Annotated in this window: 37 protein-coding genes (2 of these 37 running past the window's edge); 34 read left to right on the plus strand and 3 right to left on the minus strand. The window is 43.5% G+C overall.

Annotated features, from left to right (window positions below; translation table 11 throughout):
• The 3 genes from DWX23_RS09535 to DWX23_RS09545 form a co-directional block, all read left to right on the plus strand.
• Positions 1-134: the 3' end of a sodium:proton antiporter gene (locus tag DWX23_RS09535; protein ID WP_122352421.1), read on the plus strand. The gene continues 1,069 nt to the left of window position 1, outside the view; only the last 134 of its 1,203 coding nucleotides appear in the window; its start codon lies beyond the left edge, outside the window; the stop codon is at positions 132-134.
• 59 nt (positions 135-193) lie between these two features.
• Positions 194-1,549, plus strand: a complete 1,356-nt coding sequence (gene nhaA / locus DWX23_RS09540) for a Na+/H+ antiporter NhaA (protein WP_122374305.1) — start codon at positions 194-196, stop codon at positions 1,547-1,549.
• 121 nt (positions 1,550-1,670) lie between these two features.
• Positions 1,671-2,285, plus strand: a complete 615-nt coding sequence (locus DWX23_RS09545; protein WP_122374306.1) for a hypothetical protein — start codon at positions 1,671-1,673, stop codon at positions 2,283-2,285.
• On the opposite strand, the gene pbpC is transcribed toward DWX23_RS09545, so the two are convergent.
• From pbpC to DWX23_RS09560, 3 genes are read right to left on the minus strand one after another with little or no spacing between them, the layout of a single operon-like run.
• A complete protein-coding gene (gene pbpC, locus DWX23_RS09550; RefSeq protein WP_122374418.1) occupies positions 2,286-4,583 on the minus strand; it encodes a penicillin-binding protein 1C in 2,298 nt (765 codons plus the stop codon). It abuts the gene before it with no gap.
• A 49-nt stretch (positions 4,584-4,632) separates the two neighbouring features.
• Positions 4,633-4,914, minus strand: coding sequence for a Txe/YoeB family addiction module toxin (locus tag DWX23_RS09555; RefSeq protein ID WP_122374307.1), 282 nt, complete (start codon positions 4,912-4,914; stop codon positions 4,633-4,635).
• Entirely contained in the window at positions 4,896-5,114 is a 219-nt protein-coding gene (locus DWX23_RS09560) for a hypothetical protein (RefSeq protein WP_147382531.1), read from the minus strand. Before DWX23_RS09560 ends, DWX23_RS09555 begins: the two co-directional genes overlap by 19 nt.
• 218 nt (positions 5,115-5,332) lie before the next feature.
• Here DWX23_RS09560 and DWX23_RS09565 point away from each other — a divergent pair, with 218 nt between their 5' ends.
• The 31 genes from DWX23_RS09565 to DWX23_RS09715 form a co-directional block, all read left to right on the plus strand.
• Positions 5,333-10,867 carry an alpha-2-macroglobulin gene (locus DWX23_RS09565; protein WP_122374309.1) on the plus strand — a complete coding sequence of 1,845 codons (5,535 nt, stop codon included), beginning with the start codon at positions 5,333-5,335 and terminating at the stop codon, positions 10,865-10,867.
• A gap of 153 nt (positions 10,868-11,020) precedes the next feature.
• The gene (locus DWX23_RS09570; protein WP_122374310.1) at positions 11,021-12,319 is read left to right on the plus strand and encodes a GH36-type glycosyl hydrolase domain-containing protein; all 1,299 of its coding nucleotides are present in this window, start codon (positions 11,021-11,023) and stop codon (positions 12,317-12,319) included.
• Positions 12,320-12,322: 3 nt separating this feature from the next.
• On the plus strand, positions 12,323-14,074 hold the full coding sequence (locus tag DWX23_RS09575; RefSeq protein ID WP_122374311.1) for a class I mannose-6-phosphate isomerase: 1,752 nt from the start codon (positions 12,323-12,325) through the stop codon (positions 14,072-14,074).
• A 31-nt stretch (positions 14,075-14,105) separates the two neighbouring features.
• Positions 14,106-15,200, plus strand: a complete 1,095-nt coding sequence (locus tag DWX23_RS09580) for an ROK family protein (protein ID WP_199673260.1) — start codon at positions 14,106-14,108, stop codon at positions 15,198-15,200.
• A 125-nt stretch (positions 15,201-15,325) separates the two neighbouring features.
• Complete coding sequence (locus DWX23_RS09585; RefSeq protein ID WP_122374313.1) at positions 15,326-17,689, plus strand: GH92 family glycosyl hydrolase; 2,364 nt, start codon at positions 15,326-15,328, stop codon at positions 17,687-17,689.
• 12 nt (positions 17,690-17,701) lie between these two features.
• A complete protein-coding gene (locus tag DWX23_RS09590) occupies positions 17,702-18,847 on the plus strand; it encodes a sugar MFS transporter (RefSeq protein WP_122352455.1) in 1,146 nt (381 codons plus the stop codon).
• A gap of 6 nt (positions 18,848-18,853) precedes the next feature.
• Entirely contained in the window at positions 18,854-21,751 is a 2,898-nt protein-coding gene (locus DWX23_RS09595) for a glycoside hydrolase family 38 C-terminal domain-containing protein (RefSeq protein ID WP_122374419.1), read from the plus strand.
• 223 nt (positions 21,752-21,974) lie between these two features.
• On the plus strand, positions 21,975-22,538 hold the full coding sequence (locus DWX23_RS09600) for an RNA polymerase sigma-70 factor (RefSeq protein ID WP_122352456.1): 564 nt from the start codon (positions 21,975-21,977) through the stop codon (positions 22,536-22,538).
• 69 nt (positions 22,539-22,607) lie between these two features.
• Complete coding sequence (locus tag DWX23_RS09605; RefSeq protein WP_122374420.1) at positions 22,608-23,582, plus strand: FecR family protein; 975 nt, start codon at positions 22,608-22,610, stop codon at positions 23,580-23,582.
• Positions 23,583-23,742: 160 nt separating this feature from the next.
• Positions 23,743-27,120, plus strand: a complete 3,378-nt coding sequence (locus tag DWX23_RS09610) for a TonB-dependent receptor (protein WP_122374314.1) — start codon at positions 23,743-23,745, stop codon at positions 27,118-27,120.
• Between the two features lie 29 nt (positions 27,121-27,149).
• Positions 27,150-28,718, plus strand: a complete 1,569-nt coding sequence (locus DWX23_RS09615; protein WP_122374315.1) for a RagB/SusD family nutrient uptake outer membrane protein — start codon at positions 27,150-27,152, stop codon at positions 28,716-28,718.
• A gap of 255 nt (positions 28,719-28,973) precedes the next feature.
• On the plus strand, positions 28,974-31,289 hold the full coding sequence (locus DWX23_RS09620; RefSeq protein ID WP_122374316.1) for a GH92 family glycosyl hydrolase: 2,316 nt from the start codon (positions 28,974-28,976) through the stop codon (positions 31,287-31,289).
• An 18-nt stretch (positions 31,290-31,307) separates the two neighbouring features.
• Entirely contained in the window at positions 31,308-33,578 is a 2,271-nt protein-coding gene (locus DWX23_RS09625) for a GH92 family glycosyl hydrolase (RefSeq protein ID WP_122374317.1), read from the plus strand.
• Positions 33,579-33,602: 24 nt separating this feature from the next.
• Positions 33,603-35,879 (plus strand): GH92 family glycosyl hydrolase, encoded by a 2,277-nt coding sequence (locus tag DWX23_RS09630; RefSeq protein WP_122352461.1) that lies wholly within the window; start codon positions 33,603-33,605, stop codon positions 35,877-35,879.
• Between the two features lie 191 nt (positions 35,880-36,070).
• Positions 36,071-37,630 carry an ATP-binding protein gene (locus tag DWX23_RS09635; protein WP_122374421.1) on the plus strand — a complete coding sequence of 520 codons (1,560 nt, stop codon included), beginning with the start codon at positions 36,071-36,073 and terminating at the stop codon, positions 37,628-37,630.
• Between the two features lie 616 nt (positions 37,631-38,246).
• Positions 38,247-40,181, plus strand: a complete 1,935-nt coding sequence (locus DWX23_RS09640; protein ID WP_122374318.1) for a UDP-N-acetylglucosamine 4,6-dehydratase family protein — start codon at positions 38,247-38,249, stop codon at positions 40,179-40,181.
• 8 nt (positions 40,182-40,189) lie between these two features.
• Positions 40,190-41,506: a UDP-glucose/GDP-mannose dehydrogenase family protein gene (locus DWX23_RS09645; protein ID WP_122374319.1), complete on the plus strand. Its 1,317-nt coding sequence runs from the start codon at positions 40,190-40,192 to the stop codon at positions 41,504-41,506.
• Complete coding sequence (locus DWX23_RS09650; protein ID WP_122374320.1) at positions 41,503-42,438, plus strand: UDP-glucuronic acid decarboxylase family protein; 936 nt, start codon at positions 41,503-41,505, stop codon at positions 42,436-42,438. The genes DWX23_RS09645 and DWX23_RS09650 overlap by 4 nt, the downstream gene beginning before the upstream one ends.
• A 24-nt stretch (positions 42,439-42,462) precedes the next feature.
• Positions 42,463-45,267, plus strand: coding sequence for a PEP/pyruvate-binding domain-containing protein (locus DWX23_RS09655; RefSeq protein WP_122374321.1), 2,805 nt, complete (start codon positions 42,463-42,465; stop codon positions 45,265-45,267).
• Entirely contained in the window at positions 45,267-45,908 is a 642-nt protein-coding gene (locus DWX23_RS09660) for a gamma-glutamyl-gamma-aminobutyrate hydrolase family protein (RefSeq protein ID WP_122374322.1), read from the plus strand. The genes DWX23_RS09655 and DWX23_RS09660 overlap by 1 nt, the downstream gene beginning before the upstream one ends.
• Positions 45,905-46,687, plus strand: coding sequence for an NTP transferase domain-containing protein (locus tag DWX23_RS09665; protein ID WP_122374323.1), 783 nt, complete (start codon positions 45,905-45,907; stop codon positions 46,685-46,687). Before DWX23_RS09660 ends, DWX23_RS09665 begins: the two co-directional genes overlap by 4 nt.
• A gap of 1 nt (position 46,688) precedes the next feature.
• Complete coding sequence (locus tag DWX23_RS09670; protein ID WP_122374324.1) at positions 46,689-48,116, plus strand: lipopolysaccharide biosynthesis protein; 1,428 nt, start codon at positions 46,689-46,691, stop codon at positions 48,114-48,116.
• 5 nt (positions 48,117-48,121) lie between these two features.
• Complete coding sequence (locus DWX23_RS09675) at positions 48,122-48,919, plus strand: phosphorylcholine transferase LicD (protein ID WP_122374325.1); 798 nt, start codon at positions 48,122-48,124, stop codon at positions 48,917-48,919.
• Positions 48,920-48,932: 13 nt separating this feature from the next.
• Positions 48,933-50,024, plus strand: a complete 1,092-nt coding sequence (glf, locus tag DWX23_RS09680; RefSeq protein ID WP_122374422.1) for a UDP-galactopyranose mutase — start codon at positions 48,933-48,935, stop codon at positions 50,022-50,024.
• A gap of 2 nt (positions 50,025-50,026) precedes the next feature.
• Positions 50,027-50,869: a DUF4422 domain-containing protein gene (locus DWX23_RS09685; RefSeq protein WP_122374326.1), complete on the plus strand. Its 843-nt coding sequence runs from the start codon at positions 50,027-50,029 to the stop codon at positions 50,867-50,869.
• A 43-nt stretch (positions 50,870-50,912) separates the two neighbouring features.
• The gene (locus DWX23_RS09690; RefSeq protein WP_122374327.1) at positions 50,913-52,148 is read left to right on the plus strand and encodes a hypothetical protein; all 1,236 of its coding nucleotides are present in this window, start codon (positions 50,913-50,915) and stop codon (positions 52,146-52,148) included.
• A gap of 95 nt (positions 52,149-52,243) precedes the next feature.
• A complete protein-coding gene (locus tag DWX23_RS09695) occupies positions 52,244-53,203 on the plus strand; it encodes a glycosyltransferase (RefSeq protein ID WP_158607066.1) in 960 nt (319 codons plus the stop codon).
• 141 nt (positions 53,204-53,344) lie between these two features.
• Positions 53,345-54,661 (plus strand): DUF362 domain-containing protein, encoded by a 1,317-nt coding sequence (locus DWX23_RS09700; RefSeq protein WP_122374329.1) that lies wholly within the window; start codon positions 53,345-53,347, stop codon positions 54,659-54,661.
• Entirely contained in the window at positions 54,658-56,037 is a 1,380-nt protein-coding gene (locus DWX23_RS09705; protein WP_122374330.1) for a phenylacetate--CoA ligase family protein, read from the plus strand. The genes DWX23_RS09700 and DWX23_RS09705 overlap by 4 nt, the downstream gene beginning before the upstream one ends.
• Positions 56,038-56,049: 12 nt before the next feature.
• On the plus strand, positions 56,050-57,336 hold the full coding sequence (locus DWX23_RS09710) for a hypothetical protein (RefSeq protein ID WP_122374331.1): 1,287 nt from the start codon (positions 56,050-56,052) through the stop codon (positions 57,334-57,336).
• A gap of 3 nt (positions 57,337-57,339) precedes the next feature.
• On the plus strand, positions 57,340-57,671 hold the beginning of the coding sequence (locus tag DWX23_RS09715) for a glycosyltransferase family 2 protein (protein ID WP_122374332.1). It continues 445 nt past the right edge of the window; the window shows 332 of its 777 coding nt (coding positions 1-332); the start codon lies at positions 57,340-57,342; its stop codon lies beyond the right edge, outside the window.

Raw genomic sequence — 57,671 nt, forward strand, 5'->3', positions numbered from 1 at the left:
GTGGTCCGGCCCTGATGATTTCTGTTCTGACCATAGTGTTTAATTTAATTTTAACTGGTATATTTGTAATCTGGGTAGAGAAATTGACCCGCAGCGCCTATCAGCTTGAGATGGCTGAGCAGCAAAGGCAATAAACACAGTTAGGAATTACGGAGACAGACCAGCAAGCTGTCTCCGCAAATATTAAAATAGAATGGATCGTACTATTAATGTTATCCTTAAACCGTTGCGCCGATTCGCCACACAGAAGTCGAGTGCCAGTTTTTTATTGTTTATGGCCACGGTATTGGCTATGATACTGGCAAACTCCCCCTGGGCTCACGCCTATCATCATATATTATCTTATCCTATTGACCTTCAGATTGGCAGTTTTAATTTGTTCTCCCATCATGGTGAACCCATGCCGATGCTTGCCTTTGTGAATGATGCTCTAATGGCGGTATTCTTTTTTGTAATCGGACTGGAGATCAAGCAGGAGGTATTGATCGGGGAATTGAGTTCGGTTCGTAAAGCACTCCTTCCGGTTATTGCGGCTTGTGGTGGTATGATCGTACCGGTCCTTTTTTATTTGCTTGTCTGCAATACGGCTCCGGAAGTACGTGGGGCTGCCATTCCAATGGCTACCGATATTGCATTTGCTCTTGCTGTCCTGGGATTGCTGGGGAAACGGGTTCCTTTGGGGATGCGGATCTTCCTGACAGCACTGGCCGTGGTGGATGATATCGGTGGTATTATAATTATAGCTTTATTCTATAGCGGACATATCGCCTATCAACCGTTATTGATCTCTCTGGCTCTGCTGGCTTTATTATATGTAGGGGGAAAAATGCGGGTAAATAATAATCTTTTTTATTATGTCGTCGGTTTCTTTGTGTGGGTATTGTTCCTTGAATCGGGTATTCATCCGACCATAGCGGGCGTGTTGGTGGCTTTTACCGTCCCTGCCCGTCCGAAGGTTAACCTGAATGACTTTACCTGCGATATGACCGGCTATCTGAATATGCTCGATTATACGGAGGTACGTCAGTCCAAAACGGCATCGGTATTGACACCAACACAGATACAAGTATTGAATAATATTCATTCGCTGGCTGATAACACGATCAGTCCGTTGCAGAGCATTGCCGACAAATTGCATCCGTTGGTAAATTACCTGATACTTCCGCTGTTTGCTTTCGTGAATGCCGGGGTTACGTTTGGCGATATCCAACCGGCATCGCTGGTGAATGTGCCGTTGGCTGTCTTCCTGGGATTATTTGTCGGAAAGTCGTTGGGTATTTTCTCGTTCACCTACCTCTTTGCCCGTACGAGAATGGGGTCTTTGCCTACAGGAATGACCCGCATGAATCTGTTTGGCGTTTCCATGTTGGGCGGTATTGGTTTCACGGTGGCATTATTTATTGCCAATCTTTCGTTTACCGGAATGGATGCGCTCGGAGCCGATTTATTGAATCAAGCCAAACTCGGAGTATTCACCGGATCGTTTGTTTCCGGTCTTTGCGGGTACTTACTGCTGAAGAAGTATTTACCGAAAATCCCGAAAGAATAACTTTCTGACTGTTAAATAAAGGTTTTTGTGTTGTCAAACACTTTGAACTTTAAACAGTGAAGAGTAATAATGCTTATTATTGCTTCGGCTTGTTCTCTCTTTTATTTAATACGGAATGATTATGTGTAGAATATGGATTTTTTTAGTGTTTTGTCTGGCTTCGTTGTTGGCATCGGCTCAATCATCTAAGGTGGAAGTTTCTTATGAGCTTTGTGAAGATGATATGATACGTGAGTTAATGGATTTTCAGGAAATTCGTTATTATAAAGTTTTTGTTAAAGGAGACTTTTCCGGTAAGATGTGTAATCTGGTGATGGTGCATTGCCGGGATGGTAAGTTCTCCTATGACAAGCCGGTACGTTTTCAGGAAAAAGATTCGGTGATTCAACTGACCTATTTTGCGCAATCAGTTGATGCCGATACATCTAAAATATCTTTGAAAAGTAAAGCTATACATTCGACCAGTAAATATGATGTGAAGAATTGTAAGAGTCATATATTAATGGAGACTTACACGGAAACTCCTCTGACTACGGCGGATACTATACCAGTAATAGCTTATACGACAGGTTTGGTTCAGAGTTTTATGTTTGAAGGAAAACCTGTAACCGGTATTGATTATTGCGGGTTACGTTTTGCGAAGATTAATCCTGAAAAATGGCCAGAAAAGTATGGGGTGAAGGATTTTGTTTATTATATCATTTATTTTGAACCTTTCGACACAGGGAAAGAGTAACTATTTTACTTCAAACAATATCTTGCGCTGATTGCCCCAATTATCGATCAGCGTAAGCATGTGTTTGCCCGACGGAACGGAACAGGCGATCTGGTGGTTGTCGGTGGTTTCTCCCAGGTAGGTATCGTCAAGATGCCAGTAAATCGTAGCGTCACCCCGGGCATGTGCAGCTTTGAAGACTAACTTTTCGGGTTTGCCGGAGAATCCTTTCGGCAGATACAAGACTGCATGGTGTTCCGGGTAGATCAGTTCGATCTGCTGGCTTTGTGTCTGTTCGCATCCCGGCTTGATGGGCGGGAGGGAAATATAATCTATATGGTAATTGCGGTAATAATATTCCTGGGAAGGTGGGAGAACAAACCAGGGACGGGTGATTATCCGGTCGACTGATTCGCAGGAGCTGTTTACGCGGAAACGTCCGTCGGCAGAGAGATGCACCAGTTGATGGTAAGGGCAGACGGGAGTATTGATACCTGAACGGGGAATATACAGTGTGTCTGTCTGATCGCATATCTGCGATGCTTTATGACCGCTGTTACGGCAGATGGCTACCTCCTCCAGTTCATCGTACGGCATATCGAACCAAGCACCACCGGGAAGCAAGGAGAACAGATCGAACAACACCGGGGCTGCATTGCCTACACCGGTCAGTCCCGGGCGGCCTTCGCCCGATGCGTTTCCTACCCATACACCGACCACATAACGGGGAGTTGTACCGATGGCCCAGGCATCGCGTCCTCCGTAGCTGGTCCCTGTTTTCCAGGCAATCTGCTTCATCGATTCGAATTGTTGCCAGTCGGCCTCCTCTTCCGGGCGGTTGAGGGCGGACATCGCTTCGTAGGTGAACCAGATGGAAGCGGCTGAAAGAAGGGGCTTGTCGGTGAGACGCCGGTCTGCGACCGACCGGATCGGTTCCTTTTCTTTATTTATAAAAGGGGTTAGGGGGTGGATATCTTTCGGGTTGTATCGGCCGTTGTAAGGACGGTAATGTGTGAGAACCCGTGAAAGGGAGGCATACATTCCCGAGAGATCCCATAAGGTTCCTTCGGCTCCTCCAAGGATCAGGGAGGCCCCGTAGTGTTCTTCTGAAAAGCGGAGAGTGGTCATTCCCAATGCTTTCAGCAGTGTCATGAAACGTCCGGTGTTGTATTGCGATAACATGCGGACGAGCGGAACATTCAGGGAACGTTCGATAGCCCGGTGGGCAGGGACGGCTCCGTTGAATGTCTTGTTGTAGTTTTGTGGCATGAAGCCGTTTATATTCAGTGGGACATCAGACACGAGGGTGGAAGGAAGTATCTGTCCGTCGTGGAGCATCCCGGCATAGAGGAAGGGTTTTAATATACTTCCTGTGCTCCGGGGAGAGGTGATGACGTCTACCTGGTTTCCCCGTTTCTCATTGGCCTTAAAACTGGCGTTGCCGGCATAGGCAAGCACTTCTCCGGTTTCGACATCGGCAATGATGGCGGCGAGGTTGTGGATATGATTGGAGCTATATTCGAGCGCGTAGCGGTTGACCGACTCTTGTGCCTGCTTTTGCAGGGAGTAATGTACCGAAGTCGTGATACGTGTTCCAGGTGTGAGGACTGCCAGCCGTTCCAACAGATGAGGGGCTTCGTCCGGCAGGGGGACAGGAGCTTCCGGCAGGGGTTCCATGCAGGATAGCTCATATTCGGTGTTGTCGATGATACCTCTTTCCTTCAGGGTGAGCAGAAGGTTATCGCGTTTTGTTTTTAGTTGTTTGCGGTTTTTTCCCGGATGGATCAGAGCGGGAGAGTTGGGCAGGACGGCCAGTGTGGCGCTTTCCGCCCAGGACAGGTCGGAGGCACTACGTCCGAAATAACGCCAGGCAGCAGTCTCTATGCCGACTACATTTCCGCCGAAGGGGGCATGGGAGGCGTATAAGTTGAGTATTTCTTTTTTACTGTGGGTCGTTTCAAGGAAGAGTGCCCAGCACATTTCGATACTTTTCTCGTAAAGAGTGCGATCTTTGTTCCCTCTGGCGATACGTGCCAGTTGCATGGTCAGTGTACTTCCTCCGCTGACGACACGGCGGTATCTGGCATTCAGGTAGGCGGCACGCAGGATAGCTGTCACATCGATCCCGGGGTGATAAAAGAAATACCGGTCTTCATAGGTTGTCAGACAGGTGATAAACTTATCCGGCAGTGAGTCTGTTGCCGGAAACCGCCATTGCCCGTCCGGTGCAATACGTGCTCCCAGCAGGTTGCCTTCCGAAGAATAAAGTAAAGTAGAATAGGGAACGGGAAATAAAACACGGGGAACCAATAGGAACATTCCTCCCCAAAGGAACACGAGAAACAGTAAAAGATATATTATCCAGGTTTTATTTATCGTCATAATGACCCAGGGCTGATACTATATAAACCGTTACGATATTGTCATCCACTCTGTAAATCAGTCTGTCTTTTTTATTGATTTGTCTGGACCAGTATCCTGATAATTCATGTCTAAGCGCTTCAGGCGATCCTATACCCTCGAAAGGAGTTTCGGACAATTCCTGAAATATTCGCTCAATACGTTTAATAGTCTTTTTATCACCAGATTTGTAGTGGGCGGCAAGTTCTTTCCTTGCTGTATTTTCTATTTCTATAGAATACTTTCCCATATATTGCTGGTATCTTTTACTTTTGTTGTATCTCCTTTACTGATTGCCTTTTCTGCCTCTTTGATTCGTTTGACCAATGCCGGATCGATAGTTTCTTCCAGCTTTATTTGCCAACCAAACCTTTGCGCCAGTTTCTTTATGAGATCTGTATCCATTGAAGGAAATATAATCTCTGCTCTATGTAATGTTTTAGTTGCCATATTCATGATTGTTTTAGTTATTACAAAGATAAGGATAAAAAATGAAAGATAGCACAGAATACGTTCTATCATAGAATATAATTCTTTATATTTGTAAGAGTTATAAAGCCCATTGGTGAAATCCGATAGTAAGGTTTACGGAAGAACTTAGTTTGTCGGAATTACCGACAGACTCATGTTTAGTTTTTGATATATAATAACCGTTAATTGGAAGAAATATGGCAAGGTATCTTTATTGGATGTGTTTATGCTATTTACTGTGCCTGTTGGGCAGTTGTACTTCAAAGAGTAGCGAAGGCGAGACGGATGAGTTGCCTTTTAATCCGAATGTAGAAGCCTTTACATCGGGGAAAATATCCCGGTATACGCCGGTGTATCTGATATTCAATCAGGATATACCGCAGGATAAACTGAAGAGTGACCGGCTGTCTAAACTGGTCCGTATCAAACCGGATGTTGCTGGAGAGTTTTCTTTCGAGAATAACCGGACCATTGTTTTCAAATCGGCAAAAGATTTTGAACGGAATACTTCCTACAAACTGTCGGCGGACCTTTCCGAATGGTTTGACGTGACAGGTAAAGACAAAGAATTTACCTTTGGTTTCTCTACCTTCCCGATGGCTCTGCGTGCGAATTTGGAATCGATGGAGATCAACAAAAAGAATGAGCTTGGCTATGATGTGTTGTGTACCTTGCTGACACCCGATAAGGAATCCCCCGAAACAGTAGAATCCTTGGTACGTTTCTCCGAAAAGGCGGATGCCGTATGGCAACACAGTCCCGACGGGAAAAAACATCAGGTCACTTTGCAAAATGTAGAAGCAGGAACTGAAGGAAGCCGGGAACTGATCCTTTCCGTTGCACCGAATAAACTGGGTGTCGATGAGGCTAAATTACTTTCCGTGAGTATCCCCGATCGGAATGATTTCGAAGTTTATGACGTAACCTATGTAACGGAACCTGAACGCTATGTGGAAGTGACATTCTCTAAGGAACTGGATTCTTCCCAGGATATGCAGGGGTTGGCATTTATTGCCGGTAATACCTCTGAAACGGTGAATGTGGAAGGAAACAGGTTACGTCTGTATCCTGATGCGCAACGTACAGGAGTGATGAATGTACATCTGAACAATCAGATCCGCAGCAAGAACGGACTGACGTTGAAGGATGATGTGACCCGTCAGGTGGAGATCAGCAGTCTGTTGCCGGATGTCAAATTTATCGGGCAGGGCGTTGTTATTCCCCAGTCTACACAGTTGCTCGTACCTTTCCAGGCTGTTTACCTCCGGGGCGTTGTGGTGCGTGTGATAAAGATACTCGAACAGAATATAGGACAATTCCTGCAAGTAAATAATCTGGACGGTACTTCGGACCTGATGCGTGTCGGCCGCCTGGTTGCCCGTAAGACGATCTTTCTGGATGAAGACGGCGGTAATCTGTCTAAGTGGAATACCTATGCCATCGACCTGAAACAACTGATGGACCCGGAACCCGGTGCTATCTACCGTGTTGAGCTATCCTTTAATAAAGACCTGTCCGCTTATCCGTGTGACGACTCTGTGAAGGTATCCCGCGAACAACTGCTGGCTGATAACGAGATCAAGTTCAAAGAAGAAAGTTCCCGTTTCGACAATGGCGGATATTATTATTACAACGGCGATTTCGACTGGAACGATTATAACTACAACGAACGTAATAATCCTTGTTCAAACAGTTACTATTATAATAAGGTAGAAGGTAAGAATGTCCTGGCAACCAACCTGGGCCTGATGGCTATGGCAGGTGAGGACAACGAAATGACTGTCCTGGTCCATAACCTTATTACCACGAACCCCGAGAACGGGGTCAATGTGGCTGCCTATAATTACCAGAACCAGCAACTAGCATCCGGCATCACGGATAGTCAGGGACAAACCCGCCTGAAGATTACTTCCGGCAAACCTTTTTACCTGATAGCCTCAATGGGCAGGGAACGTTCCTACCTGCGTGTGGATGGTGGTTCGGCTTTATCTCTAAGCTCTTTCGATGTTTCCGGCGAAGTTGTGCAGAAAGGCATCAAAGGATTTATTTATGGCGACCGGGGTGTCTGGCGTCCGGGTGATACCCTGTTCCTGAGCTTTATGCTGAATGACCGGGCAAAGAAACTCCCGGCTAATCATCCGGTGGTCATGGAATTGTACAACCCGCTGGGACAACTCTATTTGCGTAAGACGCAAACCAAAGGTGAACTGGGCTTATATTCGTTTGCCATGCCGACCGAGGCAGATGCACCGACAGGAGCCTGGAGCGTAAAAGTAAATGTGGGTGGCGTCAGCTTCACCAAACGCCTGCGTGTGGAATCGATCAAACCGAATCGTTTGAAGATAGACCTGTCCATGCCGGAAAAGACATTGCTGCGGGGCGAACCGCTGAATGCCCGTCTGCATACGGAATGGTTGCAGGGAGCAACAGCCAGGAACCTGAAATATGATATTCAGGGTACATTCATCTCGACACCGACCACGTTTGCCGGTTATAAGGATTTCTATTTCGATGATCCGTCGAAGACATTCAACAGTGAGGAAAGTAAACTGATATCCGGTACGACGGACGAGAAAGGGGATGCAACCATACAGGCAAAGTTCGAGATCGGCTCGACGGCTCCGGGTATGTTGATGGCGAACTTTGTGACCCGTGTCTATGAAGAGTCGGGCGATTTCAGTATCGATGCGAACCGGATGCTTTATTCTCCTTATAAACGGTATGCCGGTATCAAATCGCCGCAGCAGACACGTGATCAACTCAACACGGGGAGTAACTATACCTATGAAGTAGCTTCCACAGACTACCAGGGTAATCCGCAGGCAAACACGGAACTGGATGTGCAGGTCTATAAAGTCTATTGGTATTGGTGGTGGAGTTCGGACAACAGTAGCCTGGCTAATTACGTATCCGATTCGTACAACAAACCGGTCAAACAGTTCACTGTCCGTACCGGGGAGAACGGCAAGGGTACTTTCCAACTCTCGTTCAGTAATGAAGAATGGGGTACTTATTTCATCTCTGTAAAAGATAAGGAAAGCAAGCATTCTACCGGAGTCATGAGCTATTTCGACTGGCCTTACAACGAAGGACGCCGGAATGCCGACGGCAGCGAATCGGCCAGCATGCTGACATTCAAAACAGATAAAGACAATTACCAGCCGGGCGAGAAACTGATTATCACGATCCCGTCGGTAAAAGGAAGCCGTGCCGTTGTCAGTATAGAAAATGGAACGAAAGTCCTTTCCGTAACCGAGCATACCTGCGACGATCAGCAGACCGTGATCAAACTCGATGTGACTAGGGAAATGCAACCGAATGCATACGTCTACGTCACATTGCTCCAGCCTCATGGCATTACTAAAAATGACCTGCCGATCCGTATGTACGGAGTCGTTCCGTTTACGGTGACTTCACCCGAAAGCCATTTATATCCGCAGATCAGCGTGCCGGATGAGATCAAACCGGAAGCTAAATACGAAATCACTATCTCTGAGAAGAACGGACGGGAGATGGCCTATACATTGGCTATCGTGGATGAAGGTCTGCTCGACCTGACCCGCTTCCGTACACCCGAGCCCTGGAAGGCGTTCAATGCCCGCGAAGCTCTGGGAGTCAGTACCTGGGATATGTACAACTTTGTCGTCGGAGCTTATGGAGGACGCATCGAGCAACTATTCAGCATCGGCGGTGACGATGCCCTGAACAAAGGTCCGAAAGCTATCGTAAACCGCTTTAAGCCTGTCGTACAGTTTGAAGGCCCGTTCCTGCTGAGGGAAGGAAAGAAACAACATCATATCTATACCATGCCGAATTATAACGGTCGGGTGAAAGTGATGGTCGTAGCCGGAAACGGAGAAGCCTACGGACACGCCGACAAGAGCGTCTTTGTGCGTAAGCCGGTGATGTTGCTCGGTACGTTGCCGCGCGTGATCGGTGTAGGTGAGGAGATGGTTGTCCCGGCTACTGTCTTTGCGACGGAAAACGGGGTGGGTGACGTTGCTGTGTCAATCAGTTGTTCCGATAATATGGAAATAATGGGTTCGGCAACCCAGCAGCTTAACTTCACTAAGACAGGTGATAAGCAGGCGTCGTTCCGTATCAAGGTGAAAGACATGCCGGGAGCCGGACGGGTAACGATCACGGCATCCGGGAAAGGCGATAAATCAGTCTATGCAACGGATATAGAGATCCGTTCCGTCAGCCGTCCGCAGGTGAAGGTTCTGCCTGTCACCCTGGAGGCCGGTAAGTCATGGACACAAACTGTCCGTTTGCCGGGTATGAAGGGGACTAATTCGCTGACACTGGAGATGTCGGATGTACCGCCGTTGAACCTGTCCTCCCGTTTGTCTTACCTGATCGGATATCCTCACGGATGTGTGGAGCAGATCACTTCCAAAGGTTTCCCGCAACTGTATATAGGTGAGTTTGCCGCTTTGTCGAAAGAGCAGCAGGTGACAACCGAGAACGCTGTCAAGGAGGTAATCCGCCGCCTGCGTTCTTACCAGACGGTGGACGGAGCATTCTCTTACTGGCCCGGCGGTACCAGCAGCAACGCCTGGGGGACGGTGTATGCAACCCATTTCCTGCTTTCTGCCGAGGCTAAAGGTTATCTGGTTCCCGATGGAATGAAGCGTAACGTATTGAATAACCTGCGGCGTGTAGCGCGCGACTGGAAACCGGTAAGTTCCTACTATGTTCGTTCGGAAGAGATGACGCAGGCATATCGTTTGTATGTGCTGGCATTGGGACAAGTACCTGAGGTCGGTGCCATGAACCGCCTGAAAGAAAATAAATCGCTGACACCGATGAGCCGTTGGCTGCTTGCTGCCGGTTATGCTCTGGTCGGACGTACCGATGTGGCGAAAGGCTTGATTGAAAAGACGACGGAAGTGAAGACAGACTATTCGGATTACGACCTGACATTCGGCAGCAGCCTGCGTGATGAGGCTATCCGTCTGATGACACTGACTTTGCTGAATGACGGTAAAGAGGCTGCTTTGCTAACCCGCGATATCTCGAAGGTTCTTTCTTCGGATGACTGGCTGAGTACGCAGTCCACGGCATTTGCTTTGGTAGCCCTGTCTGACTATATGGCTAAATACAAGGTCGGAGGTTCGATGGACTTTACCTATTCCTGCAGCGGAAAGACGGGCAACGTAAGTTCCACAAAGAATGTATGGACGGAAAAATTACTGGATAAAGCCGGAACATCTGCAATGGTTGACCTGCAGAATACCGGTAAGTCGACCTTGTTCGCCCGCATCCTGACCGAAGGTATTCCGGAGCAGGGCAAGGAAGAGGCCTATGCGAACGGTGTATCGTTGGCTGTCAGCTATACCGATCAGAACGGTCGCGCCGTAGATGTGGCCAAACTCCCGCAGGGAACGAATTTTATGGCTGTGGTAACGGTTAAGAATCCATCTGCCCGGGGCATGAACAATCTGGTATTAACGGAGATATTCCCGGCAGGTTGGGAGATTCTCAATACCCGCTTTCTGAATGACGGAGCTACGGATAACCAGGCTACAGGCGTGAACTACCAGGATATCCGCGACGATAAGGTGTATAGTTATATCGATTATCTGCCATCGGGTCGCCAGGTGACTGTAAAGATCAACCTTTGTGCCGTCTATCCGGGACGTTTCTATCTGCCTCCGGTTTATTGCGAAGCGATGTACGACAATCTGATCCGTGCGAATACGGAAGGGAAAGAGGTTGTTGTTGAATAAACAGGCTTTTAGGCCTAAAATCTCTACTTACACTGTTCGACCGGCTTTTACGAGATCTTGGATCGTAAGATAGTATAAGTATATCGAAACAAAAGCTTGCTTTATTCAGAAGCAAGCTTTCTATCTTTGCAGTATATTTATACAAATAGATTAATGAAGAAAAGACATTTACTATTCGCCCTGTTTTGTGGTGGACTTTTATCTTGTACAGCCCCTACGGCAACACAGCAGTTAGCCAAAGAAATCCTTGCCGATCAGAGTTTCCATGTGGTCGACAGTATGGCCCGTTCTGTGATCCGCAGCGGGTTCAATGCGGGAAGCGGTTATTCCCAGATATGGGCACGCGATATGAATACCTTTATCGAAGTAGCCTGTGAAGAGAGCAACCCGTCCGACCTGCGTAATGCGATCCTGCTGTTCTTTGCTTTGCAACAGCCGAACGACGAAATGATAGATGGTTATGTCCTGAAAACAGATTTCAACTGGGGCGATGACCATCCGTATTATTCGGATGCGGCTCCCGACCATGTCGCTTTTAAGAATACGGTCGAAACCGACCAGGAATCTTCTTTGATCCATATCGTAGGAAAGTATATCCGTAAGACCGGCGACACCTCTATCCTGAATGAAACGGTTGCAGGCCGCACGGTCTACCAGCGTATGGTCGGAATGATCGACTATCTGATGAAAGAACGTTATAACGAGCAATACGGCCTCCTCTACGGTGCCATGACGGCAGACTGGGGAGACGTGCAGCCAAACGACGACTTCGGTTGCGATATGAACGAACTGTCCGACCCGGCTATCGATGTCTATGACAACGCCATGTTTATCATTGCCCTCGATTATATGCAGGAGATGACTGCGGACGAGGCAGATCAGACTCGTTGGAAAGAACTCCGCGCCCGTATTGCCGCAAATACCCGTAAACATCTGTGGGATGCGCAGCGGCAGAAGTTTATTCCGCATATCTATCCCGAAAATTCTCCGATACCCGAAGGCTTTAATGAACTGGACGTGCATTATCACGGAGGAACGGCCATTGCGATTGAAGCCGGCCTGTTGTCTCCGGAAGAGATCGCTACGGTCAATGCGCAGATGCTGGAAAATGTCCGTCTGTCGGGTATGCCGAGTATCGGTTTAACCTTATATCCCACTTATCCGGAAAACTTTTTCCGTGGAGGAATGTCGAAAGCGTATATCTATCAGAATGGCGGTGACTGGACCTGGTTCGGAGGCCGTATGATCCAGCAGCTTATTGCCAATGGGATGGTAAAAGAAGCCTATGAAGAAGTACGTCCGATGATCGACCGGGTAATCAAAAACAAGGGTTTCTACGAATGGTACGGTATGGGCGGTGTGCCCAGTGGCTCCGGTCATTTCAAAGGATCGGCAGGAGTACTGGCAAAAGCTATCGAGATGTTTAATGAATGGTCAGAAGAAAATAAATAAATAATGAGAAAGAGTAATTATGATAAAAGTCCCTCGACAGCTGTCGACGGGGCTCTTTGGAAAGGTTGGGAGTCTGTGCTGGATAAGTTGAAGGAAGCATGCAACGTCCCGGAAAAGTTGGCACGAAAGGTCGTTGTCATTGAGTGTTATCATGGTGTATATCCGGAAGAACTGGCTGAACATCTGGCAACATTGCAACCTTCTTTGATGATTCATTCGGATCAGTGTTTTAAAGGCGTAAAAGACATTGAGAAGATGACTTATCCTTATCTGACAGACGATCGCCTTTTTGGACGTCGCGCACCCTTTTATTATGCAGACTTTCTGGATGCAGACAAAGTAAAAGAATGCCGGGAGAAGATAACAGCGTCTACCGGGTTGATTCTTATTTACGGACATGCCGCGGCAGAGATTGTCCGCAAAGCCGATGTGCTGGTTTATGTGGATATGGCACGTTGGGAGATACAGCAGCGTTTCCGTCGGGGTGAGATCGATGGGTTAGGTGTGAAGAACCGTGAGGAAGCCCCTTCCTACCATTATAAACGGGGATATTTCATCGACTGGAATGTCTGTGATGCCCTGAAGAAAGAATTACTGCCTGAAGTCGATTACTGGCTGGATACCCATATTGCCGGTATGCCGAAGATGATTACCGGTGAGACGATGCGTGCCGGTCTGGAAAAGACTGCCCATAAACCGTTCCGCGTGGTTCCTTTCTTCGACCCTGCACCCTGGGGCGGTCAGTGGATGAAAGAAGTATGCGACCTGGATAAGGAGCAGGAGAATTTTGGCTGGTGTTTCGATTGTGTGCCGGAAGAGAATAGCTTGTATCTGAAAGTTGAAGGCGAACTGTTCGAGATGGCTTCCAATAACCTGGTGTTCTATCAGACACGTAACCTGTTGGGTGGTCCGGTAGAATCGTGTTTCGGACAGGACTTCCCGATACGTTTCGACTTTCTCGATACGATGGGAGGGGGTAATCTGAGTTTACAGGTTCATCCGACAACTCAATATATCCATGATACGTTCGGTCTCTGGTACACGCAGGACGAGAGTTACTATCTGTTGGATGCCGGTGAGGATGCAACAGTTTATCTCGGACTGAAAACCGGTGTCGATCCGGAAGAGATGATCTCTGCTTTGAATGAGGCGCAGGTCTCGGGCGAACCGTTCGATACGGAGAAGTATGTGAACAAATGGCCGGCAAAGAAACATGACCATTACCTGATCCCGAACGGGACCATCCATTGTTCGGGATCGAATGCGATGGTGCTTGAGATCAGTGCGACACCCAGTCTTTTCACCTTCAAACTGTGGGATTGGGGACGTCTGGGACTGGACGGTAAGCCGCGCCCGATCAATATCAAACACGGCTCCCATGTGATCCAGTGGGAACGGCAGACTGATTTTGTACGCGACCAGCTGGTCAATCATTTCGAACCGCGTGCCGAAGGTGAAGGTTGGGTGGAAGAACGTACCGGCCTGCATGAAAATGAGTTTATCGAAACCCGTCGTCATTGGTTTACCGGAATGGTGCCGCACAATACAGGTGGGGGAGTCAACGTTCTTAATGTGATCGAAGGTGATGAGCTGATCGTGGAGAGTCCGACGAATGCGTTCGAACCATTCATTGTCCATTATGCCGAAACGTTTATTGTTCCTGCCATAGTCGGTGATTATACGATTCGTCCGTATGGTATTTCCGAAGGGAAATCCTGCGGAACGATAAAAGCATATGTTCGGGTGAAAGGATAAAATCGAATATCAATTAAAACACATATATATAATGTATAGTAACGATAACCGCATAGTAATGACTCTCGACGCCGGAGGAACCAACCTGGTCTTCTCGGCTATCCGCGGGGGCGATGAGATCGTGACCCCGATCACTTTACCCTCCTGTGCCTGCGACCTGGATCAGTGTTTGGAACAACTGGCAACAGGTTTCACCCGTATCCGTGAGCAACTGCCGGAGCCGCCGGTCGCTATCAGCTTCGCTTTTCCCGGTCCGGCAGACTATCCGGCAGGTATCATCGGTAACCTGCCGAATTTTCCTTCTTTCCGGGGAGGTGTGGCATTAGGTCCGTATCTGGAAGACCAGTTCAATATCCCTGTCTTCATAAATAATGACGGTGACCTTTTTGCTTACGGGGAAGCACTGACCGGTGCTTTGCCGGAGATAAATAACCGTTTGGAAAAGACAGGCAGCATCAAACGTTATAAAAACCTGTTGGGTGTCACATTGGGTACAGGTTTCGGTGCAGGAGTCGTTATCGATGGAAATCTGCTGATGGGCGATAATGCTGCCGGAGGTGACATCTGGTGTTTCCGCAATAAGAAATATCAGCAGTATATTGTAGAAGAAAGCGTGAGCATCCGTGCCGTACAACGAGTGTACCGGGAGCTTTCCGGAGACACAGCCACTTATACTCCGAAAGATATATTCGATATGGCAGAAGGCACCCGTCCGGGTAACCAGCAAGCAGCCCTTCGTGCCTTTGCCGAACTGGGAGAGATGGCGGGGGATGCCATAGCACAGGCAATCACGTTGATCGACGGCCTGATCGTGATCGGCGGTGGTCTGACGGGTGCGGCTAAATATATCCTTCCCGCACTTTTACAGGAGATGAACAGCCAGACCGGCATGATGGACGGCAGTCGTTTCAGTCGTTTGCAAAGTAAAGCCTATAATCTGGATGACGAGACTCAATTCAGCCAGTTTGCAAAAGGAGAAGCAGTCAAGATACACGTTCCCGGTTCAGGACGCGAGGTGGATTATGACCCTTGTAAACGTATCGGAGTTATGATCAGTAAGCAGGGTGCCAGTCGTTCGGTAGCTTTGGGAGCTTATGTTTATGCACTAAATCAATTGACAAATTAGTTGACAGTTGACAGATGACAATTGACAGTTTAGCTTCGCGCTCGATAAATAAATCGGCTGAGAGCCGAAATAGCTGTCAACTGTCACTTGTCAACTGTCAACTAAAATAATAAACAAGTTACGCCATGAATAAAAACAATTTCTTAAGTGCGGCTCTCTGTCTTTTGGCTGGTGGATTGGCTATTGCCTGTTCGCCGGTGAAGGAGGAGAGGGTTGCAGAAGAACTATCCCAATATGTGGAGCCACGTATCGGGACAGCCCATTGCCGTTGGTTCCATTTCACGCCGGGAGCTTATCCTTTCGGGATGGCAAAGCCTGCCCCGTCGACCAATGGGCATCTGGGGAATAACTCCGGCTGGGAAGCTACCGGCTATGATTACCGGGATACTTCGATCGAAGGTTTCCCCTGCTTGCATGAATTTCAGGTGGGCGGCATCGTCCTGATGCCTACGGTAGGCGAGTTGAAGACTGTCCCCGGTGCCGTGGATGATTCTACCGGAACCGGCTATCGTTCCCGTTTCGATCATTCGGAAGAGATTGCAACGGCCGGCTATTATTCCGTTAACCTGCAAGATTACAATATCCGTGCAGAACTGACCGCTACGCCCCGCGTGGCTTTCCAGCGTTACACCTTCCCGGCATCCGACGAGAGCCGTATCCTGTTCGATATCGGTAACAGGCAAGGAGAGAGCGGTGCTGTGAAAGATGCTTCCGTCACCCTGAACGAAGATGGGACAGTAGAAGGCTGGGTAATCACTATGCCGGAATACGTAAAGAAATATCAACCCGGAGCAGAAGTTCCTCTCTATTTTTTCGCCCAGCTGGATAAACAGCCGGAAGGTTACGGTACATTTGCCGGAGAGAAGATACAGCCGGACACCCGACATATTTTAGGTATCGGATCAGGTTTGTACCTCACTTATAAAACGAACGAAGGCGAAAGCATTACGGCTAAGGTTGGCCTCTCGTACACATCCGTAGCGAATGCCCGCCTGAACCTGGAGGCAGAAGCACGTACATTCACCTTCGACCAGGCGAAAGAAGCCGCCCATCAGCAATGGGAAAACTACCTCGGACGCATCCGGGTAGAAACTCCGGTGAAGGAAGACAAGGTGAAATTCTACACCGGCCTGTATCATGCGCTGTTAGGGCGTGGGTTGGCGAGCGATGTGAACGGAGCTTATCCCCGCAACGACGGCAGTGTCGGACAAATTCCCGTGAAAGACGGCAAGCCGGTACATAATCTGTATAACACCGATGCAGCCTGGGGTGCCCAGTGGAATCTTTCGCAGGTATGGATATTGGCTTATCCGGAATATGCTTCCGATTACATCAGCAGTCATTTGCTGGTTTATAAAGATGCCGGATGGCTGGCGGACGGTATTGCCAACAGCCGTTACGTATCGGGTGTCGGCACGAACCTGCTGAGTACGATTCTGGCAGGCGCTTATCAATGCGGCATCCGTGACTTTGATGTAGACCTGGCTTATGAAGCATCCCTCAAAAATGAACTCGATGGTACGGACCGTCCGCTCGGTGCCGGTAAGGTCGATACGGACATGTTTCTCAAATACGGTTATGTCCCCCACCAGGATAAAGGCGACGGACCGGACGAAGCGTTTATGTTCTCCGCTTCCCATACTTTGGAATATTCTTATAGTGCCTGGGCCGTTGCCCAATGGGCAAAGAAGCTCGGTAAGACGGAAGATTATGATAAACTGATGTGGTTGTCCAAAGGCTGGGAACGTATCTATGACCCTTCGACCAATTTCGTACGCCCGAAAAAGGCAGATGGACAGTTCATCGGTGATTTCAACCCGATGCAGGTCTGGCGCGGTTTTCAGGAAGGAAACGCCTGGCAATACACGTTCTATGTGCCTCAGGATCCGGCAGGACTGGTCAGCAAGGTCGGTGCGGATGTTTTCAATCAACGCCTGGATAGTATCTTCACTGTTTCCCAAAAGCTGATTTTCAGCGGTGGTACGGAAGTCGGTGCTTTTGCCGGTCTGCAAACCCTGTATAACCAGGGTAACCAGCCTTGCTTGCATATCTCCTGGCTGTTCAATGAAGCCGGACGTCCTTCGCTGACCCAAAAATGGGTACGTGCCATCCTCGATGAGTTCTATGGTACGGACGGGATTCATGGCTATGGTTACGGACAGGATGAAGATCAGGGCCAGTTAGGTGCCTGGTATGTGATCGCTTCACTGGGAATGTTCGATGTGAAAGGCCTGACGGATTCATCGCCGTCTTTTGCTTTGGGCAGTCCGGTATTTGACAAGATAACCATCCAGCTCAACAATCGATATTATAAAGGAAAAGAGTTTGTTATCGAAGCAAAGAACAACAGTAAGGAAAACGTCTATGTGCAGCAATACCGCTTGAATGGCGAGGTATATCCTGCCACCCGTATTCCTTTTGAAACAATCACTGCCGGAGGGCGCTTGGAGATGGATATGGGCAATCAGGCTGTGGATGATTACAAATAAAGAATATATACCATGAATAAACAAAATTCAAAAGCTATTTACCCCATCCTCTTCGGATTCTTTGTGATGGGCTTTGTCGATGTAGTAGGCATCGCTACCAATTATGTAAAGGTAGATTTTGCCCTCTCCGATACGCTAGCCAACCTGATACCGATGATGGTGTTCCTGTGGTTTGCCCTGTTCTCGATCCCGACAGGTATCCTGATGGGGAAAGCCGGGCGGCGCAATACTGTTGTGATAGCGTTGGCCGTTACCACTCTGGCCATGTTGCTGCCTTTGTTCCTCTACGATTTTGCTTCAGTCCTGCTGGCTTTTGCTTTGCTGGGTATCGGTAATACGATCCTTCAGGTATCGTTGAACCCGATGGTCGCCAACGTCGTCAACCCGGATCGCATCACCAGCGTCCTGACTCTGGGGCAGTTCATCAAGGCCATCTCTTCTTTCCTGGGACCGATCATAGCGGGAGCCGCCGCCTCTTTTTGGGGTGACTGGAAACTGATTTTCGCCGTCTATGCAGCAACGACACTTGTTTCTACCGTCTGGTTGATCTCGACCATTCCGGGAAAGGAAAAACTGGAAGAAGCGAAAGCTACTTTTGGAACGACGTTATCTCTTTTCAGCGATAAATATATAACCTCCCTGTTCCTGGGAATTCTCTTTATAGTCGGCATAGATGTCGGCTTGAACACGACTATTCCCAAACTCCTGATGGAGCGTACCGGCATGGCTCTTTCCGAAGCCGGATTAGGAACCAGCTTGTATTTTGCCGCCCGTACAATCGGTTCGTTTGCCGGTGCTTTCCTGTTGGCGAAACTTTCGGCAAGCCGTTTCCTGAAATATAGCATGTTTGTCGCCATCGTGGCGTTTGTCCTGCTGTTGGCGGTTCCCGACACATGGAGCATGTTCGTGATGATCGTTATTGTGGGACTGGCTTGTGCGAATGTCTTCTCGATCATCTTCTCGTTTGCCCTTCAGCATAAACCGGAGCGTGCGAACGAAATATCGGCCCTGATGATCATGGGAGTATCCGGCGGTGCGCTGATCACTCCGCTGATGGGGATTGTTGCCGACGGTTTCGGGCAGGTTGCCGGATTATCCATCCTCCTGCTCTGTATCCTTTATATTTGTCTTATATCTTTTGGAATCGATAAAAAATAGATGCTTATGAAAACACTAAAGACCTTATTTCTGGCAGGATTGGCATTGTTCGCTATGTCGTCCTCCGTATGGAGTGCTTCGACAGCGCCTCCGGCGATCGAAACCCACCTGTTCCCAGCCTTATATAAAACGGCGAAAGGCCCGGTGCAGAAAGTACGGGTAACCATGAAGCATAGCGGTGCGCCTGTTACTGCTACGCTTATGTTGGGAGACCAGTCGCGAAAGGAGAAGTTGAATGATGGCGCTAACCAGTTCTTTTTTGAGATACCGGCTGTACAGTCCGCTGTGCAACTACCTCTGACGGTAATGATTGGGAAAGAAAAAGAGTCTGCTCAGGTAGAAGTGAAACCTGTCCGCCATTGGCAGATGAATATGGTACAGCATACCCATACGGATATCGGTTATACCCGTTCGCAGACCGAGATTCTGGCGGAACACCTCCGTTACATCGACTATGCGCTCGACTATTGCGATGCAACCGACAATTACCCCGACTTCGCCAAGTTCCGCTGGACTTGCGAGATCGCCTGGGCTGTCAGCGAATACCTGAAATGCCGTCCCGCCGAACAGATCGCCCGGCTGAAGAAACGGGTAGCGGAAGGACGTATCGAGCTGGCCGCCATGTATCTGAACTTCGACGAACTGCCGGACGAACAGACATTGGCTGCCTCTTTGTATCCCCTGAAACAATTCCGCGATGCCGGTTTGAAGGCGGAAGTCGCCATGCAGAACGATGTGAACGGTATCGGCTGGTGCTTCAGCGAGTTCTTTGCCGACGCCGGTGTGAAGTATGTCAATATGGGAACACACGGCCACCGTGCCCTGATCTGTTTCGATATCCCGACCGTCTTCTGGTGGCAGTCTCCTTCGGGAAAGAAGGTGCTGACCTATCGTGCCGAGCATTATAACCAGGGTAACTTCTTCGGTATCCATACCGATAACTTTGAACAGTTTGAGGAACGCGTTCTGAATTATCTGGGAGAGATGGAAGCGAAAAACTATCCGTACGATATCGTTGCCGCCCAGCACTCCGGTTATTTCACGGACAATTCGCCTCCTTCGACCAAGAGTTGCGAGATGCTGATGAAATGGAACGAGAAATACGAATGGCCTAAACTCCGTACGGCCGTAGCCAGCGAGTTTATCAAAGAGGTGGAATCGAACTATGCCGATAAGATACAGACCATCCGTGGCGCATGGCCCGACTGGTGGACCGACGGTTTTGGATCCGGAGCACGTGAAGCGGCCATATCTCGTATCACCCATTCGGATATTATCGCCAATCAGGCAGGATTATCTTTTGCCGGTATGCTCGGAGCCAAACTTCCCGCGCAGATAGACGACCAGATATACGATATCAACAAAGCGTTGTTGTTTTATGACGAACATACGTTCGGTTACAGTGAAAGTGTACGTGATGCCTATTGCAAGGAGACTTGGGAACAACGTTCCTTGAAACAGTCGTATGCCTGGGAGGCTTACCGCCATTCCGGCTTGCTGGGAGAGGTGACGATGGGATTGCTGCAGTCTTTCGTGCCAAAAGCCGAATATCCGTCTGTTGCCGTCTTCAATACCTTGAACTGGACGTATAGTGGCATCGCCAAAGTATACATCGACCACCAGATCCTACCGCGCGAAAGGGTATTCGAGATAGTGGATGCTTCGGGCAATGTCATTCCTGCCCAACCGGCAGAAAGCCGTTCGGACGGAACGTACTGGTCTCTTTATGTAAAAGACGTACCGGCTCTGGGATATGCGCAATATTATATTAAGGTAAAAGATGCTCCCCGTGCAGCTATACAATCGGCAGAGAAGCTGGAGAATGCGCATGTGGAAAATTCCTGGTATTCCATCGACTTCAATCCGCGTAAGGGCACTATCAGCAAACTCTTCGACAAGGAACTGAACAAGGAACTGACGACGCCGAATGCAGAGTGGGAGATGGGAGAGTTCATCTATGAGATCATCGACAGTCGTCATCCGATGGAACAATACCGTGCCCCGCAATTCCTTCGCCGCCGTCCGGAACGGATCCGTTTCGAACGTTACGAGAAAGGCGACATCTGGGATACCTACCGTTTCCGTGGCGAGACGGTTGCCGGCCGCGAGCCGAACAACCTGATGGTGGAGTTCCGTGTCTTCAACGTGACCAAGAAGATAGAAATCGTTTACCGCCTGCGTAAGAAAGCCGTTACCGATCCGGAAGCTGTTTACATCTCCTTCCCGTTTGAAGTCAAGCAGGGTAAGATCTTTCTGGATGTCCCCGGTGGAAATATTCAGGCTGGTGTAGATCAGATACCCGGATCATCGAACGACTGGTACACGGTCCAGAACTTTGCCACGGCACGCAACAGCGAGTCGCAGGTTGTTATGGGTAGTCCGGAAATCCCTTTGATGCAGTTCGGTGCGATCAATACAGGACGTTATAAAGCCGGCGCCGTTCCGCAGTCCACCAATATGTATTCCTGGCCGATGAACAATTATTGGGTAACCAATTTCAATGCCGACCAGATGGGCGAGTTGCAATGGAGCTATTTCATCAACTCCGATAAGGACAACTCTCTTGGCTATGCCACCCGTTTTGCCTGGGAGAACCGTATCCCGTTCCTGACCCGCGTATTGCCGGCTGGTGCCAAAGGTTCCAAGGTCATCTCGCCGGCCTCCGTCTTTACGATTACCCCTGCCAACCTGTTGCTGGTAAACATGAAGCCTGTTGAAGGAGAAAAGGCCGTCATGCTCCAGTTGCGCGAGGTGGATGGGAAACCGGCTACCTTCGCCGTTACTTCCGATAAGGTCAACTTCACGAAAGTGACGGTTTGCGATGTTGTGGGAGACCCTGTAACCGGAAACGGAACGACAGACTTTGCTCCGTGGGAGAATAAGTTTATAAAGTTATCCTGGTAGTCTCGGATGAAAAAAATAGAGCATGCCGCTTATGGAAAGATTCTTCGGAAGGGATGGCTTTTCATAAGCGGCATTTCTTTTTACCTCTCCCTCTCTGTCGTTTGATAAGGAAATATTTCTTACCTGAACTTTATTGCGATGAAAGTATCTTTTATATCTTTGTCGTGGCAATAACATTCATGTCTATGAGTTTTTATAAAAACAAGTAATTCCTGAGATAAAAATGCAAGTGGAAAATACAGATATTTTGCTGAAAGATGTACGGAATAATTTTGACAAAATCTATGTGATGTATTATTCCCGTATGTTTCGTTTTGCAAAGGAATATGTATTGTTTGATGAAGATGCGGAGAATATAGTACAGGATGTTTTCCTCCTGTTATGGGAGAAGAGAGAGGTGCTGGATATACAGATAAGTTTGGTTTCTTATCTTTTTGCATTAGTCAAAAATAAATCCCTTGATTATCTCAGGCGCAAAGTCATAGCAGACGAATATAAAGAGGAGCTTAGTGCAAAGCTGGCATCTTTGGAATCACTGAATTATTCTTTTACTTCGGATGAAGAGATAGAACAAATACTGATGACTGCTATCGATAAACTTCCCGAACGCTGTCGCCAGGTCTTTCTTAAAAGCCGTATCGAAGGGAAAAAGAACCGTGAGATCGCCGACGAACTTGATTTATCGATGAGTACCGTAGAGAACCAGATGACCATAGCCTTACGGAAACTACGCATAGAACTAAAGGACTACCTGCCTTTATTACTCTTCCTATTGGATGTTAAATAATATTTATTTGCATACTGGCTTTGGGAGTAAATGGATTTTGAAACGCTCTCCCTGTATACAAGCCGGAAAATGCACTACTTAATAACTAAATATTTTGAAGGAGAAATAACAGCAGAAGAGAGAAAGCTGTTATTCTCAAGGATTCGGACGGATGCGAAAGTCAGAAAAGACTTCTCTTCCGTGCAGAATCTGTATGCATTATCCTCTTGGTTACCGAAAGAAAATGATGAATTGAATGCCGTCGATAAACTGGCAGGTTTCAAACAGGCTCATTGCAGGAAGAAACATAATCCGGTACCTTTTATGAGACATGTGGCAGGCTATGCCGCGGCCATCTGCCTGACTATCCTTTCCACCTGGATAGTGTTGGACAACCGACAATCTCCGGAAGAGCATATTGCTTATGAAGAGTTCTCCATACCTTCCGGCCAGCGGGCGATGGTGAAGTTACATGACGGGACGACTGTATGGCTGAACGCCCGTTCCACACTCCGGTATCCGAATCGTTTTACCAGCGGAGAGCGTAAAGTGGAATTGGACGGCGAGGCCTTTTTCGAGGTCGAACATGACGAACAAAAGCCATTTGTCGTATCGACTGAAAAGCTGGATATAAAAGTGTTGGGTACAAAATTCAATGTATTTGCCTATAAAGGCAGGAATGAGTTTAATACGGCATTACTGGAAGGTTCGGTCAAAATATATGAACGGGAAGACGAGGCTAAAGCTCTGTTTATGAATCCTAACGAATGTGCCGAATTAAAAGACAATAAATTAGTAAAACGTCCTATGGGAAATACCGATTTCCTGCTGTGGAAAGAGGGTATTTATGCATTTGATGACGTCCCGTTTGAAGAAATAATAAAGAAACTCGAACTGTATTATGATATCGGGATAACGGTCAGTAACAGCAAGCTTATGAAATATAAATTCAGTGGAAAATTCCGGCAGCGCGACGGGGTGGAAAGTGCACTCCGTACATTGCGGAAAGTCTATTATTTTACGTATATGAAAGACGAAGAAAATAATAGCATAATAATCAGATAAAATAGAGAGATCATCAAATATGTTTAACCTTTAAATTATTTATTGCCTATGGAAGTATAAAGAAGAAAAAACGGCCGAAAGACGTTCCCGCATCCATTCGGCCGTCTGCTAACACGTAATCAAAAATAATTAAGTATTAACAAGTAAACAATACAAAGTTATGAAAAAAGAACCGAAAATTCTAAATGTTATGAGAATTTCAGCCATTCTGCTTTCCCTTTGTGTATTCTCTTCCTTTGCATCGAAAACAAGCTCGCAAAACGTGAAGGTGAATATCAGTGGAAAGACTATGACTATTGCGAATTTTATAGACCAGGTCGAACAACAAACCGACTATCTGTTTGTCTATAGTAAGAATGAAGTAGATGTGAATAAAACCATTCCTGTAAAAGCCGGCAACAGAACTGTCGCCCAATACCTGAATGATGCTTTTGCAGGCTCGGAAGTGAAGTTCGCTTTTGAGAATGATTATATTGTATTGACGAAGAACAGCCTGCCCTCCATCAAACAGCATGGTAAAAAAGTAACCGGTTCGGTGACCGATTCGTCAGGAGAGCCTATCATCGGTGCCAATGTGGTAGTAAAAGGAACGACCAATGGAACGATCACCGATGTCGACGGTAAGTTCTCGCTGGAGATACCGGATAAAGCAGTATTGGTAATTTCTTATATCGGTTACCTCACCCGTGAAGTCCCGGTGAACGGCCAATCCACAGTTAGTGCGGTATTGGCGGAAGACACGCAGGCACTGGACGAAGTGGTCGTTGTAGGTTACGGAACGATGCGTAAATCGGATGTAACAGGATCTATCGGAGTTGCCAAGGGGGAAGAACTGACGAAAAATCAGAACTTCAGTGCGCTGGATAACCTGCGAGGTAAAGTATCTGGTGTCAATATCTTTTCAAACTCCAGCCAGCCGGGAGCCTATTCCAACCGTGTTATTATCCGTGGTATGGCGACTATCAATTCATCTTCCGAACCGTTATATGTAGTGGACGGTGTCGTAATGGAGGACTTCGGATTGGTGAATCCGAATGATATCGAATCGATGGAAGTACTGAAAGATGCTTCCGCCGCAGCGATCTACGGTGCCCGTGGTGCGAATGGTGTCATTATGGTAACAACCAAGCGCGGAAAGAAGGATGGCGAAGGAACAGCCGTGAGCTATCAGGGATCGATCAGCGTTAGCCATATTGCACGTAAAATGGACCTGTTGAATTCTCAGGAATGGTGTGATACCTTTATGAAAGGATTGGAAAATGAAAACACTTACATGGGAAAGAACTGGTCTCTGGATCGTTCCTACTGGTTCCACGACCGTAATTACTTCGATGAGAACGGTAACCCGTTGTACGATACGGACTGGCAGGATGAAGCTACCCGTACAGCCGTTTCACACAACCATCAGATAAATATCCAGCAGGCAGGTAAGAACTCTTCCATGGGTGCTTTCCTGAATTATACCGACCAGCAAGGTATTGTAAACAATACGTATAATAAACGTCTGAATGCAAAGATCGCCTACGATGCCAACCCGACCCCGTGGCTTTCTACAGCCGTGAACCTGTTGGTCAATCATACCTGGGGACGTTATACTCCGGAAGATGGCGGCGGACAGGATGCCCGGCGTACAATGATCGAGATGGTTCCCTGGTTGCCGGTATACGATGCCAACGGCGATTATACGACCAGCACCACTTCTCTGACGGAAAGTAATTATTTCGGTTTGGAGGGTATGTCCAATCCGGCAATGATCCTGGACTTGCAGAAACGTATGCGTTATAATACGCAGATATTCGGTAATGCCGCCCTGACATTCCATTTGATGGACGGTCTGGACCTGAAGACCCAGTTCGGTATCGACAGCCATAATGCGACATACAGAGGCTATTCTTCCATTTCCCTGAATAACATCTCCATGCCTAACGGTTGGGCTGAATACCAGAACTGGAATTCTCTGTACTGGCAGGAAGAAACTTATCTGACTTATAGCAAAGTTTTCGGTCAGCACCGTATAAATGCAATGGCGGGATTATCCTGGCAGGAACGTACGCAACGTTGGAACAAGTCTCGTACGGAAGGGTTTGCCGACGACTTTTATGAAGACAACAACATGGCTGTCGGAACCAATCCGAGCAGTCCGGAATCAAGTTGGGAACGTTGGGCTATGAACTCCTATTTCCTGCGTTTGGCTTATACTTATAAAGATCGTTATTCGGCAACGGTAACAGGACGTGTCGACGGTTCTTCCAAGTTCGGAGATAATAATAAGTATGCCTTTTTCCCGTCAGCAGGTCTGGCATGGAATATTTCGCAGGAAGATTTCCTGGCGGACAGCGAGGTGATAAGCAACCTGAAGCTGCATACCAGCTACGGTCTGACAGGTAACTCGGAAATCGGCCCGTACAACTCTTTGGGTAAGACAGATGCCGGAACGCACCTGATCGACGGTAAACGTGCTCCCTGGTCTTATATCAAAACCATGTCAAACCCGGATTTGAAATGGGAAAAGACAGGACAGTTTGATATCGGTTTCGATATCGGCTTCTTCCAGAATCGCCTGAACTTCGATATTGCTTACTACAATAAGAAAACGACCGATCTGTTGCTCGATTGTCCGGTTCCTCACTCTACCGGTTTCAGTACTATCTTTAAGAATATCGGTTCTGTAAGGAACCAGGGTATGGACCTGATGGTGAATGCCACTCCGGTGCGTAGTAAAGATTTCACCTGGAACTCTGTTGTGAACCTGAATTATAACAAAAATAAAATCCTCGCTTTGGGTGATACCGATGCCGATGTGTACCTGTATGACTGGGTAGGTGGCGGAAGTATCCTGCGTGTAGGCGAAAGTATGGGTAGCTTCTATGGCCTGGAACGTCAGGGCGTTTATACCATAGAAGATTTTGAAGCCGGTAATTGTGAAAAGAGCCAGGTTGGCCGTGCAAAACGTTCTTCCGAAAAGACCATCATCGGTAAAGGATTACCTGATTGGACCGGTAGCTGGATCAATAATCTTTCTTACAAGAACTTCGACCTTACACTCGACCTGCAGTTCGTTTGGGGCGTTGAGACACTGCAACGTTTCTTCCACTCGACTTACGACCGTTTCGGTATTACCAATGGCCTGAAGAATATCCTTTATGATGCTTACGACGGAACAAATCCGGGAACCATGCAGCAGATGATCTATCTGCAGAGCGCCGAGCATAACGGTGTAAAACATGCCGGTCAGGATACTACAACCGATTCGCAATGGGTTGCCAACGGTTCTTATCTGCGTTGTAATATGTTGCAGATCGGATATACTTTCGATAGCAATGTCGTTAAGAAGATCGGTTTGTCCGGTTTACGTCTGTATGCAAGCGGTAACAACCTGTTCCAGATCGTTTCCAAAGATTTCCTGGGCTACGATCCCGAATCGACATCGGAAACCAGTTCGACTGATAAAGGAGCCGGTAAGTTTGGTCAGAACATGACGTTTTTCTCTTACCCGAGAGCAAGAACATTCACTTTTGGTGTTAATGTGACTTTCTGATTCATTTAACTTATTAAGACTATTAAAATATGAAAAAGATACTAACGACCGCGATTTTATGTGCCGGACTGTTCAGCTTTACGGCATGCAGTGATTTTTTGGATGAGAACCCCAAAAGCCAGCTGACTACTGTGGGATATTATACAACGGAAGCACAGGCTCTGGCAAATGTCAATTATCTGTACCGCACAGGGGCCATTCGTCAGATAGCCTCCGCTCCGAGTGCGTATGTAGGAAGTTTCGCCTCTATTACCGGATTACTGACCGGCTATTTCCTGAACAGTTACGAAGGACAGGAGATCGTGTGTAAATATTCCCGTGAGTTGAACCGCCAGCAATATACCATGCAAATATCCGGTACGATGGACGGGATATGGGATGCCTGTTATAAGGCCATCAATGTCTCTAATGCCGCCATCAAAAGTATTCCGGATATCAAGATGGAGGAAGCCCTGTCCAAAAAACTTATCGGAGAGGCGAAGTTCTTCCGTGCCTTCAATTATTTTTATCTGGTAAAGACCTTTGGTGCCGTACCGTTCTATACGGAACCGTATGTTACTGCCGAAAACATGGAACTGGACCGTACGGGTGTGGAAACTATTTATGCCCAGATCGAGACCGACCTGAAAGAGGCGGCCGATGCACTGCCGGCGGCTAAGTTTGCGGATAATTCCCACAGGATCACTAAATATGCGGCAGCTATGATGTTGACCTCTGTGTATATGCAGCAAGGTAAGTATGCAGAAGCAGTCCCGTATGCGAAGATCGTAATCGATTCCCCGCACAGCCTGGCTACGAATGACGACATGAAGATGAACAGTGCCTTCAACAAACTTCGTTCGACCGACGATCTGGATGAAGTGATCTATGCCCAGGAGTATGATAATGCGGTAAATACCAGTGACTGGTTCCCGACTTATGCCTTTAATTCGAGTGCCGTTTCCGTATTCGGAACTTATTCGATCTTCGAACGTGTCTATGGTCCGACGGACGAATTCCTGAATGTATACGAAAAGAACGACTTGCGTATTCAACCGAACCAGTTCTTCCATTGGGAATACACCAATCCGAATACAGGGGCGACATGGTCTTCCAAGAATGCGGGCTGCTGGTATTATTACGACGAAGACGCTTTGCTTAGTACCGGTAAAGGAACGAAAGACTGGAATGTCTACCGGTATGCCGAAGCATTGCTGGACGGAGCCGAAGCTATCGCTCAAAGCCAGGGAGTAACGGCCGAAGCTGCCGGTTACCTGGCACAGGTGCAGGCACGTGCCGATATGGAAGGTAAAACGGCTGATCAGATCGCTTCCGAATTACAGAAACTGTCGAAACAAGCCTTTATCGAAACCTGTTGGACCGAGCGTTTACGTGAGTTCCCGCTGGAATATAAGATATGGGATGATTGTGTGCGTACAGGTAAATTCCCTGTGATCTCCAAAACAGAGGCCGGCCGGATCGATTATGTCAACCTGGTGGGGGCACAGAATGCTTCCGGTGCGACATTTAAGGAAACCGACCTGTTGTGGCCGATCTCTGTAAATGAGATGCAACGTAATCCGAGTCTGACCCAGAACCCCGGTTATTCTGCCCGGTAAAAGATACTAGCAATGGATAAAAAGTGTTTTTAATTTAGTCGATCATTTTACATGTTAATGGTCAGAAATGGGAGAGGAGGAGTAGGATTACTCCTCCTTTTTTCATAAAAAGAGCCCCTTTATGTGATTTTGTATGCGAATTAAAGATATTTGTGTTCTTTCTGTACCGGATTGTCTTTATATTTGTGTGAATAATGAATTTGATGATTTGGCTAAATTTAAACTTGTGATATATCAACTAAAAATAAGTAAAACATGAATAAGAAAAGTGTATTGGCTCTTGCTTTGGTCACGATGATGGCCTGGGTAGGGAAGCCTGCTATGGCAGCTACCGGTACGGGTGCCTTCGATCCGGTAGAGTATGCAATGCCGTTGATGGGAACTCAATCGAGTTTCGAGCTGTCGACAGGAAATACCTATCCGGCTATTGCGCGTCCCTGGGGTATGAATTTCTGGACGCCACAGACCGGAAAGATGGGAGACGGATGGCAGTATGTCTATACGGCAAATAAAATTCGTGGTTTCAAGCAAACCCATCAGCCAAGCCCGTGGATCAATGATTACGGACAGTTCGCGATTATGCCGGTGGTAGGTACTCCGGAGTTCGATCAGGATAAACGTGCCAGCTGGTTCTCTCATAAGAGCGAGGTGGCTAAACCTTATTATTATAAAGCCTATCTGGCTGACCATGATGTGATAACCGAACTGACGCCGACCGACCGTGCAGCACTGTTCCGTTTCACTTTCCCGGAAAACGACCATTCCTACATTGTTGTCGATGCACTGGATAATGGATCTTATATCAAAGTCATCCCGGAAGAAAACAAGATCATCGGCTACTCGACCAAGAATAGCGGTGGTGTTCCCGAGAACTTCAAGAACTATTTCATTATCGAGTTCGATAAACCTTTCACTTACGAAGCCACTTTCGCCGATAATTCTTTGAAAGAAGGCGCGAAAGAACAGACTTCGAGCCATGTGGGAGCTGTGATCGGTTTCAAGACAAAGAAGGGAGAAATCGTTCATGCCAAAGTCGCATCTTCTTTTATCAGCTTCGACCAGGCTGTCATCAATATGAAAGAGTTGGGTAACGATAATTTCGATACCCTGGTTTCCAAAGGCAAACAAGCCTGGAACGATGTGCTGGGTAAGATCGAAGTGGAAGGCGGTACGTTAGACCAGTATCGTACATTCTATTCCTGCATGTACCGTTCCCTGCTGTTCCCTCGTAAGTTCTACGAAATCGATGCAGCCGGAAATGTCGTTCATTACAGTCCGTATAACGGCGAAGTACTGCCGGGATATATGTTTACGGATACCGGTTTCTGGGATACCTTCCGTGCCCTGTTCCCATTCCTGAATCTTATGTATCCGTCGATGAATAAAGAGATGCAGGAAGGTTTGATCAATACATATAAGGAAAGCGGCTTCTTCCCGGAATGGGCAAGTCCGGGACATCGTGGTTGCATGGTAGGTAACAACTCGGCTTCCATCCTGGTCGACGCTTATATGAAAGGTGTGAAAGTGGATGATCTGGAAACCCTGTACAAAGGTTTGATCCACGGTACGGAGAATGTACATCCGACTGTTTCTTCAACCGGCCGTCTGGGACATGAATATTATAACAAACTGGGTTATGTTCCTTACGACGTGAAGATCAATGAGAATGCAGCCCGTACGTTGGAATATGCTTATAACGACTGGTGTATCTACCAGATCGCTAAAGAACTGGGCCGTCCGAAAAAGGAACTCGACCTGTATGCAAAGCGTGCTATGAACTATAAGAACCTGTATGATAAGGAAACCAAACTGATGCGTGGTAAGAACGCCGACGGTAAATTCCAGTCACCGTTCTCTCCGTTGAAATGGGGTGATGCCTTTACGGAAGGAAACAGCTGGCATTACACCTGGTCTGTTTTCCATGATCCTCAGGGACTGATCGACTTGATGGGAGGAAAAGATTCTTTCGTTATGATGCTCGATTCCGTATTTGCCGTTCCGCCATTGTTCGACGATAGCTATTATGGCCAGGTGATCCACGAGATCCGTGAAATGCAGATCATGAACATGGGTAACTATGCTCATGGAAACCAGCCGATCCAGCATATGATCTACCTGTATAACTATGCCGGACAGCCCTGGAAAGCTCAGTACTGGCTGCGTGAAGTGATGAACAAGATGTACACCCCGACACCGGACGGGTATTGTGGTGACGAAGATAACGGCCAGACTTCTGCCTGGTATGTATTCTCTGCTCTTGGTTTCTATCCGGTTGCTCCGGGTACGACACAGTATGTGTTAGGTGCTCCGTTGTTCAAGAAGGCTACTTTACATTTCGAGAACGGCAAGAACCTGGTGATCAATGCTCCCGATAACAGCGACAAGAATATCTATATCGAATCGATGTCGTTCAACGGCGTGAACTATACAAAGAATTATCTCGATCATAACGAACTGCTGAAAGGTGGTGTGCTCGATATCAAGATGGGCGACAAGCCGAATCTGAACCGGGGCGTTAACCCGGAAGATCTTCCTTATTCATTCTCTGTAGATGAAAAAAAGAAGAAATAACAATATATTAATTATAATATGAATGTGAAAAAACAATGGATGATGTCAGGCCTGGTTGTGTGCCTGACATCTTTCGTATTCTCTTGCCAGACGACAGAGAAGACGGCAACGGAGACGGATTACGTTTCTTATGTAGATCCTTATATCGGATCAGGTGAACACGGTCATGTATTTGTCGGGGCGAACGTCCCGTTCGGAGCCGTGCAGATCGGCCCGCAGAACATCCATAAAGGATGGGACTGGTGTTCGGGGTATCATTATTCGGATAGTGTATTGATCGGTTTTAGCCATACCCATCTGAGCGGAACCGGATGTGCCGACCTGGGGGATATCCTGGTCATGCCTTTTACCGGCAAGGTCCGTACGGCACGTGGTGAACAGGATAACATTGAAGGAGCTTGTTCCTCTTACTACCGGCATGAAAACGAATCGGTAAGTCCCGGTTATTACTCTTTACTTTTAGACAATGGCGTTCATGTCGAACTGACAGCTACCGAACGTGTCGCTATGCACCGCTATGCTTTCCCGCAGAACGAACCGGCTCATTTGCTGATCAACCTGAAAGAAGGGAACGGCGACCGTGCGTACGATACATATCTGAAGAAGATCGATGACTATACGGTAGAAGGCTATCGCTTCTCGCATGGCTGGAGTCCGCAGCATAAAGTCTTCTTTACCATGAAATTCGACCAGCCTGTCGCTTCACTCGAAGTATTCAATGACGACGAACCGGCAGGTACCGACGAGTTGACCGGCGAAAAGGTGAAAGGTGTCGTTTCTTTCAAAGAAGGCACCAAAGATGTGCAGGCGAAAGTAGCCATCTCTTCCGTCAGTTGTGAGAATGCGTTGAAGAATATGCAGGCGGAATTGTCACATTGGAATTTTGACCAGGTACACCAGGAAGCTGTCTCCAAATGGAATGACCAACTGGCTTGTGTGGTGGTTGATACCCCCGACGAGCGTGCTAAGAAGATTTTCTATACAGCCGTTTATCATACATTCATTGCTCCGACATTATATTGCGATGTGAACGGGGAGTTTCGCGGACAGGACGACAAAGTCTATACAGATACAAACTGGACGAATTATTCCACTTTCTCTTTGTGGGATACTTACCGTACATTGAATCCCTTGTATACCATCATCGCACCGGAGAAGGTGGACGATATCGTCAATTCCTTCCTGAGTATCTACGACCAGCAGGGCAAACTTCCTATCTGGCATTTGGTAGGAGGCGAAACCAACTGTATGCCGGGATATAGCTCCGTACCTGTTATTGCCGATGCTTATCTGAAAGGCTTTAACGGTTTCGATGCGGAACGCGCTTTTCAGACAATGAAAGGTACTGCGACTTACGAGAAACAAAATGGTGTCCCTTACGTGCTTGAAAAAGGATATATCCCTTGTGATAAAGTCCATGAAGCCACTTCCATTGCTATGGAATATGCGGCAGACGACTGGGGTACAGCACTGATGGCTAAGAAAATGGGTAAGCAGGAGGATTATGAGAATTTCCTGAAACGTGGTAAATATTATGCTCAGTATTATGACCGGGATATTAACTTTGTCCGTCCTAAGATGGATGACGGCAGCTGGCGTACACCGTACGATCCGTTCCGTTCTATTCATGGAGTGGGAGACTTTACGGAAGGTACAGGATGGCAATATACATTCTTCGTACCCCAGCATCCGGAAGGTATGATCGAAATACTGGGAGGCGACGCTGCTTTCATAACCAAGCTCGATTCGTTGTTCGTTGTTGAAGGCGATATGGGAGAGGGCGCATCCAGCGATATCAGCGGTCTGATCGGCCAGTATGCACATGGCAACGAACCGAGTCATCACGTTGCTTACTTGTACCCTTATGCCGGCGAACAGTGGAAGACAGCCGAGAAGGTACGTTATATCCAGGATGAGTTCTATACGGATCAGCCGGAAGGGATCATCGGAAACGAAGACTGCGGACAGATGTCTGCCTGGCATGTGATGTCTGCTCTGGGATTCTATCAGGTAAATCCTTCAAACGGCGTGTTTGTCTTTGGCAGTCCGTTGTTTGGTAAGGCCTCCGTTCGTTTAAAAGGCGGAAAGACATTTGATGTGGTTGCACAGAACAACAGCAAGGATAATATCTATATCCAGTCTGTTACACTGAACGGCCAGCCGTATGATAAGTCATACATTTTGTATGACGATATTATGAAAGGCGGTAATTTGACGTTTGTCATGGGAAATACTCCGAACAAGCAGTTCGGGGCAGCACCTGAGAACCGTCCGAAGTCAGCTGAATAAACAATTATAAATTATAGCAGAAAAATGATTAAAAGATTCAAGACACCCGTAGCCTTTTTGGCTTCCATCTTTTTACTGGCCTCTTGTGCCTCCGGGGGAGATATGTCTTCCCCGCAAAAAAGCCCGGTGGACTATGTGAACCCTTACATGGGAAATATCAGTCACCTGCTGGTGCCGACCTATCCGACTGTACATCTGCCTAACAGTATGCTTCGCGTATATCCGGAGCGTGCCGACTTTACCGGCGACCTGTTGAGCGGACTGCCTGTTATCGTGACCAGCCACCGCGGTAGTTCCGCTTTCAACCTGAGCCCGTACCAGGGAGAGGAATCCGGACTGAAACCGGTTATCAACTACAGCTACGATCAGGAAAAGATCTATCCTTATCGCTATCAGGTATATCTGGACGACAACAATATCGACGTAGATTTTGCCCCGTCTCACCAGAGTGCCGTTTATGGTATTACGTTTGAAGGCGAAGGTCCTGCCTACCTGATCTTCAACAGCCGTAACGGACAGTTGAAGACCGACGGTAAGAACGTCAGCGGTTACCAGTTCGTCGACCGGAAAACAAAAGTATACCTTTATGCGGAAACCGACAAGACACCGCAGAAATCCGGCGTATTGAGCGACAACACTGTGAAGTACGGCGAAACATCAGTAGAAGGAAAAGACGCTGCTCTTGTCCTCTCTTATGGAAATGATGTAAAGAAGCTGGGTGTACGTTACGGTATCTCATTTATCAGCGAAGAACAGGCTAAGAAGAACCTGGAACGTGAGATTGCCGCCTATGATGTCGATGTGGTTGCCAAGATCGCCCGTAACGACTGGAACGATGCCCTCGGCAAGATACAGGCTCAAGGCGGAACGGAAGACGACAAGGTGGTATTCTACACCTCCCTGTACCGTTGCTACGAACGTCCGGTCAACCTGAGTGAAGACGGACGCTATTACAGTGCTTTCGACGGCCAGGTACATGAAGACGGAGGTCGTCCTTTCTATACCGACGACTGGATTTGGGATACATACCGTGCAACCCACCCATTGCGTATCCTGATCGATAACGAACGTGAAAGCGATATCATCAACTCCTTCCTGCTGATGGCAGAACAGATGGGTACGAACTGGATGCCGACCTTCCCGGAAGTTACCGGCGATTCGCGTCGTATGAACTCCAACCATGCCGTAGCCACCGTGATCGATGCCTGGAAGAAAGGTTTACGTGGCTTCGACCTGGAAAAGGCTTATATTGCCTCAAAGAAAGGTATCGAAGAGAAAACACTGATCCCCTGGTCGGCAGCACCTGCCGGATGGTTGGATGATTTCTATAAGGAACACGGTTATATCCCGGCATTGAAACCAGGCGAAAAAGAGACTGTAGCCAATGTTTCTCCCTGGGAAAAACGCCAGCCGGTAGCTGTTACCTTGGGTACGGCTTACGACCAGTGGTGTCTTTCACAGATCGCTGCCGAACTGGGTAAGACTGACGAAGCTAAACATTACCTGCGCGAATCGTACAACTACCGTAACCTCTTCAACCCCGATACCCGTTTCTTCCATCCGAAGGATAAGGACGGCAAGTTTATCGAGCCGATGGATTACCGTTATGATGGTGGCCTGGGTGCACGCGATTACTACGACGAGAATAACGGATATGTATACCGTTGGGACGTACAGCATAATATCGGCGACCTGATCTCTATGATCGGTGGAGACAAAGCCTTCACTTCGGCTCTCGATTCTATGTTCAACGAACCGCTGGGTATGTCTAAATGGAGTTTTTACTCCTTCCTTCCCGACCATACCGGTAATGTGGGTATGTTCTCGATGGCGAACGAACCGAGTTTGCATATCCCGTATCTGTACAACTACGCCGGTCAGCCCTGGAAGACACAGAAACGTATCCGTACGTTGTTGAACCAGTGGTTCCGTAACGATGTGATGGGTGTTCCTGGTGATGAAGACGGTGGTGGTATGTCTGCTTTCGTTGTCTTCAGTCAGATGGGATTCTATCCGGTTACTCCCGGTTCGCCTACATATAATATAGGTAGTCCGGTATTTACGGATGTGAAGGTTGACCTGGGTAATGGCAATACATTCGAGGTCAAAGCGAATAATGCTTCTCCTGAGAACAAATACGTACAGTCTGCCCGCCTGAACGGTGAAGTGTTGAACCAACCGTGGTTCCAGCACAGCGACATCGCTCAGGGCGGTCTGCTGGAACTGGAGATGGGGCCGAAAGCCAATAAGACATGGGGAACAAAGACTCCTCCGCCTTCAGCAGCTCCGATGCCTCAATAATGACCTCTTTTTTCGTGTTTGATCCGGAAAATACTTAAAAACAAAATCAGCAAAGTAGTATAGATAGTAGCTACTTTGCTGATTTTTTTGTATTCTGTTGTGGTCGATATTAATTGGTTGGTTGTTTCTGCTTTATGCGGATAAATGTCTATCTTTGTTCAGCAACTAGACAAAAGTTTAAATAGCGTATGATGACGGATCGTAAATTACCGATAGGAATACAAAGTTTCGAAAAGATTCGGAATGGAAACTATTTGTATATTGATAAGACTGAACAGGTTTATCATTTGGCAGCGAGTGAAGTTCCTTATTTCCTTAGTCGTCCCCGTCGCTTCGGAAAGAGTTTGCTGATTTCTACACTAGAAGCCTATTTTCAAGGAAAGAAAGAACTGTTTGAAGGGTTAGCCATTGAACAATTAGAACAGGAATGGAATACTTATCCGGTGTTGCATCTCGATTTGAATGCCCGTAAATATGAAACGGAAGCAGATCTGGTAGCTATTTTAAATCAATATCTGGAAATGTGGGAAGCCGTTTACGGAGATGAAATGAAATTGCGTGCTCCGGAAGAACGTTTCTTCTATGTCATCCGTCGTGCCTGGGAACAGACCGGGCGTCAGGTTGTTGTTTTGATCGACGAATACGATAAACCTCTTTTACAGGCTATTAATAACGAATCTCTGATGGATGCCTATCGGCGTACGATGAAAGCGTTCTATGGTGTGCTTAAAAGTGCTGACCGTTACCTGCGTTTCGTATTCCTGACCGGTGTCACTAAATTTGCACAAGTCAGTGTCTTTAGCGATTTGAACCAGCTCAATGATATAAGCCTAGATTACAATTATGCAACTCTTTGCGGTATAACACATCGAGAATTAGCCGACAACTTGCGTCCTGAGTTGGAACAATTGGGACAAATGCAGTCACTGACGTGGGAAGAAACATTTGAAACGATGGTAAAGCAATACGACGGCTACCACTTTCATCCGAACCGGGAGGGAGTGTTTAATCCTTTCAGTGCGTTAAGTGCATTAGATAAAAGAGAGTTTGGCGATTATTGGTTCCAGACCGGAACTCCTACCTTTTTGGTCGAATTATTGAAGAAAAGTGAATACGACCTTCGTCTTTTGATCGATGGTGTAGAGACACAAGCATCGGCTTTTACCGAATACCGTGCCGAACGGAACAACCCGATCCCATTAATCTATCAAAGCGGATATCTGACAATCAAAGAATACGATGCTCGTTTTAAACTCTATAAACTGGAATTTCCAAACGAAGAGGTGCGTTACGGATTCCTAAACTTTATCACTCCTTTCTATTCTTCCATCACTGAAGAAGCAAGGGGCTTCTATATCGGTAAATTTGTCCATGAACTGGAGTCCGGCGATGTCGATGCTTTTATGCAGCGTATGCGTGCTTTTTTTGCGGATTTCCCTTATGAATTGAATGACAAGACGGAGCGTCATTACCAAGTTGTCTTTTATCTGATCTTTAAATTGATGGGGCAATTCTGTGATGCGGAGGTCCGTAGTGCCAAAGGTCGTGCGGATGCAGTTGTCAAAACCGGAGAATACATTTACGTTTTCGAATTTAAGTTGGACGGAAGTATAGCAGATGCTTTACAGCAAATCGACGATAAAGGATATCTGTTACCTTATAAAATAGATCATCGTAAACTAATAAAAGTCGGTGTTTCGTTCGATCGTGAAGAACGGAATATCGGAGAATGGGGAGTTGTAGAGGTATAAATCTTATACACCTTGAATCGCTTTTTTGCATGGTATTATTTTAAGGCAAAGAAGCCTGATGCCTATATTAAATCTATGGCTACTCGTCATCTTAATAAAATGTTGTCTACAGCAAATTAAATAAATCAGTATCTTATTTCATCCTTTTATAATCAATCACCGTTTACGTATTTTTCCATCAAGCTCCTTTTCCAACTTTTCTTTTACGATCATGGATTGTTGCTGGATAGGAAATGAAGCATCGTATAATACTCTGGTATGAAAATCGAATTGTTTATATGTATAAATTAAAAAATAAGATTAAATAATTAATAGGGTAGAAGCGAATGACTAGGAAAAACGATCGTTTTTTTTAGTCATTTATTCGTGTGCAAAAGTATTCTTTATAATCCAATAATCAAAGCCTTTTCTAAATTATTATTTTCCTAAGTATCAATATCCTGCCTTTATATTTAGCAAAATATCTGTTAATCAGTAATTAACAATTTCAAACAAAAAAAGAGTGACTAAAAAAAACGATCGTTTTTTCTAGTCACTCTTTTTTCTTATGTATGCTTTGAAAAATAAGCTTTAAGTGTTAGTCTCATTTTGGGACTGACGAACATTTTTGTGAAATATGGCTAGTATTAATGTATTGAAAATCAACGATCTTATCATTCTGTTCTCGAAGCAAAAATACTTTAATCGCTGGATAATCTTTTTTATAGACCTATTTTTCTCAGTTTTATCTACTTTTTTAGTTTTTGCGACCCTTGGCAATATTTTGAAAATAAATCTGCCGATACATGAGTTTATTTATATAAACCTCTTTGCTATCGTTTGCAGTACAATCAGTTTTCTTTCCTGCCAGACTTATAAAGGTATTATTCGTCATTCAACTTTTACAGAAACGGGGCGTATTGCTATTGCCTCTTTTGTGAAAGTTGCTTTGATGACTTCTGCTCTTTCCTGTTTTATCCACTCGTTATCTTTTCTACAAATCTTTTTAGGGGGGCTGCTTGACCTATTTCTGACTTTCTTCGTTTTGACAATATTTCGTGCTTTATTAATAATAATGTATAGCATGATAGTCAAAAGTGTGGCTTCCAATAACGAAAAGCTGTTAATTTACAGGGAAGAAGACGCTGTCTCTAATTCGCCTGCGATTTCTCTTTGGAAACAATCTGATAATTATCAGATTGAAGGATATATACGAATAGGAAAAAGAAGTAAGATCCGCATAGGAGGATGTCCGGTCTATTCCGTAAAGGATCAGTTGGAATTTAATGGTTTGGTAAACCGAAAAGGTATCAAGGCTATTTTGTTTACCGACTATCATGCAGTAAAAGCAGAAAGTGAACGCCTGGTTCGTTATTGTGAGCGGAAAAAGGTTCGTATGTTGATGCTTCCTACCGTGGATGAGTTAAAAGGGGGGACAGTCAATTTACGAAATCTACCGGAGGTCCGTATCGAAGATCTGTTAGGACGTGATGAAATTAATATTAATCTGAAAGAGATTGCAGATGAATTAGGGGGTAAAGTCGTTATGGTTACAGGTGCTGCCGGATCTATCGGTAGTGAGCTTTGTCGACAACTTTGTACATTTGGTTTGAAGCAACTGATCTTGTTTGACAGTGCCGAGACACCTATGCATACCATCCGTTTGGAGTTGGAAGACCGATTCCCGGATGTTGTTTTTACTCCGATTATGGGTGATGTCCGGATGCTAGCCCGTGTAGAAAGTGTTTTTAAAAGTTTCCATCCCCAATATGTCTTTCATGCAGCAGCCTATAAACATGTCCCTCTGATGGAGGAAAATCCTTGTGAAGCTGTACATACCAATGTCCAGGGAACCCGTAATATGGCTGACATGTCCGTAAAATATGGAACAGATAAATTTATTATGATCTCTACCGATAAGGCAGTCAATCCAACCAATGTGATGGGGGCTTCCAAACGCCTGGCAGAGATCTATGTGCAAAGCCTGAGTATTGCGATAAGCAAAGGATTACACCCGGGAAAAACCCGTTTTATCACTACCCGCTTTGGTAATGTATTAGGTAGTAACGGTTCTGTTATTCCTCGTTTCCGTGAACAGCTGGCGAAAGGCGGCCCTTTAACAGTCACCCATCCTGATATTATCCGTTATTTCATGACGATCCCTGAAGCCTGCCGTCTTGTTTTGGAAGCAGCTTTTATGGGAAAAGGAAATGAGATTTTCGTATTTGATATGGGTACCCCTGTAAAGATTGCCGACCTGGCACGTCGGATGATAGAACTGGCCGGTCTTATTCCCGAAAAAGATATCGAAATAAAATATACTGGTCTTCGGCCGGGTGAGAAGTTGTATGAAGAGTTACTGGCAACCAAAGAAAATACTCTCCCGACCAACAATACTAAAATCTTTCATGCGAAAGTGAGGGAATATAATTTTACTGATATATCAACTATCGTTTCGCATTTGGTAAATTTGGCTATTCGAGTAGAAAAGTTGGAAACAGTGAAAGTGATGAAATCGATTGTGCCGGAGTTCATGAGTAAGAATTCGGAGTACGAAAAACTGGATAAATAATTCTAATAATGAATATTGCAATTGTAGGAACAGGCTATGTAGGCCTGGTTACAGGTACTTGTTTCTCTGAAATGGGAGTAGATGTGACCTGTGTGGATATCAATGAAGCGAAGATAAAAGCTTTGCAGTCAGGTGTAATGCCAATCTATGAACCAGGCTTAGAAGACTTGGTTAAAAAAAATGTAGAAGCAGGTAGGTTACATTTCACAACTGATTTAACCACTTGTTTAGATAATGTATCTGTTGTTTTCAGTGCTGTAGGAACTCCCCCAGAAGAAGATGGAAGTGCCGATTTGAGATATGTTTTAGATGTGGCACATACAGTTGGTCGTTTCATCAATAAATATACATTACTTGTAACGAAAAGTACGGTTCCGGTTGGAACTGCCCAGAAAGTAAAGGCTGCTATTCAGGAAGAATTAAATAAACGGGGAGTTGCTATACCTTTTGATGTGGCATCTAATCCTGAATTTCTGAAAGAAGGAGCAGCCATTAAAGACTTTATGGCTCCGGACCGGGTGGTGGTCGGAGTTGAAAGTGAACAGGCAAAGAAAATGATGGAGAAATTATACCGTCCTTTCACATTGAATGGCTATCCCATCCTGATCATGGATGTTCCTTCAGCTGAAATGACGAAATATGCAGCAAATGCCATGTTAGCAACCCGTATCAGCTTTATGAACGATATAGCAAATCTCTGTGAACGTATCGGAGCAAATGTAGACAATGTGCGTAAAGGTATGGGGGCGGATTCCCGTATCGGTAGCCGTTTCCTGTATGCCGGTTGTGGGTATGGAGGTTCCTGCTTTCCAAAGGATGTAAAAGCTCTATTGCATACGGGAATAGAAAACGGATACCACATGCGTGTTATAGAAGCTGTAGAATCGGTAAATGAAGAGCAAAAGAATATTGTGTTTGATAAATTGAGTAAGGCTTTTAATGGAGATCTGAAAGGTAAAACTATTGCTATGTGGGGATTGTCTTTTAAACCGGAAACAGATGACATGCGCGAAGCTCCTGCGTTGGTGGTGATTGATAAGCTTTTGAAAGCGGGTGCTGTGGTTAATGTATTCGATCCCATTGCTATGGATGAAACAAAGCGTAGGATAGGGGATGTAGTCACCTATTGTAAGGATATGTATGAAGCTGTGATCGATGCAGATGCTATCGCCTTGATGACGGAGTGGAAACAATTCCGTATGCCCAGTTGGGCTATTATCCGTAAAGCCATGAAGAATTATATAGTTGTGGATGGACGGAATATTTACGATGGCGAAGAACTAAAAGAGTTTGGTTTTACTTATTCTAGAATCGGACAGAAATGAAACGGATATTAGTAACGGGTGGAGCCGGTTTTATCGGCTCCCATTTGTGTGAACGTTTGGTGAAAGAAGGCAACGATGTGATTTGTTTGGATAATTATTTTACTGGTAGTAAGGATAATATTCACCATCTGTTGCAGTATGATAATTTTGAGTTGGTTCGTCACGATGTAACCTCTCCCTATTATGCCGAAGTCGATGAGATCTATAACTTGGCTTGTCCAGCATCCCCTCCCCATTATCAGTATAATGCAATCAAGACAATGAAAACTTCTGTTTACGGAGCAATGAATATGTTGGGATTGGCTAAACGGACCAAAGCAAAGATTCTCCAGGCTTCAACAAGTGAGGTTTATGGTGATCCGGCAATTCATCCACAGGTTGAATCTTATAGGGGAAATGTGAACCCAATCGGTATCCGTAGTTGTTACGATGAGGGTAAACGCGCAGCCGAGACACTATTTATGGATTATCATCGACAGAATGGTGTACGAATTAAAATCATTCGGATATTTAATACATATGGCCCAAATATGAATCCGAATGACGGACGGGTCGTCTCTAATTTTATTATGCAGGCTCTGCATGGGGAGGATATAACGATTTACGGAGATGGTACCCAGACAAGAAGTTTTCAGTATGTAGATGATCTGATTGAAGCCATGGTCCGCATGATGGCAACGACGGATGATTTTTTAGGTCCTGTAAACACAGGGAACCCGGGAGAATTTACCATGTTGGAATTAGCGGAAAAAGTAATTGAATTGACTGAGTCTAAGTCTAAAATTATTTATTGCCCGTTACCCGGTGATGATCCAAAACAACGTCGACCGGATATTCAATTAGCAAAAGAAAAGTTGGATTGGGAGCCGAAGATCAAATTAGAAGAAGGATTGAAAAGAACAGTCGCATATTTTCGAGAGATATGTTTGTAATAAAGGATTTTATAAATATAAAGGATGATTATCTCATATAGTTACGGAATTATAGATTTTTTACATTATGGTCATATCCGTTTGCTGGAATCGGCAAAAAAAGAGAGTGATCTGCTGATCTTAGGATTGATATCAGATAAGGCGATCTTATCTTGGCATGGGACTTTAGTATCCTCTTACGAAGAGAGATTATCCGTTTTGAGAGGAGTAAAATATGTGGATGAGATACGTCAACAAGATTCTTTTGATCCGCTTCCCAATTTACGTTCTATCCATGAAAAATATCCTGATGCAAAAATAATCCTGTATGTGGGAAACGACCGTAACTTCGTACCGAGCGAGGTTTTCTTGAAGGAGATTGGAGGAGAAGTTAAGGTTGTTGATTATTATGAGAAACTGTCTCCACAAAATATTTTGGATTGCTTGACAACCAAATCAAGAAGAAAAAGAAATAACTCATCTAATCTGATTTCGACTAAAGCGAATACGTTACTGGCCCTGAAGTCAATTTTGCAAAAAGGATATATAGAGGATATATACATCGTGTCTGTAAGGGATTATATAAATGATTTCTCTTCTGTATATCAAAGAGTCCTTGAAATATTCCAGGGGGATAAGATCGTGGTAAGGAGTTCCTCCGTATCGGAAGATTGTTTGAAAACTTCGAACGCTGGTCATTATGAAAGTGTGTTGAACGTGGATTCCTCCGATTCACAGGAAGTGAAAAAAGCATTGGAGAAGGTTTCTAATTCCTATGATGAAAAACTTACGGAGAATTATTTGAATGAACAGATTCTGATTCAACGGCAGACGAAAAACGTGATTTGTTCCGGAGTGATTTTTACAAGAGATGTGGATAGTAATTTACCCTATTATCTGATTAATTATGCGGATGGAAGTTCAACGGATTCTGTGACAAGCGGTAGTGGCGGTAGCACGATTTGGATATTGAGGAAAAAGGCAAAAAGTTCCCCTCCCCTTAAATGGAAGAAGTTACTGGAGGTGGTGAGGGAATTAGAGTTTTTGTTAAACAAGATGGTCCTGGATATAGAATTCGCCATAACGTCTGATGATCGTGTCGTTATCTTCCAGGTACGTCCTTTGGCTGCAAACTATAAATTTCAAGTACGGCATAATGACGAGATGTTTTATCGTCGTTATGAGAGTGATATCCAGTCTTATAAAGAGATAAAGAACTACCGAACATCAAGGACAATGTTACTTTCCGATATGGCGTTTTGGAATCCGGTAGAGATAATAGGGGTGAATCCGCACAATTTGGATTATTCTTTATATCGGGAGATAATAACCCGACAGGCTTGGAACGAGGGCCTGTTACCATTGGGCTATAAGCGGGTTCCGGATGAATTGATGTTCCGAATAGGTAATAAACCTTATATTTCGCTAGACTACTCTTTTATGGCTTTGACCCCATCGATACTTGACGATAGATTAAGGGATAAGCTGTGTGATTATTATCATTCTAAAATTTTGGAGGATAAATCGGCACATGACAAGATCGAGTTTGAAATAGTTTTTAGTTGTTTCGATTTCTCTACGAAGAAGAGACTCGAAGAGTTAGAGCGATATGGATTTTCGCGGGATGAGATTTCAACGATAGGTAAGCATTTGCATGTCCAAACGGAGAATATCTTACGAGATTATTCCAGGATATTGTCAACAGATCAAAATTCCCTTCGTGAACTAGAAGGTATCCGGTGTGAGATTGAGAAAAATCGTGAGATAAAGGGTGGTAATCTATTTGTGACTCTCCAGTTTATTTATAGATTATTGTCTGCTCTAAAAAAACTTGGAACTCCACAGTTCTCCCGTCAGGCGCGTTGCGCTTTTATATCCAGTTCGTTTTGTAAATCAATGGTTGTTGAGAATCTATTGTCCAAGAAGGATATGGATATGTTTATGTCTTCTCTCCATACGGTAGCTTCATGTTTTGATCGTGATTTCAAGCGTTTCTTATCCGGTGCGCTCACGGTAGGGGAGTTCCATGCCCAATATGGTCATTTACGTTGTGGCACTTATGATATACAATCACCCAGATATGATCAGATTGATTTTTATCAAGGAAAGAGTCCCTCCGGGCAGGAATGTGTTTTTCATAAAGAAGTGGAACTTCCCTTGAGTTTGATAAATGCGTTAGAGAATAACCTGGGAAAACTGGAATTTTCTGTACCTATGGTCGATATTCTGTCTTTTATGAGAAGGTCATTGGAACAAAGGGAGTATTTCAAGTTCGAGTTTACAAAATCCCTGAGCCTTATTCTTGAATTACTCGGAGAGATTGGCGTACGGATGGATCTCACCTTGTCAGATATGTCTTATTTGGAGATATCAGATGTTTACGCAGCCGAATATTATCCGTCCTGTCGTGAATTGAAGGAATTTTGGATGACGCTTATCTCGAAGCGGAAAGAGATTTTCAAAGAGAAATCTATGTTGATCCTTCCGGAGGTGGTAGCTGATAGTGAAGACTTGGAAATGATAGAGCAAAACGAGGCTCGGCCAAATTTTGTGACGACTTGCAAAGTAGAAGCGGAAACAATATCTCTGGAAGGAGGTAGTATACAGGAACTGCAAGGAAAGATAGTCGTGATCACACAGGCAGATCCTGGTTATGACTGGATATTTACCAAAGGAATTTTGGGGTTAGTTACAAAATATGGTGGTGCTGCCTCTCACATGGCTATACGTTGTGCTGAATTCAGTTTACCCGCTGCAATAGGTTGTGGCGAGAAGATCTATGACTACGTATCCAGATCTGAGCGGATTGAATTGGATTGTGGAAATCAGAAAATAAACAGGATATATTGATGAAAGCATTAATAACTCAGCGGGAAGGAGTGGATAAGTATGGGAGTGCAGTAGACTCGTTAGAGTCGAACTACATTAAATACTTTGAAGGTCTGGGATACAATCTTGTCCCTGTATCAAATTATATATCGTCTGTAGATTATTTATTTGAAGAGTTACCTTCTCTGTTGATATTGACCGGAGGAGGTTCGCTTCCCGGCTGGTGTTATGAGCCGGTTGGAAGTGGTGTAGATTCTCCGTGTCGAGATCGTATCGAGAAGGCTTTATTTGATAAGGCTATTCAACTAGGCGTACCTGTTGTAGCGATTTGCCGTGGAATGCAGTATGTGAATGTATTGCTAGGAGGAAGGATATCTGTACTGTCTGATTTGTCGGTTCCGAGGGATATAGGAAAAGAGCATCCCATACAATGGGAAAAGGAAATTCTAATGGTAAATAATTATCATAATGATGGTATATTTTTGAATCAATTGGCTGACGGACTCTATCCTATAGCCATGGATGTTGATAATGATGTTGTTGAGGGCTTTATTTCACTGGAAAAGAGAATTCTAGGATTTCAATTCCATCCGGAAAGGAGTATTTCGGATTTATCTTCTGGAGAAAAGATAAAAAACATAATTTTAAAAAATATAAAATGAAAGCAATTATTTTAGCTGCTGGGCAAGGTACCCGGTTGAAAAAGTATACGGAAAATTTGCCGAAAGGGATGCTGATGTTCCAGGGTAAAACTATCATTGAGCGTCAATTGGATATTTACAAATCTCTCGGGATTAATGAAGTCATTATCATTCGGGGATTTGCAGCAGATAAGATAGATTATCCAGGAGTGACTTATTATGAAAATTTGAATTATGCAACAACCAATATGGTGGAATCGTTATTGATGGCTCGTTCTGAGTTTGATGATGACATCATAATTAGTTATTCGGATATCCTTTTTTCGAAAAATATGCTACAAGGTATGATTCATACAGCAGGCGATTTTGTAGTAGCGGTAGATGATAATTGGAAAGAATATTGGAAAGCTCGTTATGGAAAGGTCGATTTTGATACGGAGAGTATGAGCATAGACGAGTCTGATAATATTAGGTCATTGGGAGAAAATTCACCTTGTATAGATGATATTGATGCGCGTTATGTTGGACTGCTAAAATTCTCAAAAGTAGGATTACAGATGATAACGAATTTATTGGATCGTGATTATCCTATATACTTGAATAAACCATGGATGTTATCAGGTAAACATATTCGTCAGGCGTATATGACAGACTTATTGATGGCTTTGATAAAAGAAGGAGCTCAGGTCAAGGCTAGCCATTATAAGAATGGTTGGATCGAATTTGACACGAATGAGGATTATGAGCGTATGACAGAGTTGGCTAAAAACGCAGATATTCAAAGGTTTATAGCATTATAGTATGGAGAAAGACTTGAGACGGAAGGCTGTTCATGGTGTATTGTGGAGCGCTATAGAACGTTTTTCTGTCCAGATCATTCAACTTATTGTCAATATTAGTTTAGCTCGTTTACTTCTACCCTCAGATTTTGGTATGGTAGCGATGCTTACTATCTTTATACAGGTATCCCAATTATTGATTGATGGTGGTTTCAGTAATGCACTGATTCAGAAAAATGATAGGACAGAGGTAGATTTTTCTACTGTCTTTTATTTTAATACATTTATCTCAGTGTTGATGTATGGGGTTTTATTTATAATGGCTCCTTATGTTGCTGAATTTTATCATATGCCGGACTTGATATTGGTAATGCGGGTTATAGCTCTTAATTTGGTAGTATCATCATTTTTTGTGATCCCCAAGGTTAGGTTGACTATTAATATTGATTTTAAGAGTCAATTGAAGGTTTCGTTAGTGGCTGCCATTGTTTCAGGGAGTGTAGGCGTTTTACTTGCATATAAGGGTTTTGGAGTTTGGGCTTTAGTGTTTCAATCTTTGGTCAATAACCTATTTTTATGTATTTGTTTCTTTATTTTTTTTCGTTGGATTCCACAAGGTATATTTTCTTGGACTTCTTTTAAAAACTTATTTTTTTTTGGATCAAGACTGACATTGTCCAGCTTAATACATTCTGTATATTACAATCTGTATTCAATTATGATTGGTCGTTATTTTTCAGCTACAGATTTGGGATATTTTAGGAACGCTGAACAATTTGCCTCTCTTCCTGCTTCGGGAATTAATTCGATTATTTCTCGTGTGTCTTATCCTGTGTTAAGTCGTATTCAAGATGATAACGAATCTCTGGTAAAAGCTTATCGGAAATATATCCGTTTAAGTTCATATTTAATCTTTCCGTTGATGTTCGGTTTAGCATCATTATCTGGGCCAATCGTAGATTTTCTGTTAACGGAAAAGTGGAAAGAGGTCATTCCTCTTTTTAGGGTATTGTGTTTTTGCTGGATGCTGGATCATTTGAGTGTAATCAATTTGAATCTTTTATTTGTTAAAGGACGTACGGATTTATCCCTTCGTTTGGAACTTGTAAAAAAGACTATAGCTACAATTATATTGTTTGCTTCCATTCCTTTAGGACTTGTTGGTATGTGTTGGGGACGTGTTATCTATTATGTAATAGCATCTTATATTAATACCTATTACACGGAAAAATTAATCGGTTTAAGTTTCTCAAAGCAATTGATCGATGTTATTCCTTATTGGTTTCTTTCCTTGTTCATGGCTCTATGTGTATATGCGATATCACACTTTTTTGTAGAAAGTTATGTTCAGATAATAGTGGGGATAGTCTCTTGTGTATTTATTTATGCTATAATGTCTTATTTGTTTGCTAATCAAACGTTAAAGGAGTTTTTTTTACTGTTTAAATAGAAAATATGAGAAAAATGTCTTTAGACGAGATGAAGAAAATTCAACTCGATATATTAATTGATGTGGCGAGATTTTGTGAAGAAAATGGTATTAGATATTATTTGACGTATGGAACCCTTCTTGGTGCTGTTAGGCATAAAGGCTATATTCCTTGGGATGACGATATTGATATAATGATGCCTAGACCGGATTATCAAAGATTTCTAAATATGTATAATAACGAAAATTCTAATTATAGATCATTGTCTTATCATTCAGATCTGAAGTATCCAAATTTGTTCGCTAGAGTTGAGGATACAAGAACAATTCAAAATGAAAAAATTACTTATGAAAATGGAGTTGGGGTCTCAATTGATATATTTCCTCTTGATGGGGTTCCTGAATATGCTTTTTCAATTTATCTAAGATTTTTAGAGGTATTGAGAATCGTGTTATATTGCCGATTGCAACAAATTATATCAAAAAAAAATATATTCAAAAAAGGTTTAAGCTTGATAATAATGAAACTCCCTTTTGGGATTTATAAGTATTGTTTGAATGTCGTGGATAAAATGTTGAGATTATCATCGTATGATAAATCGGATAAGGTTGCTCTTCTTGTTGTGATGACCAGAGAAAAAAAGGAGTTGTTTGAAAAAAATATGTTGGAAAAAACTGTATTATTAGAGTTTGAAAATAATTGTTTTTTTGCTCCATATAAATATGATGCTGTTTTAAAGAGCTTGTATGGAGATTATATGAAACTTCCCCCTGTATGTGAGCGGGTCCCCAAGCATTCTTTTGAAGTTTTTTATAAAGAATAAATCGATTTGAATGATGAAAAAATACGATTATTTGGTCGTTGGAGCTGGCCTGTATGGCTCCATGTTTGCCTATAAAGCAAGAAAAGTAGGGAGAAAAGTGTTGGTGATTGAAAAACGTTTTCATACAGGTGGTAATTTGTATTGTGAAAATATAGAGGGCATCAATGTTCATAAATATGGTCCACATATATTTCATACCTCAAATAAGGAGGTATGGGATTTTGTGAATTCTATCGTCCCATTCAATCATTTTCGTTACGAACCGTTGGCCAGTTACAAAGGAAAATTGTATAATTTACCTTTTAATATGAACACTTTCCATCAACTTTGGGGAGTGAATACACCTGATGAAGCAAAGTCTATTATTGATGAGCAACGAAAGGAATTTGAAGGGAAGGAACCTCAAAACCTGGAGGAGCAAGCAATCTCTTTGGTTGGAAGAGATGTGTATGAAACTTTGATAAAAGGCTATACTGAAAAGCAATGGGGTAGAAAATGTACAGAACTTCCGGCTTTTATCATCCGCCGTTTACCGGTTCGATTTTGCTACAATAACAACTACTTCAATGATTGCTATCAGGGAATTCCTATGGGAGGGTATAATAAGTTGATCGAAGGTCTATTGGAAGGGGTAGATATTCGTTTGAATGTGGACTTTTTCAAGGATCGGGAATCTTTGACCCAATTAGCGGATCGTATTGTATTTACCGGAAAGATAGATGAGTTCTACGATTACCTTTTTGGAAAACTGGATTATCGTAGCCTTCGCTTTGAGGAGGAAATATTAGATAAGGATAATTACCAAGGTAATATCGCTGTGAATTATACGGATACGGAACATACCTGTACCCGTATCATTGAGCATAAATATTTTGAATTCGGAACACAATCCAAGACAGTTATCACGAAGGAGTACTCATTGGAGTGGACAGAAGGTTGTGAACCCTATTATCCGGTTAATGACCAAAAGAATACTGAAATCTATCAACGGTATAAGATGATGGCAGACCAAGATCAGTCAGTGATATTCGGAGGTCGGTTGGCAGAGTATAAGTATTATGATATGCATCAAATCGTAGAGAAAATATTAAATGAAAATATTTGAGTATGGAGAAGATTAAAATATTAGTATGTACTCATAAAAAAGGTGATTTTAATCATGATAATGTATATATTCCTATACAAGGAGGAAAAGCTATATCAGATGTGAATTTGGGAATCCAGGGGGATGATACAGGTGATAACATTAGCGAAAAAAATAAGCGATATTGTGAATCATCCGTTTTGTATTGGGCCTGGAAGAATTTGAAAGATGTAGAATATATAGGATTAGCACATTATCGTAGATTGTATAATTTGAAAATTTCAGATGAAAATATTGACAAACTGATGAAAGGAAAAGACTTCTTATTGATAAAGCCTGTAATTCTTCCTACATCTAATGCTGACAAATTTGAGCGAACTGTTTGTACAGAAGATTGGTGTATTCTATTAGATACCATATTAGAATTATATCCAGGCTATAAAAAAAGTATAGTTGATTATTTTTATAGAAATAAATTTATTCCATATTCTATGTTCATTACAAAAAGAAATGAATTAGATAATTATTGCAAATTTTTATATGATATTCTTTTTTGTGTAGAAAATAGATTATGTTCATTCAAATATGCACGAATGAACAGAAGCCTAGCATATATGGGAGAATGGTTATTAGGACTTTATTGTTATCATAATAACTTTAGAATTAAATATGTAAAAGTAGATAATAATCAAATAAGATCTAAATATCATAAAATTACGTGGATGGTTGATATAAAGAATCATATAACTTTCTTCCTTTGGAATTTACAAACTAAGCGAATAGTAGACAATGCTGCTATTGTTGGACTAGAACAGGATGGAATCTGTTTGCCTCATCTGGAAAGATTGATAAAAGAGTATAGATAGAGAATTTGATAAAAAGTTCATTAAAGTAATTATTTTTATCCTAATGAATAATGCTATTTATCAATATATTAATAGTAAGTTTACTTCTTTCTTGCTTTTCTCATTTCTTTTCTTCTGTTTCTTTCCATGTCTACGGATATTACCTTTAAACATAGATAAGCAACCTAACGCTCTGATTTTATCGTTTTTCATTGTTGTATTATTGGGTAAAAACAAGGTTGTAAAAGATGTAGCGTGGCTGTTGTTTGTTTTGATTGCAGCCATAATATGCATGCTTTTTTCTTGGGAAGATTGGCTTGGGTTAGAGATTTTGACTAATTATTTAAGTTTATTTTTCATTGTTTATGCCTCTTATATTACTCTTAGCTGTTTGGGAGGAATGCCTTATGCACTTTTTAAATGGGTTGTGTATATATGGTTTATTGTAGGAATCATCCAATATTTCTTCTATCATTCTTTTATGGAATTTCTTCTTTTTCGTTCAAATAATGAGTTAATGCTGGAATCGGGAAGGGGAGTGACAGGTCTTTCCGTAGAACCTACTGGCTATGGAATGACTTGTTTATTGTTTTTGATCATAAATTATTTGAATTTTAGAAATCGGTCGACATACAAACTGTTTACTCTGCTGCTGCTGATACAAATAATATTGTTGTCACTTTCGAGCACTTGCTTTTTTTGTATAGCTATTTCTGCTTTTTTATATATGCTATATAGAATTTTAGCGAGTAGCCATAGATTCAGCTGGCTATTCATATTGATAGTCTTATGTTATATTGGTTATCATATAGTTTTATATCTTTTAGAAAATGTTGATATAAGATTTACAAGACTTTTACAATACCTACAGGAAGACCCTGCTGTATTTTTTATTAATGGAGATTACCGGCTCTGTGTTTCTTTTTTTTCAATAAAAGGTTTCATTGATGACTGGGGAATGCCGCATGGATTTGGATGTTTCAACAAATATATGGAACGAGTTGTTGAAAATCCAACCTACGCCCCATTCGTAAGTCCTTCTGTTTTGGGAGCAAGAAAAACAATTACGGCGATAGGAGGACCGTTATTCGAATTGGGAATTTTTGCCCTACCAATATATTACATCATTGTGAATGCATTCAAAAAGATTTCTCTTTGGATACCAAAGGCTGACTTTTGTCTGTTTTTGCTTGTAACTTTGATGCTAAACACTATAAACTTCAACGAAGCTATTCTTTCCCTAGTTATTGGGAATCTAATTTATTTGAAGAGGAATGGGGACTGTAATGTAGTCTATTAAATAAACAGCAATACTCTATTCTTTAAAATTATTAGAGGGAGCAGCTTTGTATTAAAGCGCACAATTATTAATTACTTTACTTAATTAAAAAGACAGTGATAATACTTTCTATTATTGTACCTTGTTACAACAGCGAAAGATTTGTTGCCAATACTATTGAGATGTTGTTACAGCAAGACTTTTCAAGTTGCGAACTTATATTGGTGAACGATGGTTCCACGGACAATACTCTGTCTATCTTACGAAAGTATGAATCCTTCGAGGATAGTATTTTCGTGATAGACCAACCAAACCAAGGTGTTTCCGTGGCACGTAATACGGGATTGTTTTCAGCAAAAGGGAAATACATTTATTTCTTAGATAGTGATGATACATTGACAGATGGAAGTTTGGATTATTTCAAACAGACAATTACCCAACATCCCGATTGTCGGATGTTTGCTTTTGGCTATGAGGCAAGACGGAATGGCCGCAGAGTGAAAAGCTATGTTTTCCATTCCTTTGATACTCAAGAAATGTCAGGATGGATATTAACGCGCAATTTCTTAAATAAGAAATTGCGCGTTAATATATGTAGTAGCATATATGAACGCCATTTTTTGTTAGATCATGGTTTTTGTTTCAGAAAAGGAGTTAAGATAGGAGAGGACCTCCTTTTCTTTTTACAAGTAATGATGAAAGCGGAGAAAGTGTATTATTCTGCAAGATTGTCATTCGTTTACCAGCTGCGCGATGATTCTGTGATGCAAGGATATAGATCATATAGTAAGGAGTACTATAATAATTTAATATATTTACGTGAACTTCTCATTCCTATTGCAGCTAAGAATAAATCCATACGAAAGCATATAAACTTTTTCCTTTCATTATTCTATTTATTAAATCTTCGATATTATCTGCGTTCTGATATGAAAAGTAAAGAAATAAATGCCTTGTTCATTGCGGATGGAAGGATACGTTATAAAAGAAACTATTCAGGTAATATTGTTTACTGGCTTCTTCTAAAATTATCAATGTTTATACCTGTCAAAATGATTTTAAAAATATGGAAATAAATAAGGATATGTTGGGCTTTTTTTAGTTGTTTCGTGAGGAAAATAACTAGTGGATTGAACTTTTGAAGATGTGGCATCAGAACTTTGTATTGTCTTCTACTAGAATATAATGAGATATAGAAAAATTGTAATATTAGATTTATGAATGTATATATAAATGAACAAGCTCCTTATCTTGATTTCATGGATATCCGTCCGGGAGATCGAGTGGTGTTAAAGCCAAATCTTGTAAAAGAAGGAAAAGAAACAGATAAAAGTGAATGGAAATGCGTTGTTACATCTCCGGATTTGATTAAATATGTAACAAATTTTGTATGTAAAAAACTGCAAGGGAAGGGGCAGGTTTTTATTTGTGATGCTCCTCAAACTGATTCTTCTTTTGAGCAAATAGATAAAAAATTAGGCTTAACAGAAATAGCAGTGGATTGTGCCTCTAAATATGGACTACCGGTTCGAGTGATTGACTTGCGGAATGAAGAGTGGATAAATGAAAAAGGGATTATCACACACAAAAAGAAATTAGCTGGTGACCCTAATGGAACAGTTCTGTTTAATTTAGGAAAAAATAGTTTGTTTTATGGGCATAAGGGGGAAGGAAATTATTTTGGAGCGGACTCTGATTATGGTGAATTGAATAAACATCATAAAGGAATAACGCAAGAATATTTACTTTGTGCGACTCCTATTATGGCAGATGTGGTGATTTCTTTGCCCAAAATGAAAACTCATAAAAAAACAGGTGTTACTTTAAGCATTAAGAACTTTGTGGGGATAACGGCTGATAAGAATTATTTGCCTCATCATACATGGGGGGATCCTAAACATGGTGGCGATGATTATCCTGATACATCATTAAAACGACAGTTCGAAACATTGGGGTCTAAGTTGGTAAAGAGGCTAATTATCAATATTCCGGTTGTAGGGATTAAGATAGCTCAAATACTTCGTGCGGAGGGTGAGAAAGTCTTTGGTGCTACACACAATACAATTCGTAGTGGAAACTGGTATGGGAATGATACTACTTGGCGAATGACGCTAGATTTGAATCGTTGTCTGATATATGGGAATCCAGATGGTACATATCGAAAGACTAAAAAACGTTATTACTCTGTTATAGATGGTGTTGTCGCTATGGAAGGGGCTGGTCCGATGCAAGGGGATCCGAAGGAGTGTGGTATTTATGTATCGGGAGAGGATCCTGCAAGTGTGGATGCTGTTGCTACGACGTTAATGGGGTTTGACTGGAAAAAATTGCCTGTGGTATATGAAGCTTTCTCAAAACATGAAATGCCTATATCTGAAATTGATCCCCAAAATATAAATATTGTCAGTGACATTAAAGATTGGAGTGGTAGCTTGGATGAACTGAGAGAGAAAGATCATTTTGATTTTATTCCTTATTTTGGCTGGAAGGGTCATATAGAATTACCTAATTATCAAAATGAAAATGACTTATGAACGCTATATCTATTTACTCATCTCTCCCTTATTGGCTTCAAAACATCGCAGTCTCTCTTCATGGATACAAACTAAAGAGACAGCGTTTCAATGATGACTTTTATAAGATATTGGATTTCTTGAACTCAACCCATGATTGGTCAAGAGAACAGATCCGTTCTTATAAAGAAGAACATATTTTTAAGATATTGGAGCAGGCCTATAGACATTGCCCCTATTATCGAAAAAAATATGCTGACGTAGGTTTATCTCCTTCCGATTTTAAGCAATTGGAAGATTTGCAAAAATTCCCAATTTTGACGAAAGAGGAAATCCGAGAGAATTGGCTTGGCTTGGTTGCCAATAATATTCCCCAAAATGAGCTTATACAATTTAATACCAGTGGTTCAACGGGAAAAGCGTTGGATTTCTATTGGACTAGATATAGCTCTGCCTATTATTGGGCGGTAGATCAGAGATATAAGAACAGATTCGGTTTTGACTTGGGAAAAGTTTGTATTAATTTCTCCGGTCGTCCTATTGTTCCTATTTCAACTTCGAAACCTCCCTATTGGAGATATGATAGAGTCTTGAACCGTTATTTCATTAATATGCATCAGTTGAATGAATGGAAGATGCGGGATATCGTGAATTGGATTAATACAAAACATATAGAGATGTTTATAGGCTATCCATCTATTATGACCGCTTTCGCAAATGAGTTGATTAATACAGGACAGACTCTGAATTACTTTCCCAAACACATATTCACGGGAGCTGAGAAACTGTATGAAAATCAGAAAAGTATCTTGCAGGCTGTTTTTAAAGATGTCCAGATCCATGAATTGTATAGTTTCTCAGAACAGGCAGCTATCGCTACTCATTGTATTCATTCTGTTTATCACGAAGATTTTGAGATCGGCCACATGGAGTTGGATCAGGCTGTTCCTGTTGTGAATGGGATACAGGGTGAAATTTTAGCTACAGGATTCGTAAATCTAGGTATGCCATTTATCCGTTATCAAAATGGGGATACGGCTGTGTTTTCTGATCGGGAATGTGGATGTGGCTTGCATAGTCAAATCATAGAGGATATTGTTGGGCGTAATGAGGACTATATCGTTACTCCGGAAGGACTTCACATTCAGCGTTTGGATTATATTTTCAAGGATACATCAGATGTGAAGGAGTGTCAAATTGTCCAAAAAGTCTTGGGTGAGATGATTTTACGTATCGTAAAAAGGAATACCTATGGTGTGGCTACGGAAAAGAAACTTTTGATAAATATATCCCAATGGATAAGTCCCACCATTAATGTGAAATTTGAGTATATGGATGAGATTCCTCGTACAAAGGCAGGGAAGTTTAAGGCAGTTGTATCCGATTTGAAAAAATAAACATGTTGAATTATGAATAAACTAGAATCTACCATCTATGGTCTTGTCCGTAAGAACCCCACTTTGAAGCAGTTTGTACGGAATATGTATCAGGGTGTATTTGACTTACTGCCAAAGAGGAAGGAATATTTCTCTTCTTCATATCAATACAGGGAAGGCTTTTTCTTTGGGTTCCACGATGTTACACCATTCTCTTATGATGAGACAAAGTTGTTGGCGAATCAAAATAAATTTGATTTGCGTATGCCTTTACCTGCGGATGGGTTGGATGTCGGATATTTTAATTTGGAGCAAGGTTCTATGAAGGATTTTCATCGGGTGGATACTTCTTACGCATGGAATTATCATAAAGGATGCAGGTTGCAATGGTTGGATAAGAATCGGATGATTTATAATACTGCAATAGAGGGTCGGCTTATATCTAAGATTCATGATTTATCGACAGGAGGATTCCAAGTAATCAATTATCCGATTGATGCAGTTTATCAAGACGAACAAAAATCTTTAGCATCTTCTTTTAGCTATGAACGCTTAGAGCGTTGTATGCCGGGATATGGTTATCCTTACCGGGACGGAGGAAGATTGAATGAATCTGCACCTGCAGATAGTGGGTTGTTCTTGGTGGATTTGAAAGAAAATACCTCAGAGTTGCTTATCTCTTTGTTTGAACTAGAACAAATGGAGGATAAATCCTATAAGCAAGGTTATATGCATTTTGTCACTCATTCGGAGTTTTCGAAAGATGGCCGGTATCTTTCTTTCTTATATCGGAAAATACCAACTGATGGGAATTATATGAAGCGGCATACAAAGATTATGGTTTATGATTTGTATGATCGACAACTTATAACCTTACCTACACAGGAGTCTGGCTCCCATTATGTATGGAATAACAGGAATCAGTTAATAGCTTCTTGCATTATAAATGGTAATAGTTGTCATGTTTTGTTTGATATGAATGATGTTGGTAATTACAACATAGTATTAGGGGATAAGTTAAATTCCGATGGACACCAATCGTTTGTATCGGATACTATTTTTGTCACAGACACCTATCCGGATAAATGTCGAATGTCGAAAATTTATAAAGTGGATGTTGAAACTTCGGATGTGGAGTTATTAGTAAATATATATTCTCCTAAAGAGTTTCAGACAAAAGATTTTAAATGCCATATAGCTTGTGATCTTCATCCTCGTGTATCTCCATTTGGAAAATATGTGAGTTTTGATTCTCCTCGAACAGGAGAAAGGGCTTTGTATATTATGTATTTGTGCGAAAAGGACGTATTAAGTAAATAACTTATGAAGGATTTCGATCTCGTTTCTATTATCACCCCTTCCTATAACTCTTCCAGCTTCATTGCGCAAACCATAGAGTCTATTTTATCCCAAACATATGTGAACTGGGAGTTATTGATTACTGATGATTGTTCGACGGATAATACAAGAGATATTGTGGAATATTATCAACGGAAAGATTCTCGGATAAAGTTCTTTCAATTAAAGCAGAACGCAGGAGCGGCTGTCGCTCGTAATCATTCCATTCGGATGGCGAGGGGAAGATATATTGCTTTTTGTGATAGTGATGATCGATGGTATCCGGAAAAATTGGAGAAGCAACTTGCTTTTATGAA

The sequence above is a fragment of the Parabacteroides sp. AF18-52 genome, assembly GCF_003479145.1.
Lineage (GTDB): Bacteria > Bacteroidota > Bacteroidia > Bacteroidales > Tannerellaceae > Parabacteroides > Parabacteroides faecis.

Coding starts and splice junctions, on each gene's coding strand:
- nhaA (WP_122374305.1), top strand. CDS start 194: ATGGATCGTACTATTAATGTTATCCTTAAACCGTTGCGCCGATTCGCC.
- DWX23_RS09545 (WP_122374306.1), top strand. CDS start 1,671: ATGTGTAGAATATGGATTTTTTTAGTGTTTTGTCTGGCTTCGTTGTTG.
- pbpC (WP_122374418.1), bottom strand. CDS start 4,583: ATGTTCCTATTGGTTCCCCGTGTTTTATTTCCCGTTCCCTATTCTACT.
- DWX23_RS09555 (WP_122374307.1), bottom strand. CDS start 4,914: ATGGGAAAGTATTCTATAGAAATAGAAAATACAGCAAGGAAAGAACTT.
- DWX23_RS09560 (WP_147382531.1), bottom strand. CDS start 5,114: ATGGCAACTAAAACATTACATAGAGCAGAGATTATATTTCCTTCAATG.
- DWX23_RS09565 (WP_122374309.1), top strand. CDS start 5,333: ATGGCAAGGTATCTTTATTGGATGTGTTTATGCTATTTACTGTGCCTG.
- DWX23_RS09570 (WP_122374310.1), top strand. CDS start 11,021: ATGAAGAAAAGACATTTACTATTCGCCCTGTTTTGTGGTGGACTTTTA.
- DWX23_RS09575 (WP_122374311.1), top strand. CDS start 12,323: ATGAGAAAGAGTAATTATGATAAAAGTCCCTCGACAGCTGTCGACGGG.
- DWX23_RS09580 (WP_199673260.1), top strand. CDS start 14,106: ATGTATAGTAACGATAACCGCATAGTAATGACTCTCGACGCCGGAGGA.
- DWX23_RS09585 (WP_122374313.1), top strand. CDS start 15,326: ATGAATAAAAACAATTTCTTAAGTGCGGCTCTCTGTCTTTTGGCTGGT.
- DWX23_RS09590 (WP_122352455.1), top strand. CDS start 17,702: ATGAATAAACAAAATTCAAAAGCTATTTACCCCATCCTCTTCGGATTC.
- DWX23_RS09595 (WP_122374419.1), top strand. CDS start 18,854: ATGAAAACACTAAAGACCTTATTTCTGGCAGGATTGGCATTGTTCGCT.
- DWX23_RS09600 (WP_122352456.1), top strand. CDS start 21,975: ATGCAAGTGGAAAATACAGATATTTTGCTGAAAGATGTACGGAATAAT.
- DWX23_RS09605 (WP_122374420.1), top strand. CDS start 22,608: ATGCACTACTTAATAACTAAATATTTTGAAGGAGAAATAACAGCAGAA.
- DWX23_RS09610 (WP_122374314.1), top strand. CDS start 23,743: ATGAAAAAAGAACCGAAAATTCTAAATGTTATGAGAATTTCAGCCATT.
- DWX23_RS09615 (WP_122374315.1), top strand. CDS start 27,150: ATGAAAAAGATACTAACGACCGCGATTTTATGTGCCGGACTGTTCAGC.
- DWX23_RS09620 (WP_122374316.1), top strand. CDS start 28,974: ATGAATAAGAAAAGTGTATTGGCTCTTGCTTTGGTCACGATGATGGCC.
- DWX23_RS09625 (WP_122374317.1), top strand. CDS start 31,308: ATGAATGTGAAAAAACAATGGATGATGTCAGGCCTGGTTGTGTGCCTG.
- DWX23_RS09630 (WP_122352461.1), top strand. CDS start 33,603: ATGATTAAAAGATTCAAGACACCCGTAGCCTTTTTGGCTTCCATCTTT.
- DWX23_RS09635 (WP_122374421.1), top strand. CDS start 36,071: ATGACGGATCGTAAATTACCGATAGGAATACAAAGTTTCGAAAAGATT.
- DWX23_RS09640 (WP_122374318.1), top strand. CDS start 38,247: ATGGCTAGTATTAATGTATTGAAAATCAACGATCTTATCATTCTGTTC.
- DWX23_RS09645 (WP_122374319.1), top strand. CDS start 40,190: ATGAATATTGCAATTGTAGGAACAGGCTATGTAGGCCTGGTTACAGGT.
- DWX23_RS09650 (WP_122374320.1), top strand. CDS start 41,503: ATGAAACGGATATTAGTAACGGGTGGAGCCGGTTTTATCGGCTCCCAT.
- DWX23_RS09655 (WP_122374321.1), top strand. CDS start 42,463: ATGATTATCTCATATAGTTACGGAATTATAGATTTTTTACATTATGGT.
- DWX23_RS09660 (WP_122374322.1), top strand. CDS start 45,267: ATGAAAGCATTAATAACTCAGCGGGAAGGAGTGGATAAGTATGGGAGT.
- DWX23_RS09665 (WP_122374323.1), top strand. CDS start 45,905: ATGAAAGCAATTATTTTAGCTGCTGGGCAAGGTACCCGGTTGAAAAAG.
- DWX23_RS09670 (WP_122374324.1), top strand. CDS start 46,689: ATGGAGAAAGACTTGAGACGGAAGGCTGTTCATGGTGTATTGTGGAGC.
- DWX23_RS09675 (WP_122374325.1), top strand. CDS start 48,122: ATGAGAAAAATGTCTTTAGACGAGATGAAGAAAATTCAACTCGATATA.
- glf (WP_122374422.1), top strand. CDS start 48,933: ATGAAAAAATACGATTATTTGGTCGTTGGAGCTGGCCTGTATGGCTCC.
- DWX23_RS09685 (WP_122374326.1), top strand. CDS start 50,027: ATGGAGAAGATTAAAATATTAGTATGTACTCATAAAAAAGGTGATTTT.
- DWX23_RS09690 (WP_122374327.1), top strand. CDS start 50,913: ATGAATAATGCTATTTATCAATATATTAATAGTAAGTTTACTTCTTTC.
- DWX23_RS09700 (WP_122374329.1), top strand. CDS start 53,345: ATGAATGTATATATAAATGAACAAGCTCCTTATCTTGATTTCATGGAT.
- DWX23_RS09705 (WP_122374330.1), top strand. CDS start 54,658: ATGAACGCTATATCTATTTACTCATCTCTCCCTTATTGGCTTCAAAAC.
- DWX23_RS09710 (WP_122374331.1), top strand. CDS start 56,050: ATGAATAAACTAGAATCTACCATCTATGGTCTTGTCCGTAAGAACCCC.